This window comes from Pseudomonas sp. Ga0074129, from assembly GCA_001465025.1.
Lineage (GTDB): Bacteria > Pseudomonadota > Gammaproteobacteria > Pseudomonadales > Pseudomonadaceae > Aquipseudomonas.
On the sequence record LNDO01000077.1, the window covers coordinates 1 to 51,518 of the forward strand.

Sequence of the window (51,518 nt, forward strand, 5' to 3'; positions counted from 1 at the left end):
TGCGAGGTGCTCGCGGGGGCTAGAAACTCAGAAATAAACGGATGACTTGATCGGTTTTGGTCGAATCGCCGCTTTTAAAATCGGCAAGAGCTGAAGTCAGCCAGAAATACACAACTACTTCAGACCATCCTTAGTCATTACGAGCTAATCGCCTTATTTAAGGGTCGGTTGACTTGCCAAAACAGAGTAGCTCAAGCAACAGAACCAAAGTCCCAAGTCGGTAACGAAAAACCGTGATAAACAGACGGGCTCAGGGATCAGTCGATTAAGCAGCCGCCTTCAAGCGAAAACTCAGGCGCAGCCCTTCGCCGGTGTTCTCAGCCCACATTATCCCGCCCTGCATCTGCATAGCACCACGGGCAATCGCCAGGCCCAAACCAAAACCATCGCCACCGGGTCGGGCGGTGGTGAGTCGGGTAAAAGGCAAAAACATCTGCTGCAGTTGGTCGGGAGCCACACCGCCGCCCTGATCCTCCAACCAGAACAGCCAGTCACCCTGTTCACGGCGGCCATCCAGACGGATCACGCCGTCAGGTGGGGAATGCCGAATGGCGTTGCGCAAGCCATTTTCCAGCGCCTGAGCCAAGGCATTGAGATGCCCATGAACGCAGCAGTCATCCGGCAGCAGGCAACGCAATTGAGCCTGCGGCCAGGCACTTTCAAAGCAGGCATCTTCGGCCAACAACGCCCAGAGTGACGGCAGGCTGATAGGTTCAAGTGGCGGTTGCGGACGCTCGTTGCCCAGCCAGATCAGCTCTAAAGTGTCATCCACCAATTGCTGCATGCAGCCGATTTCACGCTCCAGACGCTGACGCAATGGCTCAGCCTCAAGGCCACTTTCACAGGCCACGCGCAATCGGCTAAGGGGCGTGCGCAACTCGTGGGACAGATCGCACAACAATTGGCGTTGCACGTTCAACATGCCCTGCAAACGTTCCGCCATGTGATCGAAAGCGCGACCCAGTTCGCCCAACTCGTCGCGACGCGCGCTGATTTGGCTGGCCGTGCGCACGCTCAGTTTCTCATCACGCAAGGCATTAGCTTGTTCGCGCAGGTGCTGCAGTGGGGTAATCAGCAGACGATAAAGCACTGCACAGAGCAGCAATGCCAGCGCGCAAGGTAGCAGGCCATGCACCAGCAACTGGGCGTGCCAGGTAAAACCCTCAGGCATAAAGCGCGCAGGCAGTTGCATCGCCAATTGACCGCTGAGCGGTTCGAGTGGGAACGGCACGGCAATCACTGGCAAGCCTCTACTGCGCTTGCTCATCGGCCAGTCGATACGGCGCATCGCGGTCAAACGCTCGCTGTCTTGCAGACTCAAGGCCTGCGTGCCCAGCGCGCGCAAATCACGCCCTACCACCTTTAGCCACACAGGCTCCCGTTCTTGCATGTGCTGTTGCCATTGCGCCACACCCTCGGCACCGCCAGTGCGCCAGGCTTGCTCGGCCTGAGCGGCATAATCACGCAACTGCTGTTGCGCCGCGCTACTGAGCAGGTAACCGCGAAACTCGATGCGCCCACCCCAAGACCAACTGAGCCAGATGATCAGCAGACAAAACGCCATGACCAGCAGTGCCAGCCGCCAATACAGTGAATGACGCCCCGGCACGCTCACTCCTCCTCACGGGTGAAGACATAGCCTTTGCCCCACACCGTTTCCAACCGCCCGGCGCTGTAGCCCAATGCCTGCAATTTGCGCCGTAGGTGGCTGACATGCATGTCCAAGCTGCGGTCATGCCGTGAATAGGCGCGGCGCAACACCTGCTGATAAAGAAAGGCTTTGCTCATCACCGCCTGCGGATGGCGCAAAAACAGCTCCAACAGACGAAACTCGGTTTGCGTCAACTCTGCCCATTGCCTCTGGAGCGACACATCCATGCGTGCCTCATCAAGTTGCAACTGCGGGTCCAGCTCAACCTGCTGCAACTCGCGCCGCTCATAGGCCACACGGCGCAACACAGCAGCCACGCGCACCTTCACTTCATCCATGCTGAAGGGCTTGGGCAAATAATCGTCGGCACCCTGACTAAACCCGGCAATCCGGTCCTGTTCGCCGCCCAAGGCCGACATCAGAATAACCGGCACACTTCGCCGCTCGCGCAAGCGCTGCAGCGCCTGCAAACCCGTGATGCCGGGCAACAGAATATCGAGCAAGACCAGATCAAAATCACCCGTAGACGCCTGCTGTAGGCCTTCATTGCCGTCCTGACACAAGCAGACCTGATAGCCGACCGCACACAGTTGCTGTTGCACATGACTGGCCAGTAACGGATCGTCTTCCACCACAAGTATTCGGGCACTGGGCACGTGAGCGCTGAGCACGATAAAGACGCCTTCTCAAATGAGAACAATTCTACCCACTATAGAAGCGACACTCACCTAAAGATTCTCGCCGATTGAATCGCTACACTGCCGAACATTCCCCCAGGAGGCGTCGCGTGATAAAGGATTTAGGCATCAAAGGCCGTGTGCTAATGCTCACCCTGCTGCCCACCAGCTTGCTGGCGTTGGTATTGGGTGGTTATTTCACTTGGGTGCAGCTCTCGGGCCTGCAAGGGCAGTTGGTGCAACGCGGGGAGATGATTATCGAGCAACTCGCCCCGTTGGCAGCACCTGCGCTCAATAGCGGCGACCGTGATGTACTGCAACGCATTGCCAATCAAGCCTTGGAGCAACCCGATGTGCGCGCCGTGAGCTTTCTGGCGAGCGAACGCAGTCCCCTGGCGCATGCCGGCCCCAGCATGCTCAACAGTCTGCCGAGCGTAAGCCAACAGCAACCCGCACAAAGCAGCAACCCAGATGCCACGCGCTTTCTTTTGCCTGTCTACGAACAGCACTTAAGCCTTACCGGCCAAGCCACCGATAAACCCGGTAGCCAATTGCTCGGTTGGGTGGAGTTGGAGCTGTCGCACCACAGCACCTTGCTCAGCGGTTACCGCAGCCTGCTGGCCAGCCTGCTGCTGATTGTCACCGGTTTGATGGTCACCGCTCTGCTGGCGGTGCGCATGAGCCGCACCATCAACGAGCCGTTGCGGCAAATCAAACACAGCGTCGCCCAGCTTAAAGACGGCCATCTGCAAACACGCCTGCCGCCGCTGGGCAGCCATGAACTGGACGAGTTGGCCTCGGGCATCAACCGCATGGCCGAGTCCCTGCAAAATGCCCAGGAAGAGCTGCAACACAGCGTGGATCAAGCCACCGAAGACGTGCGGCAAAACCTGGAAACCATCGAAATCCAGAACATTGAACTGGACCTGGCGCGCAAAGAAGCGCTGGAAGCCAGCCGCATCAAGTCGGAATTTCTCGCCAACATGAGCCATGAAATCCGCACGCCGCTCAATGGCATTCTTGGCTTCACCAAGTTACTGCAAAAAAGCGAACTCACCCCGCGCCAGCAAGACTACCTGGGCACCATCGAAAAATCCGCCGACAGCCTGCTGGCGATCATCAACGAGATTCTCGACTTCTCGAAAATTGAAGCCGGCAAGCTGGTACTGGAAAACATTCCGTTCAACCTGCGCGATGTGCTGCAAGACACCCTGACCATCCTCGCCCCCGCCGCTCATGTTAAACAGCTGGAGTTGCTCAGCCTGGTTTATCGCGACACGCCGCTGTCGCTGATTGGCGACCCGCTGCGCCTGAAACAGGTGCTGACCAATCTGGTGAGCAATGCCATCAAATTCACCCGTTCCGGCACCATTGTCATCCGCGCCATGCTGGAGGATGAAAGTGCAGACCAGGCACAACTGCGCATCAGCGTGCAGGACACCGGCATCGGCCTGTCTGATGACGACCTGCGCGAACTGTTCCAGGCGTTCAGCCAGGCTGACAACTCACTCAGTCGCCAGGCTGGCGGCACGGGCCTGGGGCTGGTGATTTCCAAACGCTTGATCGAACAGATGGGCGGTGAAATTGGCGTCGACAGCACACCTGAGCAGGGCTCGGAATTCTGGATCACCCTCAACCTGCCCAAAGCCCGCGACGACGCCGAAGACCTACCGCGGCCGCCGCTGCTTGGCCGCCGTGTGGCGGCCCTGGAACACCACGATTTGGCCCGCCAAGCCCTGCAACACCAGCTTGAAGACTGCGGCCTGATCGTCAGCAGTTTCGAAAACCTCGACAGCCTGCTCAATGCCGTCACCGACGCCCGGCATAGCGCCCAACCAATTGAACTGGCGGTGCTCGGCGTCAGCACCCAAACCCTGCCGCCCGAGCGCCTGGAAGTGTACCTGCGTGACCTCGAACACCTGGGCTGCAAACCGCTGCTGCTATGCCCCACCACCGAGCATGCGCTGTACCAAACACTGCTGCCGGACGCCTACAGCCAACTACAAGCCAAGCCCCCTTGCACGCGCAAGCTGCAACGCGGCCTGGCCGAGCTTATCAGCCCGCTGCATAGCCCAGCTGAAGTCACCCACCAGCCGCCTAGCCGTGCGCCGGTCATCCTCTGCGTAGACGACAACCCGGCCAACCTGTTGCTGGTGCAAACCCTGCTTGAAGACATGGGCGCGCAAGTGACGGTGGCCAGCAGCGGCTTTGAAGCCGTGGAAAAAGCGGCCAAACACCTCTACGACCTGATCTTTATGGACGTGCAAATGCCGGGCATGGACGGCCGCCAAGCCACGCAAGCAATACGTCAGCACGAGAACACCCAAGAGCTAAACCCGGTGCCGATTGTCGCCCTCACGGCCCACGCCTTGGCCAACGAGAAACGCGCGCTGTTGCAAAGCGGCCTGGACGATTACCTGACCAAGCCGATCAGCGAACGCCAGTTGGCCCAGGTGGTGCTGAAATGGACCGGCCTGGCGTTGCGCAATCAGCCAAGCGAACACAGCCTCAGCAGCAGCGCCAAACCTAGCCTCAGCGTACTGGATAACGAAGAAGGCCTGCGCCTGGCCGCCGGTAAAGCTGATCTCGCCGCCGACATGTTGAACATGCTCCTGGCCGGCCTGCCCGGCGACCGCCAGGCCATTCGCCAGGCCCGCGAAAGCGCTGAGCGCAACAGCCTGATCGAACGCGTGCATCGCCTGCACGGCGCCACCCGTTACTGTGGCGTACCGCAACTACGCGCCGCCTGCCAACGCAGCGAAACCCTGCTCAAACAGAACGACCCAGCCGCCCAACAAGCCCTGGACGAACTGGATGCGGCCATTGAGCGACTGGCCGACTATGCGCTGACCAGCGCCTAAAAATTCAGAGGATGCCCATGCGCGTTGTTCTATTCAGCAGCAAACCCTACGACCAGCAGAGCTTCAACGCCGCCGCACTGCCTCAAGACTGGCAGCTGAACTTTCAGGACGCTCACCTGCGCGCGGATACCGCCGGCCTGGCGGCGGGGTATGAGGTGGTGTGCGCGTTTATCAACGACGACCTCAGTGCCACGGTGCTGCAGCAACTGGCAGCAGGCGGAACCCGGCTGATTGCCCTGCGCTCGGCCGGTTACAACCACGTTGATCTGCACGCCGCGCAGCGCCTTGGCTTAACCGTGGTACGGGTACCCGCCTATTCACCGCACGCCGTCGCCGAACATGCGCTGGCCTTGATCATGACCCTAAACCGCCGCACGCACCGCGCGTTTAACCGCACCCGCGAGGGGGATTTCAGCCTACGCGGGCTCACCGGTTTTGATCTGCACGGCAAAACTGTCGGCATTATCGGTGCGGGGCAAATCGGCCTGACGTTCGCTCGCATCATGGCCGGTTTTGGCTGCCACCTGCTGATCAATGACCCTTTGCCAGTGGCGCAGTTAAATCAGCTGGGCGCGCAGCAGGTGAGTCTGGATGAGGTGCTGCAACGCAGCGACATCATCAGCCTGCATTGCCCACTGAACGCTGCCACCCACCATTTGATCAACGCCGCGCGCCTGCAGCAGATAAAACGCGGCGTCATGCTGATCAACACCGGACGCGGCGCACTGATCGACACCCCAGCCCTGATTGGCGCACTGAAAAGCGGCCAACTGGGCTACCTGGGCCTGGATGTGTATGAAGAAGAAGCCGACCTGTTCTTCGAGGATTGCTCAGAGCAACCGCTGCAGGATGATGTGCTGGCGCGCTTGCTAAGCTTCCCCAATGTGCTGATCACCGCGCACCAGGCTTTTCTCACCCACGAAGCCCTGGCGGCCATTGCCAACACCACCCGCGACAACATAACCGCCTGGCTGGCCGGTAAACCCATCAATCAGCTGCTTCCGAGCGCGTGATAGCATTTGCATCTATTTGGAGGATTCATGGCTGAACACGACTTTCGCTACAACCTGCTCAACCCCGAGCACACCCTGATTGAATGCCGCGCATTGGCACCGGGCCGTTATCAGGTCACCGGCAATGGCGGCTCGATCCAAAGCGGAGACACCTTACTGGTAACGCTGAAAGGCAGCCGCGAGCTGTCCATGCGCCTGCAGGCTGACAAAGTCCGCCACCTGATCAACCCGCGTGGCCAGTGGGTAGCTGTAGCCACCGGGCCGGCCTTCAAGGAATTGGCGATTTTCAACTGGCAGGCCAACTGTGACAGCTGCAATGCGCAACTGAATTTCGAGTTTGCCGTTGATGCCAGCCTCGGCAAAAAAGCCCAGGCGCCGGCTGCCGAGGCGCGTATCAAGGAACTCGGTTGGCCGAAAAACGCCAAGCACCTGTGCCCCGCGTGCATCAACAAGGAGGCTGCATGAAACGCGTACTGACGATCGGCCTGCTCGCTGCAGGCTTGATGGGCTGCGCCACGCCTGAAGCGCAACTGGAAACAGAGCACACCTACCGGGTGGAATGGATTGGCGAGCGCCCGCTGATCGACCGCAGCAACCTGACCATAATTTTCGGTCAAGACGGCCGTGCCTACGGTAACGCCGGCTGTAACCACTGGTTCGCCGATTACACGCTGGACGGAAAAACACTGACCTTCAGCACACCCGGCAGTACGCGCAAACTCTGTGCGCCCGCGCTGATGGAGCAAGAACAACGCTTCCTCAGCAGCCTCGGCCAAGTCCAGCGCTGGGACTTCTCCGCCATCGAACAACTGCGTTTGTGGCCGGCCGAAGACAAACCGCTGCGCCTGTGGCACGAAACGCCGTAACGTCCACGTCATCACCGAACGCCCAATAAAAAATCCGCTGCCAGTGTCCTGACAGCGGATTTTTTATTGGGCTGGCCTGCGGGAGACAAACTCGGTTAACCCGTGTTATGCCTCCTCAGGCGAACCGGCGCGATATTAATCTTCGCGATAACGACGCAGCTTGAGCGGCTTGCCACCCACACGGGTGTCTTTCAGCTTGCCCAACAGGCGATCAAGACCTTCTTCCGGCAACTCGACCAGGCTGAAGCTCTCGCGCACCTGGATGCGACCGATATCTTCACGGACCAGGCCGCCTTCATTGAGGATTGCACCCAGCAGGTTCTTCGCGGCGATACCGTCGCGAGCGCCCAAGGCGGTACGGCAACGCGCTTTGCCTTCACTCAACGGTACTGGAGCACGACGCTCACGGCCGCCTTCGCGCTCAGGACGATCACCGCCACGGTCACTGCGCTCGCTGCGTTCACGCGGAGCGCTGCTGCCGCTACCCGGAACCAGCGGCTGATCACGCTGGACTTCAGCCAGGGTCAGGGCTTGGCCATTGGTGGCCTTGCGCAGCAGAGCGGCAGCCAAAGCACGTGGGCTGCAACCGATGTCGGCCGTCAAGCGATCAAGCAGATCACCATGGCTGGCTTCAGCATCGGCCACCAGCGGTGCCAAGCTGTTGGTCAACTTCTTGATGCGTGCGTCCAGTACTTGCTGGGCGTCCGGCAGCTTCACTTCACCGACTTTCTGCCCGGTTACACGCTCGATCACCTGCAGCATGCGACGCTCACGTGGCGTTACCAGCAGCAGCGCACGACCGGTACGACCAGCACGACCGGTACGGCCGATACGGTGAACGTAGGATTCCGGATCGTAAGGCATGTCCACGTTCATCACGTGGGTGATGCGCGGTACGTCAAGGCCGCGAGCGGCAACGTCAGTGGCGATCACGATGTCCAGGCGGCCATCTTTCAGCGAATCGATGACGCGCTCACGCTGGTTCTGCGCGATGTCGCCGTTCAATGCGGCAGCCTTGTAGCCCTTGGCTTCCAGCGCGGCGGCCAGGTCCAGGGTAGCTTGCTTGGTACGCACGAAACCGATCAGCGCGTCGAACTCTTCGACTTCCAGCAGACGCAGGACAGCGGCGTGCTTCTGGTCGGCGTGAACCATCAGATGCACCTGTTCAATAGCAGTTACGGTCTGGGTTTTGGTTTCGATTTTGACGTGCTTAGGATCACGCAGGTGTTTTTCTGCGATGGCACGGATTGAGTGCGGCAGCGTGGCGGAGAACAACACGCTCTGACGGCTTTCCGGCATGGCCTTGAAGATGACTTCGAGGTCATCCATAAAGCCCAGCTTGAGCATTTCGTCCGCTTCGTCGAGGACCAGGTGCTGAATAGTCGACAGCACTTTCTCGTCGCGACGCAGATGGTCAACCAGACGACCTGGGGTAGCCACAACAATTTGTGCGCCATTGCGGATGGCCTTGAGCTGTGGGCCCATCGGCGCACCGCCGTAAACGGCAATAACACTGACGCCCGGCATTTGCTTGGCGTAGGTTTCAAACGCAGTGGCAACCTGCAACGCCAGTTCACGCGTCGGTGCCAGGATCAGCGCTTGTGGCTGACGCTTGGCCGGGTCGATACGGCTGAGGATTGGTAAAGCAAAGGCTGCGGTTTTACCGGTGCCGGTCTGCGCCTGGCCGATCATGTCGTGGCCAGCGAGGATGACTGGAATCGCTTGAATCTGAATAGCCGAAGGCTCTTCATAGCCAGTAGCGATTACAGCAGCGAGAACATTGGGGTGTAGATCGAGAGCGGCGAAGCCGCCGATTTCCTGGGTCATGGGTCTGCCTCTAGTGCATCCGCAAAGACCCATATTCCAAAGCTACGCATGCCGTGTAAGACCCGGAGGTCACCCTGGCAGCCATGTCAGCGGGGATTTGCGAAAACGTGTGATAAATGAATCGTCAAGGATAGTCCGCAAAAGGGACTAACTGCCAAAGTTAACCTTCGGGCGAGCTGTACTACCTGAACGTGGCCAAGAATTGACCGGCGCGCACTATACCGGAAAACCTGGCTGATGTGCCGACTTTTCCACAAATAGATCATTAATAGCGCGTATACCTCGCCATACAGCCATCCTCTGATAGCCTGCTCAAAGCGCTTCACAGCCCAACCCATAGGAGTCAGCCCCATGAGCCAAAGCAGTAACGGCCGCGTCAGCCGTGAAAAACGCGGTGCCATCATGTTGATCGGCCTCGATCGCGCGAGTAAGCGCAACGCCTTCGACATGCCCATGCTGGATGACATGTGCCTGGCTTATGGCGAGTTCGAACGTGACGATGAGGCGCGGGTGGCGCTGGTGTTTGCCCACGGCGAGCACTTCACCGCAGGGCTGGACCTGGCCAACGTGGCGGCTCAGTTTGCCGCCGGTTGGAAAATACCCGAAACAGGCTGCGACCCCTGGGGCGTTTTTGGCGGGCCGCGCGTGAGCAAGCCGGTGATCGTTGCTGCGCAAGGCTACTGCTACACCATCGGCATCGAGCTGATGCTCGCCTCAGACATCAACCTGTGCTCCAGCAACACCCGCTTTGCGCAGATGGAAGTGCAGCGCGGCATCTTCCCCTTTGGCGGAGCCACCCTGCGTATGCATCAGACGGCGGGCTGGGGTAATGCCATGCGCTGGCTGCTCACCGGGGATGAGTTCGATGCCCATGAAGCCTACCGCTTGGGGCTGGTGCAAGAGGTGGTGGCCAGCGAAGAATTAATGCCTAAAGCGCTGTGGCTAGCCGAGCGTATTGCCGCGCAAGCTCCGCTTGGCGTGCAAGCCACCTTGGCCTCCGCACGCCAGGCGGTGGTGGAAGGCCCGAATGCTGCGGCCGCCAGCCTGCATAAAACCGTCACACGGCTGATGGCCAGTGAAGATGCGCAGGAAGGTGTAAAGGCCATGCTTGAACGCCGGCCGGGTGACTTCAAAGGTCGATAAGCCCGCTCGCTCTACGCCACACTGGCACAGCCAGTTGGCGTAGAGCGCAGCTAAATCGAGCAAATAGGAGCACGGTGTTTCTCGCCCCGCACCATAAGAAAACCGACGACGAGCTCAGGTCGCCGGACGCAACGCGTTAATCAACGATTCCAGCGAATAACCGAACTGCGGCGCCAGCAGCGCATTGCGGCGGCGCAGCTCAGCAAAATCAATCTCTTGATCCACATCAGCGGGGATCAATAACACCACGTTGCCCTCTTTCACCGGGCATTCCCAGTAATGCCGGTGGTAAAGGCCGCGCAGCAGTGGCGCGCCGAGTGGCTTGCCGTCATTGCCGGCCCACTGATTAATAATCAACCAACCGCCGGGATTAAGCTGCTTCTGGCAGTCTTCCAGAAAGCGCCAGGCCAGATGCCCGGTGGCCGGCCCGTGGTCGGTATACAGGTCAACAAACAGCAGGTCGGTTTTCTCGGCGCTGTCCAGCAGTTGCATGGCATCGCCAATGCGGATGGTCAGGCGCGGATCGTCGGTCAGGCCCATGTGTTCCATAGCAAGGCGCGGCACATCGGGACGCAGTTCGATCACTTCCACATCGTCCAGCGGCAGGAACTTCAGGCAGGCCTGCGTCAGGTTGCCCGCACCCAACCCCAGAAACAGCGCGCTCTCCGGCTGTTCATGGCACAGCGCACCGAGCAGCATGGCGCGGGTGTAGTCGTACTCCAGCCAGCTGGGGTCAGGCATGTACACGCAGCTCTGCTCAATCGCCTCACCGAATTCAAGAAAACGGTAGGCCCCCATCTCGACCACCTGAATTACGCCAAAGGCGTCATGCACTTCAGCGATCAAGACCGGGTCAGGCATCTGACCAACCGGGGGTAAACCTGGCATCCCGCACACTCCACCGTGACATCTGCGACCATTCCGGCCGCAGGAAAGGCGCTAATTGTCATTGAGCCAACGCCCCCCGGTCACGCAATAATTTGCCTTATCAAGCCACCTGCCCTGCGCGGATGGTTAAAACAATAAAAACAACGATCGAGGTTTGCCATGCACGCCATCATCGGTGCCGCCCCCCCGCATAAGATGACGTGAGTCAGCAGACTGACTTTGGGCCTTTTCTGGGGCCTGTATTAGAGCGCTGCCAGACCGCGTGCCAGATCGGCCTTAAGGTCGACCAAGTCTTCCAGACCCACAGCAACGCGGATCAGGTTGTCGCGAATACCGGCATTGGCACGCTCGGCCGGAGTCAAACGGCCATGCGAAGTGGTCGCCGGATGTGCGATGGTGGTTTTCGTATCACCCAGGTTGGTGGTGATGGAAATCACCCGCGTGGCATCGATAAAACGCCAGGCAGCTTCTTTACCGCCCGCCACCTCAAAGCTGACCACAGCACCGAAGGCGCTCTGCTGACGCTTGGCCAGTTCATGCTGAGGGTGGCTGGGTAAACCGGCGTAATACACGTGCTCAATACCGGGCTGCTGCTCCAGCCACTGCGCCAAGTGCAGCGCACTGGCGCAATGGGCCTGCATACGGATGCGCAGGGTTTCCAGGCCTTTGAGGAAGATCCAGGCATTGAAGGGGCTCAGCGTCGGCCCGGCGGTGCGCAGAAAACCCACCACATCGGCCATCAACTTGGCCGAGCCCGCCACCACCCCACCCATGCTGCGGCCTTGGCCGTCGATGTACTTGGTGGCCGAATGCATCACCACATCCGCACCGAGCTTGATCGGCTGCTGCAAGGCCGGGGTGCAAAAGCAGTTGTCCACCGCCAGCAACGCGCCGTTGCGATGGGCGATGTCGGCCAGCGCGGCGATGTCCACCAACTCGGCCAGCGGGTTGGACGGAGACTCGACAAACAGCAACTTGGTGTTGGGCTTGAAGGCAGCCGCCCAGCCGTCGAGATCCGCCAACGGCACATAATCAACCTGCACACCAAAGCGCTTGAGGTACTTCTCGAACAGGCTGATGGTCGAGCCGAATACGCTGCGCGACACCAGCACATGGTCACCCGCACTGCACAGGCTCATGACAATAGCCAGAATCGCCGACATGCCAGACGAGGTCGCCACGGCTTGCTCGGCCCCTTCCAGCGCGGCGATACGCTCTTCAAAGGCACGTACGGTCGGGTTGGTATAGCGCGAGTAAACATTGCCCGGCACTTCGCCAGCAAAGCGCGCAGCCGCATCGGCCGCAGAACGGAACACGTAGCTGGACGTCGGATAAATCGCCTCGCTGTGCTCGCCCTCGGGGGAGCGATGCTGACCGGCGCGCACCGCCAAGGTGTCGAAGCCGACGCCTTCAAGATCGCTGTCCAGACGTCCCGCTTGCCATTCCTGACTCATACCTACCTCTTCACAGCAAAAGCCCGGATAGGCTCCGGGCTAAAGATTGCAAACGGGCCCGCATACATCCGGGCCGACCGCCAAGAACTAATGGCTTAGTTGTTGTACAGGTCGATAATCGCGCTGACCGCCTGCGACTTGACCTTCGAAACATCGTTGCGCGCCTGCTCAATCTTGTTCAGATAAGCCTCGTCAACGTCACCGGTGACGTACTTGCCGTCGAATACCGCGCAGTCGAAATTGTCGATCTTGATCTTCTTGCTGCCGCTGACGGCCTCGATCAGGTCTGGCAGATCCTGATAGATCAGCCAGTCAGCACCGATCAGCTCGCAAACTTCTTCAGTGGTGCGACCGTGCGCAATCAACTCGTGGGCGCTAGGCATGTCGATGCCGTACACGTTCGGGTAACGCACCGCTGGCGCTGCCGAGCAGAAGTAAACGTTCTTCGCCCCGGCTTCGCGGGCCATCTGGATGATCTGCTTACAGGTGGTGCCGCGCACGATGGAGTCATCCACCAGCATCACGTTCTTGCCACGAAACTCCAGTTCGATGGCATTGAGCTTCTGGCGCACGGATTTTTTGCGTGCGGCCTGACCGGGCATGATGAAGGTGCGGCCGATGTAACGGTTTTTCACGAAGCCTTCGCGGAACTTCACACCCAAGTGGTTGGCCAACTCCAGCGCAGCGGTGCGGCTGGTATCCGGAATCGGGATGACCACGTCGATGTCATGCTGCGGACGCTCACGCAGAATTTTATCGGCCAGCTTCTCGCCCATGCGCAGACGCGCCTTGTACACCGAGATGCCGTCCATGATCGAATCCGGACGCGCCAGGTAGACGTGTTCGAAGATGCACGGCGCGTACTTCGGGTTCGCCGCGCACTGACGGGTAAACAGCTTGCCTTCCTCGGTGATGTACACCGCTTCGCCCGGTGCCAGGTCACGGATCAAGGTAAAGCCAAGCACGTCGAGCGACACGCTTTCCGAGGCGATCATGTATTCGACGCCTTCATCGGTGTGACGCTGGCCGAAGACAATCGGGCGAATGCCGTTAGGGTCGCGGAAACCGACAATGCCGTAGCCGGTGATCATCGCCACCACCGCGTAGCCACCCAGGCAGCGCTCGTGCACGTCGGTCACAGCGGCGAACACGTCTTCTTCGGTGGGCTGCAGTTTGCCGCGTTGCGCCAGCTCGTGCGCGAACACGTTAAGCAGTACTTCCGAGTCGGAATTGGTGTTGACGTGGCGCAGGTCAGATTCGTAAATCTCCTTGGCCAGTTGTTCAACATTGGTCAGATTGCCGTTGTGCGCCAGGGTGATGCCGTACGGCGAGTTGACGTAGAACGGCTGCGCTTCGGCCGAGCTGGAGCTGCCAGCCGTCGGGTAACGCACGTGGCCAATGCCCATGTGGCCGACCAGGCGCTGCATGTGGCGCTGTTGGAAGACGTCACGCACCAGGCCGTTATCCTTGCGCAGGAACAGACGGCCATCGTGGCTGGTGACAATACCGGCAGCGTCCTGGCCGCGATGCTGAAGAACGGTAAGCGCGTCATACAGCGCCTGATTAACGTTCGATTTACCGACGATGCCGACAATGCCGCACATGTGACGCAACCCCTACTCAATGAAACACGAAAACTCTGAATGCACGCGCAACCGTTAAGGCTGCAGCAGCGCCTCTTTAAACGGTAGCTCCACCGGCGCCGTTACACCGCTGGCCAGCCATTGGCTGGACAAGCCTAGAATCAAATTCTTCGACCAGTCCGCCACCAGCAAAAAATGAGGTACGAGCGTTGATTGTTGCCACCAGCTGTCCTGTTCAACCGGTGCCAGGCTGATCAACCCCACCAGCACCACGACCAGCAAACCGCCGCGCGCAGCACCGAAAACCATACCGAGGAAACGGTCTGTACCGGACAAACCCGTGACCCGAATCAGCTCACTGATCAGATAATTGACCAGCGCACCCACCATGAGTGTCAGCACAAACAAAATGGCACAACCGGCGATAACCCGCGCCGAAGGCATGTCGATATAAGGGACCAGATGCTGTGACAGCGCACCGCCAAACATCCAGGCCACTACGCCTGCAATGATCCAGGTGAGCAACGACAGGGCTTCCTTGACGAAGCCTCGGCTCAGACTGATCAAACTTGAAACAGCCACTATGGCGATAATCGCCCAATCAACCCAGGTGAATGCCACGATGCAGATTACCGACGGGAAAGGCGCGGCATTTTAGCAGAGCCCCCGCCAAGGGGTAAGCAAAGGATTTAACCCAAGGGGAATTGCTTGCCGCACAGGTCTAAGCGCCAATACGGCAAAGCACGCGGTACGACTAATTAGTTTCAGGCTGGAAGCGAACCACAAAACCATTCAGTTTGTGCTGGCGATTGAGCTGATCTCGCACGCGATTGGCCTCCGCACGCTCGATTAAAGGCCCGACAAACACTCGATTCATACCGTCAAAGGTACGGGTGTAAGCGTTGTAACCTTGGCTGCGCAGGGTTTTCTGCAAGGCTTGAGCTCCCTCGCGACTGGACAGGCTGGCGAGTTGCACCGACCAGCTAATCGGCAAGCTATTGGCGTCGAGTTTGTTCGCGACAGGCGCTTCAACTAAAGGCTTTGGCTCGGGAGGAGTCACAGCCGGGGCGACGGACGTCGTTGCAGCAGCGGCAACTGGGGCTGAAACAGGGGCAGGATTAGGCACGGGAGTATCGACCAGCGGCTCATCAACCAGCGTCTGTGGCTCAGGCACGACAACCGGCTCCAACTCAACCACTGGCATGCTCGGCGCTGCAGGCATCTGCGGCGCATCGACCTGCACATGACGCAATTCATCTTCACGCGATAACAGCATGGGCAGGAAAATCACCGCCAGCGCCAACAACACCAATGCACCGACTATGCGCTGCTTTAGCCCACTATCCAGCAATGCCATCCTGCACGCTCCCATTGGCTTGACGGGCCAGCCAATCCAGGGCCTCGGCCACGCAAAAGAAAGATCCAAACAACAGCACTTCATCACCCGACGAAGCCTGCACACATAGCGCCTCGATTGCTGCCGGGACATCCGCATGCACCGTCGCATTCGCCCCGACGCTCTGCAAATACACCTGCAACTCTGCACCCTCACGACTGCGACTGGTAGGCAACGTGGTCACCGCCCAAAGGTGAATCTCACTCAACAACGGTGCGACAACACCGGCCAGATCTTTGTCTGCCAACAACCCAAACACAGCCAGACGCTTACCTGCCGCGGGCCGACTGTTCAGGCGTTGCGCCAGGTACTCAGCAGCATGGGGATTATGCCCAACATCCAGCAGCAGCGTGAGTGACTTACCCTGCCAGTTGAACGCCCGTCGATCAAGGCGACCGGTTACACGCGTGCGCAGCAGCGCCTCACGGATAACTTCAGGCTGCCAAGGCAGCTGCATAATGGCATAGACCTGCAAAGCCAACGCGGCGTTCTCCATGGGCAGATCCAGCAACGGCAACTGCTCCAGCGTTAACACTTCGCCGCGCTCGTTAAGCCCGTTCCAGGACCATGTTTGCCCTTCAACAATCAGGTTGAAGTCGCGTCCACGCAAGAAGAATGGCGTATCCAGTCGCGCCACCTGATCCAGCAGCGGCTGAGGCGGGTCAAGATCACCGCACAGGGCGGGTTTGTCGGCGCGGAAGATGCCGGCTTTTTCAAAAGAAACCGACTCGCGGCTATTTCCAAGCCAATCGGCATGATCAATACCAATGCTGGTGACCACGGCAATATCGGCGTCCAACAGATTCACCGCATCCAGCCGACCACCCAGACCAACCTCAAGCACTAAAGCATCCAGATTGGCCTGTTGAAAGAGCCAAAAAGCAGCCAGCGTGCCCATCTCAAAGTACGTCAGCGAGGTTGCACCGCGCGCCGCTTCAACCACCGCGAAAGCCTCGCAGAGCATGGCATCAGTGGCTTCAACCGCCTCAATCTGCACACGCTCGTTGTAACGCAGCAGATGCGGTGAACTGTAGACACCCACTTTGAGCCCCTGAGCCTGTAGCAGAGACGCCACGAATGCACAGGTTGAACCCTTGCCGTTGGTGCCGGTGACCGTGATGATCCGTGGAGCGATCTGACCTAAATCCAGCCGCTGCAAAACCTCACGCGAGCGCTCCAACCCCATATCAATGGCGCTGGGATGCAGTTGCTCCAGATAACTCAGCCAATCGGCAAGGGAACGCGCGGTCATGCAGCGGCCGGCTCAACCACGGGCGATGGAAGACCCATCAATTGAGCCAACAGACGCGCCAGGCGCGGACGCAACTCAGCTCGGTGAATGATCATGTCGATAGCGCCGTGCTCAAGCAGGAACTCACTGCGCTGGAAGCCTTCAGGCAGCTTCTCACGCACAGTCTGCTCAATCACACGCGGGCCGGCGAAACCGATCAGCGCTTTGGGTTCGGCCACAATAATGTCGCCGAGCATCGCCAAACTGGCCGATACGCCGCCATACACAGGGTCGGTCAGAACGGAAATAAACGGAATACCTTCTTCACGCAGACGCGCGAGCACCGCTGAAGTCTTGGCCATCTGCATCAGGGAGATAAGCGCTTCCTGCATGCGCGCACCACCGGAAGCGGAGAAACATACCAGCGGGCAGCGCTGCTCCAGCGCCGCGTTGGCGGCACGCACAAAGCGCTCGCCGACGATGGCACCCATGGAGCCACCCATAAACGAGAACTCAAAGGCACATGTGACCACAGGCATGCCTTCCAGCGTGCCACGGATAGCAACCAGGGCATCTTTTTCGCCCGTCTGCTTTTGCGCGCCAGCCAGGCGATCTTTGTACTTTTTGCTGTCGCGAAACTTTAGACGATCGACCGGTTCAAGGTCAGCGCCCAGCTCTTCACGGCCTTCGGCATCGAGGAAAATATCCAAGCGCGCGCGCGCATCGATGCGCATGTGGTGATTGCACTTGGGGCAAACATCCAAGGTCTTTTCCAGCTCAGGCTTGTACAACACGGCGTCGCACGATGGGCATTTGTGCCACAGGCCTTCAGGCACCGAACTCTTTTTGACCTCGGAACGCATGATCGATGGGATCAGTTTATCTACCAACCAGTTGCTCATGCTCTTGACTCTCCAAAGCGATTGACCGCGCTGGCGGCACTGAATGCGACCAAGCCTTTGCGGGAAAATTCATAAAAGCAGCGGTATTAAGGGGCCGGCACCTGAACACTTTGCAAAGCCGCCACCGACCCAACTGCGTGCAACGTCAATACAACCTGCAGCAGGGGTATGGACGGCACAGCCCGGCGTGCCGTCACATCACCGGGCAGCCTTAAACGCTGCGCACAGCCTCCATAAAAGCGTGAATTTTTGCCGCGTCTTTAATGCCCTTGGCTGACTCAACTCCACCGCTGATATCAACGGCAAAGGGGCGCACCTGCCCAATAGCCTGAGCCACATTGGCAGCGGTAAGGCCACCCGCCAAGATAACCGGCTTACTCAATTGCGCCGGCACCAATGACCAGTCAAATGCCTCCCCAGTACCGCCGGGAATACCTGGCACAAAGGTATCGAGTAACACGCCACGCGCATTGGCATACCGGGCGACCTGCGCCGCGATGTCATCACCCGGTTTGACCCGCAACGCTTTGATGTAGGGACGGCCGTAGTGATCGCACTCATCCGGCGTTTCGTCACCATGAAACTGCAGCAGATCCAAGGGTACAGCGTCGAGAATTTCGCCCAGCTCACAACGACTGGCGTCAACAAACAGCCCTACGCTGGTCACAAAGGGCGGCAGTGCCGCGATAATTTCTCTGGCCTGCTGCACAGACACGGCGCGGGGACTTTTTGCGTAAAAAACCAGGCCAATCGCGTCCGCACCTGCCTCAGCTGCAGCCAGGGCATCCTCTACGCGGGTAATACCGCAAATCTTGCTGCGAACGACTGCCAACAGGATGACCTCAACAAATACGAAGAATGCCGGATGCTAGAGGTTGAAGACGTGTCGATGCAAGTCGCACAGCCTTTAAAGCCAGTGCTTAGCAACCGAACCTCAGGTTTTGGCCGCCACATCAGGCAAACCGGACAAAAAGTGCGGCCCAAGATAACGTTTGGGCAGATCAAACTCGTCGGGATAATCCACCTGCACCAGGTACAAGCCATAAGGATGCGCAGTTACTCCACCGGTACGCCGCACGCGGGTTTCCAGCACCTCTTGCGCCCATTCAACCGGGCGCTCACCGGCACCGATGGTCATCAGTACGCCGGCAAGATTGCGCACCATGTGATGCAAAAAGGCATTGGCGCGAATATCCAGCACAATAAAACGACCGTGCTGCAATAACTCCAGATGGTGCACCGTCTTGATCGGCGATTTGGCTTGGCATTGGCGGGCGCGGAACGCGCTGAAGTCGTGAGTACCGATAAAGCACTGCGCCGCCTGGCGCATCCGCTCAATATCAAGCGGCCGGTGATTCCAGGTGACTTCTTCGGCCATGTGCGCGGGACGAATCTGATCGTTGTAAATCACATACCGATAGCGCCGCGCTTGAGCGCAGAAACGCGCATCAAAATGTGCCGGCATCGACTTGGCCCAGGTCACGCTGATATCGCCGGGTAGGTTCATATTCGCGCCCATCACCCAGGCATGCATGGAGCGATCAACCAGGGTATTGAAATGCACGACCTGAGCACTGGCATGCACCAAGGCATCGGTGCGTCCCGCGCAACTCAGGGTTACCGGAACGCCGCCTGCAACTTTGGCTAGGGCTTTTTCCAGCGATTCCTGAACAGACGGCACGCCCGCACGCTGACGCTGAAAACCGCGATACCGCGAACCCTTGTACTCAACACCCAAGGCTATCTTGAAAACGCCAACGGCAGCCGATTCGGCTGCCGCTGTAGTGAGACCATCAGACATGTATCAAACCAGTTTAGCGATCAGCTCTCGCGCTTCCTGTTGCTGACCGTCGTTACCTTCGGTGATGACTTCATCGAGAATATCGCGGGCACCTTCTGTGTCCCCCATGTCGATGTAGGCGCGAGCCAGATCAAGCTTGGTGGCTGTTTCATCAGTACCCGACAGGAAGTCGAAGTCATCGTCATTATCCAGCGCCGCCGAGGCAGTTGAGGAAGCAGCCGGCATATCAAAGCCCATTGGCTGATCCAAATCTTCAGTCAGCAGATCCAACTCGGCAGTCACCTCATCCAGTTGCGCGGCAAAGCTATCGCTGGACGGCTGCGCTGGTGTTTCTTCACCCAGAGACAGATCAAAATCAGCCGAGAGATCAAAATCACCAGCAGGTTCATCCGCAGGGAGATCAAAAGAAGCATCTGCAATGGCAGGTGCCGCAACAGGCTCATCATCCAAACTCAGCAGGAAATCATCTTCAGCCGCCTCAGCAGGCTTGGCTGGCGTATCAAGATCAAGACTGAAGTCCGCCAGATCACTGCCCATGTCCAGACTGTCGCTAGCGCTGTTGTCCAAGGCAAGGTCGAAGTCCAAATCATCACCTTTGGGCTCGGCTTGCTCAACGGGGGAACTGAAATCGAGGTCATCCAGAGAGAGCTCATTGAGATCAGAACCGGCATGAGTGCCAGCGGCTGCTTGCAGGTCACGATCCATTTCGGACTCAAGGTCGTCCAGGCTCAGGTCAAATGCATCATCCTGATCACCCGTGACGGCCTTTGGAGCAGGATCATCAAGCGTCAAATCATCCAGACTGAAGCTGTCGAAGTTATCTTCGGCAACCGCTGCGCCAGCAATGCCTGCCACTGCTGCTACGGCCATGGCAGGGTACTTGGCTTTGATCATATCGACTTCAGCAGCGCTGCCGCCGATTTCACGCAGTTCGCTGTCCTGGCGGGCGAAACCATTGCGATCACCCATCTCAGCATGCACTTCCATCAATTTGAGACGCAGATCGCTGCGCTGAGGCTCCTCATTGATAGCAGTCTGCAAAAGCTCAGCGGCCTGAGGGAAACGCCCATAGGCGATATAAATATCCGCTTCACCCAACGCGTCACCGGTTTGCGCGGTAACACGCTCCTCGGTTTGCGCAGCGGCGGGCTGATCGTTCAGGTCATCGTTGAGTTCGGCAAAGCTGTCGTCCGGCAAGTCTAAGGCATCGCCCAAGCTCGACTCACGATCTTCAGCGGCCAGGCTTTCTTGCAGTTCAGCTTCTTTCATCGCATTGCGACGCGAAAGCATCATCAGCGCAACCAACAGCACCAGCAAAGCACCGCCGCCTGCCACTCCCAGCAACATTGGGTTAGCCATCAGGTCATCAAGAGCACTTGTTTCAGGCTGTGGCTCAACAGCAGCGGGGGCAGCTTCAATAGCCGGGGCAACCGGAACCGGCTCGGCAGCCACCACCGGCGCAGGCTCTTCTGCAGCTACAGCAGGCGTTTCAGGCTGTGCGGCGGGCTCTTCGCTGTAATTGAAATCTGTTTCGGTCGGTTTTTCCGGCTCAACGACCGGGGCAACCGGGGCGACGTCTGCTGGTGCCTGCTCGGCAGCAGGCTCAGCAGGGGCAACCGAAGGTTCTACAGCCGCCGGGGCTTCAGGCGCGGCGACAGGTGCAACTGCTTTTCCTTGCGCAGCAAGGTCGGCTTGCAGCTTGGCCATTTGATCGTCTTTGAGCTGAATCAAGCGCTGCAGTTTGTCGAGTTGGCTCTGCAGGTCGGTCATGCGGCCTTTCAGCTCATCATTTTCACGACGACTGGAGTCCAGGCTCTCCTGCGTCACAGCGAGCTTGTCGTTCAGCGCTTTACTGTCAGCCGCACCTTTATCACTGCCTGCCGTGGCCTTGCCGGCATCAGTAGCAACCAGTTTGAGGTTGTCAGCAGGGGCAACAGTCGTAGGGGTCGCTGCTGCGCTGGTTCGCTTGGTGGCATCCAACTGACGAGCGCTTGCGGCTACGCTGCGACCTTCACGCCAGGCGGCATTCTGCTCCGCCACTTGAGCCAGTGCTTCGCCCTGCGCACGCTTCGTGATTTGTTGCTCATCCGGCAGGCGCAAAACCTGGCCACTTTTAAGGCGATTGATGTTGCCGCCGATGAACGCTTCGGGGTTAAGGTCCTGAATCGCCAACATGGTTTGATGAACGCTGCCACCGGCACGCGCACGCAGGGCAATTTCCCAAAGCGTGTCATTGGCGGTGGTCTTGTACTCATTGCCTTGCAGGGCCGGTGCGGCTGCGGCTGCCGGTGCAGCGGGCGCAACCGGACGCGGCGTCGGGGCAGCTACTGCAGCAGGGCGCGGAGCAGGTGTAGGTGCGGGCGTTTGAATACGAGGCGCGGGGGCTGCAACTGGCAGCTGAGCCGACGCAGGTATAACGCTTTGCGGGGTGTAAAGCGGCGGGTCCAGCAGTACGGTGTATTCACGCAATAAACGGCCATTAGGCCAGAGCACTTCCACCAGGAAATTCAGGTAGGGCTCACGCATGGGTTTGGTAGACGTAACCCGGATGACGCTTTTGCCATTGGGTTTGAGCATCGGAGTGAACTTGAGGTCAGTTAAGAAGAACTGACGTTCCACACCGGCTTTGGTAAACGCTTCGGGGCTTGCGAGAGTAGGAATAACCTCATTGGAAGCCAGATCACGCACTTCCAGCAATTCGATTTCCGCGACCAGCGGCTGATTGAGCGCCGACTGTAGAGTCACCTCACCCAGTCCCAGCGCGTGCGCCATACCGGATGACAGCGCCGAAGCAGCTGCAATTGCCAGCACCAGTTTGCGAACCCGAACCATAGCGTTATCCCTTGTTTTATCTTTTTTTCTCGACCAGCGAGAGGGTCTTGGAAATTGCCGCTTGCACCACCCGAAGGTGTAGCCCCATTCAGCAATCAACTCAGCCAGTATTGCCAAGCTCGAAAGATTCTTCAAATTTCTTGGTAAGTATCTTTTACAGATAGTGTTTTATCAACAACTCGGCCAATTGCACAGCATTCAGCGCCGCGCCTTTTCGCACATTATCAGACGTAATCCACAAATTGAGTTCGGCTGGGTCGGTTAACCCGGCACGAACCCGACCGACATAGATCACATCCTGCCCCACCGCATCACCGACAGCGGTTGGAAAATCATCCAATTCCACCAATTCAAGGGCGGGGGCCGTATCCAAGGACGCATAAACGGCTTTCAGATCAATACTCGCCTCGGTTTGCAATGAAACACTCAGGCTATCGCCAAAAAAAACTGGGGCCTGGATGCAAGTCACTGCAACGGGTAGATCGGGTAATGCCATCAACTGCTTAATGTCATCGGCAATCTGTCGCTCAAGCGCGCTGTGACCTTCAGCATCCGTTTGCTCAACCTGGGCCAGCAAATTAAACGCCATCTGCCGATCAAATAAACGCGGCTCGAGCGCGCGGGCATTGAGCAACTCAGCCGTTTGCCGGGCCAATTCTGCAACGGCCTCACGGCCACGACTGGATACCGCCAAGCAGGCAGTAACTGTCATGCGTTGTATACGGATGTGCGCAGGTAAGGCTGTCAGCACAGCCGACAGAGCAACCGCGCAAGCGCTTGGACTGGTTAGCAGGTAAGGCGCTTTCATCGCGGCCACAGCTTGCGGGTTGACCTCGGGCACCACGCGCGGCGCTTGCGCGGCAGTCAGTCCGCCGGCCAAATCAATCACCGCGCAGCCCGCAGCACCGGCCAAAGCAGCGTACTTCTGCGTCACCTTGCTGCCAGCAGCGAAGAAAACCAGGCGCACGCTGGAAAAATCGAACGTTTCCAAGTCGCGAACCCGCAGACTTTTGCCTTTAAAAGACAGCGCACGCCCGGCCGACTCACCACTGGCCAGCAGATGCACGGTAGCAACTGGAAACTCACGCTCTTCCAATAACTGCACCAAGGCTTCGCCAACGCTACCAGTGGCGCCGATTACGGCAATGTCGAAGGTACGGGTCATGACAGGACTTCAAGGCAAATTGGCCGAGCACTGTATAGCCGGACCTTGCAAATGCAAAGAAGCGGGATGGTGTGCATTCGATTTAACTCGAAAACCCACCTCCCGCTTCTTATTGATCGCGTCAGTTGCGCGGTCTTAACGCCCTACTAGCGCTCCAGCAGAATCCGCAACATACGGCGCAATGGTTCAGCCGCACCCCACAGCAGTTGGTCGCCCACGGTAAACGCACCGAGGTACTGCGAGCCCATGTTGAGCTTGCGCAGGCGACCGACCGGCACACTCAAGGTGCCCGTTACGGCGGTCGGGCCGAGATCGCGGATGCTGGCTTCGCGCTGGTTTGGCACCAGTTTGACCCAAGGGTTGTGCTGGCTGATCAAGCTTTCGATGTCTGCCATCGGCACGTCTTTGTTCAGCTTGATGGTCAGCGCCTGGCTGTGGCAACGCATAGCACCGATGCGCACGCACAGGCCATCGACCGGGATCGGGTTCTTGAAACGACCGAGAATCTTGTTGGTTTCGGCCTGCCCTTTCCACTCTTCACGGCTCTGCCCGTTCGGCAGTTCCTTGTCGATGTAGGGGATCAGGCTGCCCGCCAGCGGCACGCCGAAGTTATCCACCGGGAAGGACTCACCACGCATGGCTTCGGCCACTTTACGGTCGATATCCAGAATCGCGCTGGCAGGATCAGCCAGTTCATCAGCCACGGAGGCGTTGATCGCACCCATCTGCTTGATCAGCTCACGCATGTTTTGTGCGCCAGCGCCGGATGCCGCCTGATAGGTCATGGCGCTCATCCACTCAACCAGACCGGCTTCATACAAGCCGCCCAACGCCATCAGCATCAGGCTGACAGTGCAGTTACCGCCGATGTAGTTCTTGGTGCCAGCATCCAACTGCTGGTCGATCACTTTGCGGTTGACCGGGTCAAGCACGATCACCGAGTCATCAGCCATGCGCAGGCTAGAAGCCGCGTCGATCCAATAGCCCTGCCAACCGGCTTCGCGCAGCTTGGGGAACACTTCGCTGGTGTAGTCGCCGCCTTGGCAGGTCAGGATCACATCAAGACTTTTCAGCTCATCAATGTTGTAGGCGTCCTTCAAAGGCGCCGTTTCCTTGCCAATCGCCGGGCCATGGCCGCCGACATTGGAGGTGGTAAAGAACACCGGTTCGATCAAGTCGAAATCCTGCTCTTCCAGCATGCGCTGCATCAGCACGGAACCCACCATGCCACGCCAACCGATCAGACCTACACGTTTCATAACCACTACACCTATATAAGCTGACCGCCGAAGACCGTCCGGCGGGCCAGGAAGATTACAGACTGCGCAGCGCGGAGACCACCGCATCGCCCATCGCGACCGTACCGACCTTGGTCGTACCGGCACTGTAGATATCGCCTGTACGCAGGCCTTGATCGAGCACCTTGCTCACCGCCAGTTCGATGGCGTCCGCAGCAGCCACTTGGCTAAAGCTGTAACGCAGCATCATCGACACGGACAAAATGGTCGCCAACGGGTTGGCAATGCCCTGCCCGGCGATATCCGGCGCACTGCCGTGACACGGCTCGTACATGCCCTTGTTGTTGGCATCCAAGGATGCCGACGGCAGCATGCCAATGGAACCGGTCAGCATCGAAGCTTCATCGGACAAAATGTCACCAAACATGTTGTCGGTGACCATCACGTCGAACTGCTTGGGCGCACGTACCAGTTGCATGGCGGCGTTGTCGACGTACATGTGGCTGAGTTCGACGTCTGGGTAATCCTTGGCCACTTCAATCACGACGGCGCGCCAGAGTTGGCTGGAGGCCAGCACATTGGCTTTGTCCACCGAGCAGAGCTTCTTGCCGCGCACGCGAGCCATGTCAAAGCCGACACGGGCGATCCGGCGGATTTCGCTCTCGCTGTACGGCAGAGTGTCATAGGCCATGCGCTCGCCATTCTCCAGCACCTTGCTCTCGCGCGGCTGGCCGAAATAGATGCCGCCGGTCAACTCACGGACGATGAGAATGTCCAGGCCCGCGACGATTTCCGGCTTCAAGCTTGAGGCATCGGCCAGTTGCGGATAGAGGATCGCCGGACGAAGGTTGCCGAACAGGCCCAGTTGCGAACGGATTTTCAGCAGACCGCGCTCAGGACGGATGGCAGGGTCGATGGTGTCCCACTTCGGGCCACCGACAGCGCCCAACAGAATGGCGTCAGCCGCTTTAGCACGCGCCAGCGTTTCGTCAGCCAACGGCACACCGTAACGGTCGATAGCCGCGCCACCGAGATCATCGAAGCTCAGCTCAAAACCCAGGCTGTACTTGTCGTTGGCCAGCTCCAGCACCTTGACCGCTTCGGCCATGATTTCCGGACCGATACCGTCGCCGGGGAGAATCAGAATATGTTTGGACATGCTTTTCTCAACTCATTAAATCGGCGAGTGATGGATGCACTCGCCCGTTGATTACTTGATGGCACCGAACAGCCAGGGGCTGCGCTGCTGATAGGTGCTTTCAAAGGTTTTGATGGCATCGCTGTCCTGCAAGGTCAGGCCGATATCGTCCAGACCATTGAGCAGGCAGTGCTTGCGGAAGGCGTCGACCTCAAAGCTGTACTGCACGCCATCTGGACGAGTCACGGTTTGCGCCGCCAAATCAACGGTCAACTGGTAGCCAACGTTGGCCTCAGCCTGCTGGAACAGCACGTCTACTTCTTCCTCTTTGAGGATGATCGGCAGCAGACCGTTCTTGAAGCTGTTGTTGAAGAAGATATCGGCAAAACTCGGTGCGATGATGGCGCGAAAGCCGTATTCCTCAAGTGCCCAGGGCGCGTGCTCGCGCGATGAGCCGCAACCGAAGTTCTCCCGTGCCAGCAGCACGCTAGCCCCTTGGTAGCGCGCAAAGTTCAGCACAAAATCCTGATTGACCGGGCGCGTGGAGTTGTCTTGGTTCGGCTGACCGACATCGTGGTAGCGCCACTCATCGAACAGGTTCGGACCGAAGCCCGTACGCTTGATCGACTTCAAGAACTGCTTGGGGATGATCTGGTCGGTGTCGACGTTGGCGCGATCAAGCGGAGCAACCAGGCCGGTGTGTTGGGTAAAGGCTTTCATCTATGTAGTCCTCAGGCCTGGATCAATTCACGCACATCGATAAAGCGACCGGTCACTGCTGCCGCAGCCGCCATCGCTGGGCTGACCAGGTGCGTACGTCCACCAGCACCTTGACGGCCTTCGAAGTTACGGTTGGAGGTCGAGGCGCAATGCTCGCCATTGCCGAGTTTGTCCGGGTTCATCGCCAGGCACATGGAGCAGCCCGGTTCGCGCCATTCAAAACCGGCCTCGATAAAGATCTTGTCCAACCCTTCCTGCTCAGCTTGCGCCTTGACCAGACCGGAGCCCGGTACCACCAGCGCCTGCTTGATGGTGCTGGCAACTTTGCGGCCTTTGGCCACCTCGGCGGCGGCGCGCAGGTCTTCGATGCGCGAGTTGGTGCATGAGCCGATAAACACGCGATCAAGCTGAATATCGGTAATCGCCTGATTAGCCTGCAGCCCCATGTATTTCAGCGCGCGGATGATCGAATCTTTCTTCACCGGGTCGCTTTCAGCAGCCGGGTCCGGGACATTCTGGTCCACAGCCAAGACCATTTCCGGCGAGGTGCCCCAGCTGACTTGCGGCTTGATGTCTTCCGCTTTCAGTGTGACCACGGTGTCGAACACCGCATCGGCGTCGGAAACCAAGTCCTGCCACTGCGCCACGGCGGCGTCCCAATCGGCACCTTTGGGCGCAAACGGGCGGCCTTCAACATAAGCAATGGTCTTCTCATCCACCGCCACCAGGCCCACACGAGCGCCAGCTTCGATAGACATGTTGCAGATGGTCATGCGCCCTTCCAGCGACAAGTCGCGGATTGCACTGCCTGCGAATTCCAGAGCGTGACCGTTACCGCCTGCGGTGCCGATTCGGCCGATTACGGCGAGCACGATGTCTTTGGCGGTGACGCCAAACGGCAGCTTGCCCTCGACCAACACCTGCATGTTCTTCATCTTCTTGGCCACCAGGCACTGGGTTGCCAGTACATGCTCGACCTCGGAAGTGCCGATGCCGTGGGCCAATGCGCCGAATGCGCCGTGGGTGGAGGTGTGGGAGTCGCCGCACACCACGGTCATGCCCGGCAAGGTAGCGCCCTGCTCCGGGCCGACCACGTGGACGATGCCCTGGCGCACGTCGTTCATCTTGAATTCGAGGATGCCGAAGGCATCGCAGTTTTCATCCAGGGTTTGCACCTGAATACGCGACACTTCATCAGCAATGGCTTCCAGACCGCCCTGGCGTTCAGCCTTGGTGGTCGGCACGTTGTGATCCGGGGTAGCGATGTTGGCGTCGATGCGCCATGGCTTGCGGTTTGCCAGACGCAGCCCTTCGAAGGCCTGAGGCGAGGTCACTTCATGGAGGATATGACGGTCGATGTAGATCAGCGATGAACCATCATCACGGCGCTTCACCTCGTGCATGTCCCAGAGCTTGTCGTACAACGTTTTGCCGGCCATCAGCGGATCCCTCATCAGCGTCTTTCTATGCCTGGGCGAATAGCCCTTTGGCTTATGTGACAATCCTATGGACTTGAATGAAATTACTCAAATTCATATTTTTTATTCGAAAGATTCCTTAGCGGAATAGCGCTACTCTGCGAACACTGAGCCGCCAGAATGCTTCGCCATTCTTATGCGCCTTTATGGCTATTACTTGGAGTCCGTGCGTTATGGATCTCGCTACCCTCAATGCGTTTATCGCCATCGCCGAGCTGGGCAGCTTTTCAGAAGCGGCAGAGCGCCTGCACTTGACGCAACCGGCCGTGAGCAAGCGCATCGCCAGCCTGGAACAACAACTGAGTGTGCGCCTGTTTGACCGCCTTGGCCGTGAGGTCAGCCTGACCGAGGCAGGTCGCGCCCTGCTGCCGCGTGCATATCAAATTCTCAATGTGCTTGATGACACGCGCCGCGCGCTGACCAATCTCAATGGCGAGATATGCGGTCGCCTGACACTCGCCACCAGCCATCACATCGGCCTGCATCGCCTGCCGCCCTTGCTGCGTGCCTTTACCCGCGCCCACCCGCAAGTGGCCTTGGACATTCAGTTTCTTGACTCTGAAGTGGCCTACGAAGAAGTGCTGCACGGCCGCGCTGAACTGGCCGTGATCACCCTCGCCCCGGAAACCCGCGAACCCGTGCATGCGGTGGCGGTATGGGATGACCCGTTGGACTTTGTAGCGGCGCCCGAGCACCCGCTGGCCCGCAATCAAGCCATCACCCTGGCCGATGTGGCCCATCATCCAGCCGTGTTTCCAGGCGGCAATACCTTTACTCATCATATTGTGCGACGCCTGTTCGAAGCCCAGGGGCTAACGCCCAACATCGCCATGAGCACCAACTACCTGGAAACCATCAAGATGATGGTGTCTATCGGCCTGGCTTGGAGCGTTCTGCCGCGCACCATGCTTGATGAACAAGTGGCGCGCTTGCCACTGCCAGGCATTCAACTGACGCGCCAACTCGGCTACATCAGCCACACCGAACGCACCTTATCCAACGCTGCGCGAGCCTTTATGAATCTGCTCGACGCCCAGCGCGATGACCTTGCGCAGGTCAGCGCGAAGCAGCTAACGTGAGCTGATAACGATAAGAAAGGTTTCTGCATGACTCAGCCCAAACGCTTAGCCAACGCCCACGGAAGCCACGCCCACAAAGGAGCGCTTGGCCGTGGCCAAACACTCTGATCGCCGTCCGCCATTGCCATTTATCTCGGCCTTGGACCCTGCCGAGTTTGAAAGCACCTGGAATGATGCCCCCAGGCTGCTGCGCGCCCTTAACGCTGCCAAACTGGGCACCTGGTATTGGGACATTGAAAGCGGGCGGGTCAGTTGGTCACGCGGCGCACAGGCGCTGTTTGGTCTTGACCCAAAGCAACCGCTGCGCGAGCAGGTCAATTACATCGATTTAATCCCCGAGGAAGACCGCGACGAGGTCGTCCGCCTGTTCGAATTGATGCTCAGCGGTACGCCCACCAATCGCGCCTATCGACATCGTATTCGCTGGCCTGATGGCAGCCTGCACTGGCTGGAAATCAGCGGCAGCCTGCAACAAGACGCCGATGGCAAACAACGCGTCATGGGCGTCATTCGTGATGTCAGCAGCCAACAAGCTCGCGAGCAAGCACTGCGCAGCAGTGAAGAAAAGTTTGCCCAGGCATTTAATTACAGCCCGGATGCCGTGGTCATTACCGACAAGGTCAGCGGCCGTTTTATCGAAATCAATGCTGGTTTTGAGCGCCAATTCGGCTGGAGCAGCGAGCAGACCCTGGGCCGCACCTCCATGGAGCTGGGCATCTGGGCGTGCGCGGAAGATCGCCAGCGCATGATTGATGCGCTCAACAACAACGCATTAAACGGCCTTGAAGTTGCGCTTTATCACCGCGACGGCAGCATTTGTTACAACCAGTTGTTTGGCGGTGAAATCACCCTGGCCGGGCATGTCTGTCTGGTGTTATCGCTGCGCGACATTACTGTGCAACGCCAACAAGAACAGGCTCTGCGTGATAGCCAAGAGCGCCTTGACCTGGCTCTGGATTCAGCTGATCTGGGCACTTGGGACTGGCACATCCCCAGCAACATGCTCTTCGGCTCCGCACGCGCGTCCAAACTGCATGGCTTAAATGAAGCGCCGTTTCACGATGATTTCCGCCAGTTTTTCAGCTGCGTGCCCATGGCGGATCGGCATGCCATGCGCAAACGGTATCAGCAGTTGGCGCAGGGCTTGTGTGCGGACTATCAAGTCACCTACCGGGCGATTTATCTGGACGGTGAGGTGCACTACCTGGAGAGCACCGCCAAACTCTATCGCGATGCTCAAGGTCAACCCCTGCGCATGGCAGGCATTTTGATCGACATCAGCGAGCGCGTGCGCCGCGAACAAAGCCTCGCCGCCTCGGAAGCCAAGTTTTCCAGCCTGTTCCAAGCCAGCCCAGACCCCGTCGCGCTCACCACCCTGCCCGACGGCTTTGCCATGGAGATCAATACAAGCTTCAGCCAGATTTTTGGCTGGCAACCGCACGAGGTGGTGGGCCGCAAAATGGTCGACCTCAACCTGTGGGCCGATTTAAGCCAACGCACATCGCTCTATGAGAAACTCGAACGCGAGCAGACACTGGACAACGAGGTGGTCAACTTTCTCGACAAACAGGGGCGGCTGATCACCTGCGTGGTTTCATCTCGGCCCATCACGCTCAATGATCAGCGCTGCATACTCACCATCTTCCGCGACATCAGTGAACGGCAGAAAGCCCAAGCCATGCTGCAGGCCAGTCAGGAAAAGTTTGCCCTGGCCTTCCACTCAAGCCCCGACGCCATCACCATTACTGAACGCGACACCGGACGCTACATTGAGGTCAATGATGGCTTTTATAGGCTCACTGGCTACCTCCCGGAGGAGGTTATTGGCCGCAGCTCAAAGGATTTGAATGTCTGGGCTGACCTGGCTGAACGCGAACAGATGATTGAGCGGCTCAAACGCGACGGCCATGTGTACCACATGGAAATGCGCGGCAAACACCGCGATGGTCGCATCAAGCTGGTGGAGGTATCCGTTGAGTCGATCGCCCTCAACAACGTTCCCTGCCTGCTGCTGACCGCGCGCGACATCAGCGCCCTGAAGGATGCCCAGGCGCAGGTGCAACACCTAGCCTAGCACGACTCACTGACTAACCTGCCTAACCGGGCGCTCTTGCTTGATCGCCTCACACAACAGATCGCCTTGCTCAAACGCCATGATTTGCGGGGCGCGTTGATGTTTATCGATCTCGATCACTTCAAACACATCAACGACTCCCTGGGTCATCCCGTTGGCGATGCCGTGCTCAAGTTGGTCACCGCCCGCCTGCAATCGAGCGTGCGTCTGGAAGACACTGTGGCGCGCCTGGGTGGCGACGAGTTTGTTGTGCTGATTTCGGGCCTTGAGGGTAAACGCTCGGCCGTGGTCAGCCAGGTACGCAACGTGGCAGAAAAACTGCGCCAGGTATTGGCCGAGCCGATGCTGCTTGAGGGTCATCAACTGCAGGTAACGCCCAGTATTGGCATTGCCTTGATTCCTGATCACGGCGACACGCCCTCCGACTTGCTCAAACGGGCCGATATCGCCCTGTATCGCGCCAAGGATGCCGGTCGCAACAGTATTCGCCTGTTTCGCAACACCATGCAAAAAGCCGCCAGCGAACGCCTGCGCCTGGAAAATGACCTGCGTCTGGCCCAAGCGCGTGGCGAATTCGAACTGCACTTCCAGCCACAGGTCGATGCCCGCAATAACCAGATCATCGGTGCCGAAGCGTTGCTGCGCTGGATACACCCCACTCAAGGCGCACAGTCACCGGCACTGTTTATTCACATCCTGGAAGAAAGCGGCCTGATTCTCGAAGTCGGCGGCTGGGTATTGGCCGAGGCATGCCACGCGTGCGCCGAATTCCTGCGCAAAGGGCTGGTTACCGAACATCAATTCAGCCTGTGCGTAAACATCAGTCCGCGGCAATTTCGCCAGCACGATCTGGTCGAGCGTGTGGAAACCAGCTTGGCCAACAGCGGCCTGCCCGCGCACATGCTCAAGCTGGAAATCACCGAAGGCATCGTGATTCAGAATATCGACGACACCATCGCCAAGATGAATCGCCTCAAGCGCCTTGGCGTAAGTTTTGCCATGGACGACTTTGGCACAGGCTACAGCTCATTGACCTACCTCAAGCGCTTGCCCGTGGATGTGCTGAAGATTGATCAGTCGTTTGTACGCGACGCCACGCATGACGCCAACGATGCCGAAATCATCCGCGCCATCGTCGCCATGGCACGCAGCCTGGGGCTGGACATGATTGCCGAGGGCGTTGAGCAAATTGATCAACTTGATTTCCTCCAGCAACAGGGCTGCTTCCTCTATCAGGGTTATCTGTTCAGCAAACCCGTGGCGCTGGAGCAGTTCCAGCAAATGCTTAACGACAACCGCTTACCCATGTCGCTATAGAGGCGATGCCGAATTAACCGCTACAGGTTTGAGACTCTTGCAACACGCCCTGCGCCTAGGGCATGTCGCGAGTTGCTTAACGCCTGTTAAGCACTCGCCTGCTCGGCAGCCTCAGCTTGACTGAAGTGCACGCCCAGCAGTGCATCAATACGCAGGCAATCGCTTTCGCGGCGCAGCAGATTGAACAACTCGGTCGCCTCGGGATAGCTGCGGGTCAGCATCGCCAGCCATTGTTTGAGTCGTCCCGGTGCATAGCGTGGCGACATCTTGCGCCGCGCCTGCAACCAAAAATCAGCCAGCAGCGGTTGCAGTTCAGCCCAGCTCATGGGCACCACGTCCTGCCCAGCTCTGGTGGCCGCGATTTGCCGGGCCAGGTCCGGGCGCGCCACCAGGCCACGACCGAGCATAATGTCTTCAACCCCACTGACCTCGCGGCAACGCCGCCAGTCGTCCAAGGTCCAGATCTCGCCGTTGGCGAATACCGGCACCTTGACCGCCTCCTGCACCCGCGCCACCCATTCCCAATGCGCCGGCGGTTTGTAGCCTTCGACCTTGGTGCGCGCGTGCACCACAATCTGCGCGGCGCCGCCATCAGCCAGTGCCTGAGCACACTCCATGGCATCGTCCTTGTGGTCGAAGCCCAAACGCATTTTTGCGGTTACTGGAATGGCGGCCGGCACCGCGCGACGCACTTCACGCACAATGGTATGGAGCAACTCGGGCTCCTTGAGCAGCACCGCGCCGCCACGGGATTTATTTACCGTTTTGGCGGGGCAGCCAAAGTTGAGGTCGATCACTGGGGCGCCGAGGGTGCAGGCAAAGGCGGCGTTGTCGGCAAGGCAGGCGGGATCTGAGCCGAGGAACTGCACGCGAAGCGGCGTGCCAGCGGCTGTTCGCGCGCCACTGAACAATTCAGGCGCGAGCTTCTCGTAGCTGCTGACGGGCAACACACGCTCGGTCACACGAATAAATTCCGTCACGCACCAGTCGATACCACCCACCTGGGTGAGCACATCGCGGAGGATTTCGTCGACCAACCCCTCCATCGGGGCCAGGGCGATTTGCATAGACACTCTCTTCAATAACCTGCAACGCACACAACCGGAACAGACCCTAAGCGCCGGACAGAAAAACGCCGCGTAGTGTACGCGGCGCGGATATTCAGCGCGCAGGCATTAGCCAGACGGCGCGTTAGAGTGCACCAGGCAAAGCAGCCCCGTAGCCTTCAACAAATTCGACCGGCATGCGCTTGGGTTTGCCCGTCGACAGTTCGATGCAGACAAAGGTGGTTTTCGCCCGCAGCAGGGTTAGACCGTCTTCCGGACGGATCAGCTGAAAACGTCGATCCATTTTCAGGCGTTGGTCCGACTCGACAATCCAGGTAGCCATTTGCAGGTGCTGGTCTTCATAGGCGCTGGCCAAGTAGTCGATTTCGTGACGCAGCACGGCCATGGCCCGATTCAGGCGGCGGTACTCGGCCAGATCCAACCCCAAATATTGTGAATGCCGCCAAGCGCAACGTTCGAGCCAGCTGACATAGACCGCGTTGTTGGCGTGTCCGAGGCCATCGATATCGTCTGCCGTCACCTCAATATCGATGACAAATGGATTACTCAAATCCCAACTCATCAGGATTGCTCCAGACGGCTAACCAGCGCACGCGCTTCAGCGGCCAGTTGAGTGATCTGATCCCAGGCGCGAGCACGCACCAAGTTACTCGGCGCTATCCAGGTGCCACCGACACAAGCCACGTTGGGCAAGCGCAGGAAGCTCAGCAGATTGTCCGGGGTCACTCCGCCAGTGGGGCAGAAACGGATGCCCGTGAACGGCCCCTTAAAGCTTTTGAGCATCTTGATACTGGTGGCACCGTTAGCCGGAAACAGCTTCAGCGAGCGATAGCCATACTCCAGCGCCAGCAGCACTTCGGAGGGCGTCATAACACCCGGCAAGTAAGGCAGGCCAGAGGCTTCCGCCGCCGCCGCGAGGCGTTCGGTGCAACCCGGGCTAACCGCAAATTGTGCACCCGCCTCCCGCGCTTCCTGGAACTGTTCGGCATGAATCAAGGTGCCAGCGCCCACCAGCAGGTCTGGCAATTCCTTGCGCATAGCCGCCAGGGCATCCAACGCGCCGGGAGTGCGTAGCGTCACCTCCAGCACACGAATGCCCCCGGCGTGCAGCGCACGGGCCAGGTCCACCGCGAGGCTGATATCGTCGATCACCAACACCGGCAACACCGGGCGGGCCTGTTGCAGCACCATATCCATCGTCAGGCTCATGCCTTGCTCCCCGCTCTCAAGATTCAATCGTTGCCGTCATTCTTCAAACAGGCTACTGGCGCCCTGCTCCGCCGAGCCAACCAGGCGGCGTTGGCCGGCGAACATAGCCAGCCCGTAGCCCACCTCCAGTGGCGCACTGGCCATGCTCAGCGCGCGCGCAGCCAACTGCTGGTCGTCAAGCTCCACCCGCAGCACCCCTTGCTGCGCATCCAGCACCAGCCAATCGCCTTCCTCAATCCGTGCCAACGGCCCACCTGCTTCCGCCTCTGGCGTCAGGTGCAGGACGCACAACACCTGGCCAGACGCTCCGGACATGCGCCCATCCGTGATCAAGGCGACGCGTTGACCGGCCTGCTGCAGATTGGCCAACAGCGGCATCAGTTTATGCAGTTCAGGCATGCCATTGGCTTGTGGGCCTTGGAAGCGCACCACCAGCACCAGGTCACCGTTCAACTCACCGGCGCTGTATGCCGCCTGCACCGCAGCCTCAGAGTCAAAGATGCGCGCCTGGGCACGAATGCTCCAGAAAGCCGGATCCACCGCCGAGGTTTTCGCCACCGCGCGGCCCAAGTTGCCTTCGAGCAGAACCAGGCCGCCTTCTTCGGCAAAGGGCTCTTCGGCTGGCCGCAGAATATCAAACGCAGGGCTCTGCAGCGGCAGTTCACGCCAGGCCAGCGCATCGTCTTGCAACCAGGGTTCACGGGTGTAAGCACGCAAGCCTTGGCCGGCGACAGTGGCAACATCCTCGTGCAGCAACCCGGCATCCAACAATTCACGAAACAGCCATGCTGGACCACCCGCGGCCTGAAACTGATTCACATCCGCTGCGCCATTGGGGTAAACCCGCGCCAGTAAAGGCACCACGCGCGACAGCGCAGCGAAGTCATCCCAGTTCAGTTCATACCCAGCCGCACGGGCAATGGCAGGTAAATGCAGGGTATGGTTGGTGGAGCCGCCACTGGCCAGCAGTGCCACCACAGCGTTGATCAGCGCCCGCGCATCAATCTGTTGGCCAACCGGCAGGTAGCGCTCGCCCTGACGACTGTTGCTGGCCACCCGGCGCGCGGCCTCATCGGTCAGGGCATCACGCAGCGGCGTAAAGGGATGCACAAAAGCACTGCCCGGCACATGCAGGCCCATGACCTCCATCAACAATTGATTGGTGTTGGCGGTGCCGTAAAAGGTGCAGGTGCCCGCCTGATGATAGGCGGCCAATTCAGCAGTCAACAGTTCTTCACGACTGGCTTCACCACGGGCATAGCGTTGGCGAATGGCGGCTTTTTCCTTATTGGGCAGGCCAGACTGCATCGGGCCTGCGGGCACAAAAACCGCCGGTAAATGACCAAAGTGCAGCGCACCAATCAGCAACCCCGGCACGATCTTGTCGCACACACCCAAGTAAAGCGCGCCATCAAAAATACCGTGGGTCAGGCCAATCGCGGCGGCTTGGGCAATCAGGTCACGGGAAAACAGCGAGAGCTGCATGCCCGCCTCGCCCTGAGTGATGCCATCGCACATCGCTGGCACCCCTGCCGCAAACTGAGCGGTCGCACCTACCCTGGCCAGGGCCACTTTCAACCGTTCTGGGTAATCCCTGAGCGGCGCATGGGCAGAGAGCAAGTCGTTGTAACTGGAGATGATCGCGATATGCGGCGAGCCGCCTTGCTTCATGATCAAACGGGCATCAACGGGTTGCGCCGCCAACGCATGGGCCAAATTGGAGCAGCCCAGCGACTGCCGTGAGGAGCGGCCAGCGGCTTCTTGCAGGCGCTGCAAGTACCGCGTGCGACGAACCATCGAACGCTGCTCCAATGCAGCGGTGACCTGCTCAACAATCGGATGCAGCATAGCGGCTAGCCTTTTCATCAAGGTGTGGGGGTGCAGTGTAACGGCTTAGCGCCGCTTACAGCCCTGACTATCACGCACAGCAAAGCGCCCCTCAAGGTGCCCAGTAAATATTCACCGGTCGAGGACTGCGCTGCAGCCAGGCATACAGCGGCAATTCACGCGCCCCGGCTTGGTCTTTTTGTACCGCCTCTATTAAATCGCGCTTATTTGCGCCAAACGCTAACAGCCCCAACCACTGTCCACGCTGCAACATGGCCAGGTTTAATGACAGGCGTTCGCGGGGTTCCTGCGGGGCCAGGGCTGGCAGGCCCGCAGGCCTAGCATCTGGATCAAGCGCTGCCTCTATGCCCGGCATGCCGGGAAACAACGAAGCAATATGGCCATCATCGCCCATGCCCAACAGCACCGCGCTAAACGGCGGCCACTGCAGCAATTGCGCCCCCCAGTTCTGCGCAGCCTGGGTTTGCGTCAGCCCCTGGCGCGGGTCTAGACAGGTCGTCAACGGCAGGCCATCACTGAGCAAGCGCCAGTTGCTGTGCGCGGCATGAGCTGGCACCCAGCGTTCATCACTCGGCGTTACATCCACTCGCGCATTGTCCAGCCCCTGCGCCAGCAGCGGCAATAACGCCTGCGGGCTGCTGCCGCCCGGCAGTACCAAGCCTGCCCGTGGCCGTTCAAGCAACGTGGCGTTAACCTGCGCCAGCAAGTCATTCGCCAGCGCGTGAAGACAAAGATCACGTTGCGTGAAGCAATGCAGCATATTTTGGTTCATAAGCAACTCTGGCTTAGCTATCGGTATGTCATAAGGCAACGTCATAATGCACGCCGGTTGTTTTTTGCCAACGCCCTATCATGGAAAGATTGCTTTGATTGCGCTGCTGCGAGCCTGCCTTCTGCTCTTGCTGCCCGGACTGGTGCAGGCCACCAGCTTGTCGCTGGTTGAGGGTCATACGCCCTTGCTGGCTGGCCCGGCTCTGTATGTTTGGGAAGATCCGCAAGGACAAGCGGATATCGACAGCGTACGTCAGCTGCCACAATCCGCCTGGCAGCCCGTGGCGCGGCGCGATGCCAGCTTTGGCTACAGCACCCACGCCTATTGGCTGCGCCTAAGCCTGCACAACCCAGCCGACCAACCGATTAACTGGGTGCTGCTGATTGGCAACCCACTACTCGACTCGCTGGACGCCTATGGACTGGACGGTGAGCGCGTTTATCAAGCAGGTGATCAACGCCCATTCGAGCAACGCTGGGTCGATCATCGCCAGTTGGTTTTGCCCTTTACTTTGGCGGCCGGTGAAGAGCGCGAGCTGATCCTGCGCATGCAAACCGATGGCTCGGCGAATTTGAGCGCCAGCCTGATGAGTGCCAAGGCGTTCAACCATCACGAGCAAAGCACCCTGCTGCTACAAGGCCTGTTTTTCGGCGCACTGCTGGTGATGATGATCTACAACCTGTCGATCTTCATCATCACGCGCGACCGCAATTACCTGTGGTACAGCCTGTTTGTTGCCAGTTTCAGCCTGTATCAATTCATCCAGCTCGGCTTTGCCTTGCAGTGGCTGTGGCCGCAATCGCCGATCTGGCATCAGATGAGCTTCCCCTTTAGCTCTGCGCTAGCGACCCTCTTTGGCATCCTCTTCGCCCACGGCCTCCTCGACCTTAAGTCACAGCACCCAGCCTACAGTTGGATCACTCGCGCCCTAATTGCCTGCAGCCTGCTGGTGATGGGACTGGCCTTATCAGCGCCCTATCTGATTGCCCTGATCGGCAGTTTTGTACTGTTGGTTGCCTGCGCGCTGGTTGGCGGCGTCTTTATTGCGCTGCGCTGGCACGACGGCTACCAACCGGCCAAATTGTTTGCATTGGGCTGGTCGGCATTGATCATCGCCAGCCTGTTTAGCGTCGTCAGCGGCACAGGGCTGATCGCCAACTCCCTACTCACTCTGCACGCCCAGCAAATCGGCAGTCTGCTTGAGATGGTGATTTTCTCGCTCGCCCTTGGTGTACGCATCCGTCAAAGCCAACGCGCCGAACAGCTGGCCCAAGCCCAGTTGCTCGCCAACGAGCAGCAACTGCGCCACGAACAAGCAAAAAGCCTGAAATTGCAGCATGAAATTAACGAGAGCTTGGAAACGCGTGTGCAAGAACGTACGGCATCTTTGCAGGCGGCCCTGCACGAACTTTCTGCCGCAAACCAGAAACTCGCCGAGCTAAACCGGCACGATGGCCTAACCGGCTTGCTCAATCGTCAAGTGCTTGATGACGGCCTGGAACGCATGCTCGCTCAGGCCAAACGCAGCGGACGCCCCATTGCGGTATTGATGATGGATCTGGACCATTTCAAGAGAGTCAACGATGAATACGGCCACCTCGTCGGCGATGCATGCCTGCAACATGCAGCCCGCCGCATGCAGCAACGCATGCGCCGTAACGACCTGCTAGTGCGTTTTGGCGGTGAGGAATTTGCGGCAGCGCTTTCCGATACCGATTTGTTCGGCGCAATCGACTTGGCCGAACAGCTGCGTCAGGACTTGGCCAGCACGCCATGCATTCACCTGGGACTGAACATCTCACTGAGCCTGAGCATTGGCGTCTATTCAGTGATTCCTGGCCCCGACTGTGAACGCGAACACCTACTGCGTCACGCCGACAACGCACTATACCGCGCCAAGGCAAATGGTCGTAATCGCGTCGCCACGCACGAGCCAGGACTCTTGGGCAACGCCTGAGCCCGCCCAAACAACCATTCGCTAGACGCTCGCGATGGGTTCATCTGCGCGTTCCAGGCACGCCAAAGTGCAGCGCAAACGGCGCTTCTGCGGAAGTATTGGTAGCCCAGAAAAACAAAAGGGCCATTCAATAATGAATGACCCTTCAAAATCCCGCATAGCAGGCAAAAATGGCGTCCCCTAGGGGACTCGAACCCCTGTTACCGCCGTGAAAGGGCGGTGTCCTAGGCCACTAGACGAAGGGGACGAAACCTTCGAAGAACAAGGCCAGCTGATGCTGGCCCCGTGGCAGTTCTTACATCTGCAAAATTGGTGGAGATAAACGGGATCGAACCGTTGACCTCTTGCATGCCATGCAAGCGCTCTCCCAGCTGAGCTATACCCCCAGATTTATCGCCTCTCGGCTCACAGTCCAAACCAGCACTGCTTTTTGAAACTGGCGTCCCCTAGGGGACTCGAACCCCTGTTACCGCCGTGAAAGGGCGGTGTCCTAGGCCACTAGACGAAGGGGACGTAACCCTTCTACAACCAACCAGCTTCAAGAGCTGATTGTGGCAAGCCTTACGGCTTTGAAGATGGTGGAGATAAACGGGATCGAACCGTTGACCTCTTGCATGCCATGCAAGCGCTCTCCCAGCTGAGCTATACCCCCATCGCAAGGACGGGGCGCATGTTAAGAGCACGCCCCACACCTGTCAACAAAATTTTTAGCTGGAACTGCATTCTTTATGCTGACAGAACAACCACTTACCCCATCCAGACCAAGCCGAACAACCGCCGGACGGGGCGCACAGCGGATTAGGCGATAGCAGCCAGCAGCTTCTCCCACTCCTTATTTTCTTTCTTTGAAACACCACCCAGCAACTCAATGGCTTGGCGCAGACGGAAGCGAGTCAGATCCGGACCAAGGATCTGCATGGCATCGAGCACCGACACAGAACTGGCTTGCCCGGTGATGGCGGCGAACATCAGCGGCATGGCGTCACGCAGCTTCAACTCCAGGTGCTCGACCACAGCCTGAATGCAGGCGGTGATGCTGTCCTTTTCCCACTGGCGCAGCGCCTCAAGCTTCCACAGGATCAACTGCATCACTTGGCGCACCTGATCGGCGCTGAGCTTCTTACTCTCGAAGAGTTTGGTGTCCAGAACCAGTCCGCCGGCAAAGAAGAAGCTGGCCAAGGGCGCAATCTGGCTGAAGGTTTCAACGCGACCCTGCACGTGCGGAGCGATCTGCATCAGGTAATCGCTATTGAATGCCCACTTCTGCGCGCCAGCAGCAAATTCCTCGACACTCAGCTCACGCATCCATTGACCGTTAAGCCAAGAGAGTTTCTCCAGATCGAAAATCGGTCCACCGAGGGAAACCCTGTTGATGTCGAAGTGTTCAACCATCTCGTCGAGACTGAACTTCTCTCGCTCATCTGGCATCGACCAGCCCATACGGCCGAGGTAGTTGAGCATGGCCTGGGGCAGGAAGCCCATGCGCTCGTAGAAGGTGATCGAGGTTGGGTTCTTGCGCTTGGACAGTTTGCTCTTGTCCGGGTTGCGCAGCAGCGGCATGTAGCACAGCTGCGGCTTGTCCCAGCCGAAGTATTCGTACAGCAAAATAAGTTTGGGGGCCGACGGCAGCCATTCTTCGCCGCGCAGGACGTGGGTGATGCCCATCAGGTGGTCATCGACGACGTTGGCCAGGAAGTAGGTCGGCAGGCCATCGGTCTTCATCAGCACCTGCATGTCCATGCGATCCCACGGGATCTCCACTTCGCCACGCAGCATGTCCGGCACCACGCATATACCTTCGGTCGGCACCTTCATGCGCACCACATTCGGCTCGCCTGCTGCCAAACGCTGCTGCACATTCTCTGCGGACAGATGCATGCAGTGACCGTCATAGCGCGGGGTCTGCTTGGCTTCCATCTGTTCAGCGCGCAGCTTGTCCAGCCGTTCGGCGCTACAGAAGCAGTGGAAGGCATGACCCTTATCGACCAGTTCGGCGCTGTACTTCTGGTAGATATGACCACGCTCGCTCTGCCGATACGGGCCGTGCGGGCCGCCGACGTCCGGCCCTTCGCTCCATTCGATGCCCAGCCAGCGCAGGGCGTCGTATATTTGCTGCTCCGACTCACGGGTCGAGCGCACTTGATCGGTGTCTTCAATGCGCAGAATAAATTCGCCGCCGTGCTGACGCGCAAAGCACAGGTTGAACAAGGCAATGTAGGCAGTGCCTACATGTGGATCGCCTGTAGGCGACGGCGCAATACGGGTGCGAACGGTAGTCATGGCAGCTCTCTAACAGGCAAAGCGGATTAAATCGAGGCGGCGATATTAACAGGCTGGTAGCCGTCGGCTCCAGCAAGCCTGCCGCACCTTTGCGCGAGGGGCTTTAGCAGGCCGCTAAAAACCCGTCACCCTGTCGCGGCTAAAGCCCCTCCCACATTCGACGACTCAGACCTGCAACAGACGATCACGCAGCTTCTGGATTTCGTCTCGCAGTTGCGCGGCAGCCTCAAACTCCAGATCGCGAGCCAGGGCATACATCTTCTCTTCGAGCTGACGAATGCGCTTAGTAATCTCACTGGGTGAGCGCAGTTCGTTTTCATAACGCGCACTCTCTTCTGCGGCTTGGGCCATGCCTTTGCGCTTCTTGCTACGCGCACCCGGCACAACAGCACCCTCGAGAATATCCTTAACATCTTTGAATACGCCTTTGGGTGTGATGCCATTGGCTAGGTTGAAGGCAATTTGCTTATCGCGCCGCCGCTCAGTTTCGCCAATAGCCCGCTCCATCGAGCCCGTCATGCGGTCGGCATAGAGAATCGCCCGACCGTTAAGGTTACGTGCCGCACGACCAATGGTCTGAATCAACGAGCGTTCGCTGCGCAAAAAACCTTCTTTATCCGCATCAAGAATCGCCACAAGCGATACTTCAGGCATATCCAAGCCTTCGCGCAACAAGTTGATGCCCACCAGCACATCAAACGCACCGATGCGCAGATCGCGGATGATCTCGACCCGCTCCACGGTGTCGATATCCGAGTGCAGGTAGCGCACCTTGACGCCATGATCCGCCAGGTAATCGGTCAAATCCTCGGACATACGTTTTGTAAGGGTGGTGACCAGCACACGCTCCTCAAGGGCCACACGCTTGTGGATTTCAGAGAGCAAATCATCCACCTGAGTCAACGCGGGCCGCACTTCAATTTGCGGGTCGACCAGCCCCGTCGGGCGCACCACTTGCTCGATCACCCGCCCGGCATGCTCGGCTTCATAGTTACCCGGCGTGGCCGAAACAAAGATGGTTTGCGGACTGGCCGCTTCCCATTCTTCAAACTTCATCGGCCGGTTATCCAGCGCTGAAGGCAAGCGAAAACCGTACTCCACCAGCGTTTCCTTACGCGAGCGATCGCCCTTGTACATGGCACCGACCTGCGGCACCGACACGTGCGACTCGTCGATCACCAGCAATGCTTGATCCGGCAGGTAGTCGTACAGCGTCGGTGGCGGCTCGCCGGAATCACGCCCGGAGAGATAGCGCGAGTAGTTTTCGATGCCGTTGCAGTAACCCAGCTCTAAGATCATCTCCAGATCAAAACGGGTGCGCTGCTCCAAGCGCTGAGCCTCGACCAGCTTGTTGTTGCTGCGCAGGTACTCCAGCCGCTCGGCCAGCTCAACCTTAATCTTCTCAACAGCCTCCAGCAGCACTTCACGCGGGGTAACGTAGTGACTCTTGGGGTAGAAGGTGAAGCGCGGCAGCTTGCGGATCACCTCCCCGGTCAGGGGATCGAAGGCCGAGATGTTTTCTACCTCGTCGTCAAACAGCTCAAGACGAATGGCTTCCAAATCCGATTCGGCCGGGAAAATATCGATCACATCACCGCGTACACGGAAGGTTGCGCGGGCAAAATCCATGTCATTGCGGGTGTATTGCAAGTCGGCCAAGCGACGCAGCAAAGCCCGCTGATCCATCTTGTCGCCGCGATCAACGTGCAACACCATTTTCAGGTACGACTCAGGGCTGCCCAGGCCGTAGATGCACGACACGGTAGTGACGATAATGGCGTCCGGCCGCTCCAGCAGCGCCTTGGTCGCTGAAAGGCGCATCTGCTCGATATGGTCGTTGATCGAGGCGTCCTTCTCGATAAAGGTATCGGAAGACGGCACATAGGCTTCCGGCTGGTAGTAGTCGTAATAGGAAACGAAGTACTCCACCGCGTTGTTCGGGAAGAAACTCTTGAACTCACCGTACAGCTGCGCTGCGAGCGTTTTGTTGGGCGCCAGAACCAAGGTTGGCCGCTGAATTTGTGCAATCACGTTGGCGATGGAAAAAGTCTTACCCGAGCCCGTCACACCCAGCAATGTCTGGTGCGAAAGGCCGGCCTCAAGCCCCTCAACCATCTGCCGAATAGCCTCGGGCTGATCGCCGGCCGGCTGAAAACGTGTAACCAATTGAAACTCGGACATGGCAAACCTCGACGAGCGGTTGTGACGCGACTTCAAAGCCTACGTCATAACCGGTGAAAAGCATGTGCCCGCTGTCGCGGCACAAGTTATGCGTCGGTATACTACCGGCCCACTAACGCAACCCCTAGCGGGCGTTGCCTGAACCTCAACCTCCCCTCTTCAGAGCTGCCGCATCCATGAGTCTGTTCTCTGCCGTCGAAATGGCTCCGCGCGACCCCATCCTGGGCCTCAACGAAGCATTCAACGCCGATACCCGTGCAACCAAAGTGAATCTGGGTGTAGGCGTTTACTACAACGAGGAAGGCCGCATTCCCCTGCTGCGTGCCGTAGCCGAAGCTGAGAAAGCCCGCATTGAAGCGCATGCACCGCGCGGCTACCTTCCGATCGAGGGCATTGCAGCGTATGACAACGCCGTGCAGAAACTGTTGCTGGGTGCAGACTCCGAGTTGATCGCTGCTGGCCGAGTGATAACCACCCAAGCCGTTGGCGGCACGGGCGCACTGAAAACAGGTGCCGACTTCCTTAAGCGCCTGCTGCCCAATACCGTGGTCGCGATCAGCGACCCGAGCTGGGAAAACCATCGCGCCCTGTTTGAGGCTGCCGGGTTCCCGGTGCATAACTACCGTTATTACGACGCGCAAAGCCACGGCGTGAACCGTGCTGGTATGCTTGAAGACCTACGCAACTTGCCCGCACGCTCGGTTGTCGTACTGCACGCCTGCTGCCACAACCCGACCGGCGTCGATCTGTCGCTGGACGACTGGAAAGCTGTGCTCGACGTTGTGCGCGAGCGCGAGCATGTGCCATTCCTCGACATCGCCTACCAAGGCTTTGGTGATGGCATCGAGCAGGATGCCTTCGCTGTGCGTCTGTTTGCGGCCTCCGGCATCCCATTCTTCGTCTCCAGTTCGTTTTCTAAATCCTTCTCGCTCTACGGCGAACGCGTTGGCGCGCTGTCCATCATCACGGGCAGTCAGGAAGAAGCTGGTCGTGTGCTGTCGCAAGCCAAACGCGTGATTCGCACCAACTACTCAAATCCGCCGACTCATGGCGCCACCGTAGTCGCCAGCGTGCTTAACAGCCCCGAGTTGCGCGCCATGTGGGAAGAGGAGCTGGCCGGCATGCGTGAACGTATTCGCGGCATGCGCATGGCCATGGTTGAGCAACTGGCTGCCCTGAATTGCAAACGTGATTTCAGCTTTGTGGCTCAGCAACGCGGCATGTTCTCCTATTCAGGCCTGACCGCCGAACAGGTCGAGCGGTTGAAAAACGAGTTCGGTATTTATGCCGTTAGCACCGGACGCATTTGCGTCGCGGCACTCAATTCGCGCAACTTGCCAGCCGTGACCCAAGCCATCGCTCAAGTCCTGTAAAAATCACTGAGGGGAAGTTTCAGATACTTGACTTCCCCTTGTGAATCAGTAGGATACGCGCCGTTGTTCCGCGATAGCTCAGTCGGTAGAGCAAATGACTGTTAATCATTGGGTCCCTGGTTCGAGTCCAGGTCGCGGAGCCAAATTCAAAAGTCTCGGTTAAACCGGGGCTTTTTTGTGCCTGTTGGACTCTCACCAGGGACTGCGTCCCAGGTTATTCGCTAACGCTCACCCCTTCGGGGTCGTGCTAAAGCACGTTCAGCTGCGCTGTCGAATCCAGGTCGCGGAGCCAAATTCAAAAGCCTCGGTTATCGCTGGGGCTTTTTTGTGCCTGTTGGACTCTCACCAGGGACTGCGTCCCAGGTTATTCGCTAACGCTCACCTCTTCGGAGCCGTGCTAAAGCACGTTCAGTTGCGCTGTCGAGTCTAGGTAGCGGAGCCAAATTCAAAAGCCTCGATCAACACCGAGGATTTTTTGTGCCCGCCAAACTCCAACTAGAGACTGCGCCCTAGAAGTCGCTGCAACAGACCAAATTAAGCACAATAAAAAACCGCGGCCCAAGGGCCGCGGTTTTTTTGACACTGCGAAGAGGCTTAAGCCTTGTTGCGCAGCTTCTCTGGATTAATCAGGAAGCGAGCCAATGCAGGCAGCAGCCAGATTGCGCCAATCATGTTCCAGAGGAACATAAAGGTCAGCATCAAACCCATATCAGCCTGGAACTTAATCGCCGAGAAGATCCAAGTTGCCACACCAATAGCCAAGCAAATACCGGTAAACAGTACCGCCTTACCCGTGGACTTCAACGTCTCGTAGTAAGCATCCTGCAGCGATAACCCCTGACGCAGGTAGGTCTCCATACGGCTGTAGATGTAAATGCCGTAGTCGACACCGATACCTACACCCAACGCGATCACCGGCAACGTTGCTACCTTGACGCCAATACCCATGAACGCCATCAGTGCGTTACCCAGGACGGAGGTCAATACCAGTGGCAGCATCACGCAAAGCGTTGCAGCGAAAGAGCGGAATGTCACGAGACACATGATGCCAACCGCCGCATAAACGGCCAACAGCATCGTCGTCTCGGATTTAGCAATAACCTCGTTGGTAGCAGCCTCAATGCCCGCGTTGCCCGCAGCCAAGATGAACTCCAAATCTTCTTTGTTGTTTTCCTTGGCAAAATCCTCGGCAACCTTCACCACGCGGGTCAGGGTTTCGGCCTTGTGGTCGGTGAGAAACACAAGCACTGGCGCTACAGAACAGTCGCCGTTATAGAGACCGTCGGCACGCGCAATGGAGTTGTTCAATACGTCTTGGTTACGCGACAGGGTTTCCCATTTCAGGTTGCCCTCGTTCATACCCTTGATCACCTGACGCGAAACCGTAACCATCGAAATGGCCGACTGAACGCCTTCAGTGTTTTCCATTTTCCACATCAGCTCGTCCATAGCCGACAGCGTCTGGAAGGTTGAACATCCTTCCGGCGGAGTCTTGACCATGATGACCAGCACATCGGAACTGGTGGAGTAGTTACGAATAACAAAGTCGTTGTCTAGGTTATAGCGAGAATCGGGATGAAGCTCCGGCGCACCTTGGTCAAGATCGCCGATCTTCAGATTCTGCCCATACCATACGCCACCACCGAGTGCCACGACGGCGATGACAACGGAGATGGGGGCCACCATCGGGTGAGCGCAGTTCGAAATAAAGCGCCAGAAAGGATGTTCTCTAGTGGCATCTTCTCGACTGATTCTCACTGCTTTTTTACTGATGCCGATGTAAGAAATCATCACAGGCAGCAGAATCAGGTTGGTCAGAATGATAACCGCCACACCCATGGATGCGCCGATGGCCAACTCGCGAATCACGCCGATATCAATCAGCAGCAGAGTAACGAAACCTACGGCATCGGAGAGCAGCGCAACCAGCCCGGGGATAAACAACTGACGGAAGGCCATCCGAGCAGCAGATAACGAATCTGTCGCATCGCCCGACGCCATGGCAATACCGTTGATCTTTTGCACACCATGGGAAATACCGATGGCAAAGACCAGGAACGGCACCAGCATCGAATACGGGTCAAGACCAAAGCCCAACGTGTGCAGCAAGCCCAGTTGCCAGACCACTGCAATAAGCGTGGCTAGTACCACCGCCAACGTACTCTTGAAACAGTGGGTGAACCACAGCAACAGAACGAAGGTAATGGCGATTGCCACTGCAAAGAAAATAGCCACACCGATCAAACCATCAATCAGATCGCCGACCTTCTTCGCAAATCCAATGATGTGAATTTTGACATTAGGATTTTGCAGCTGGTATTTCTCGCGGATTTTCTCTTCAAGTTCATGAGAGAACTTTTGATAGTCCAACGGAATTTGTTTGCTCTGATCATTTGGATCAGCATAGGTTTCCAACAGCGGCAAATCGATGATGCTGGATTTAAAGTTGTTGGCAACCAAGCGTCCAATTTGACCCGATTTGAGAATGTTGCTACGCAATTCCTCAAGGCTTTCCGCTGAACCGTCGTAGGTTTGCGGAATCACTTCACCGCCAGCGAAACCCTCTTCAGTCACTTCAGTCCAACGTACACTTGGACTCCAAAGAGACTTAAGACCGGAGCGGTCTACCCCCGGAATGTAGAAGGCTTCGTCATTGATCTGACGCAGCGTCTCCATGTATTCCTTGGAGAAAATATCACCATCAACCGCCTCAACCGAAATACGTACAGTGTTTCCAAGGTTGGCTAGGTCATTGCGGTGTTCGAGCATCTTCTGAATATAAGGATGCCCCAGCGGAATCATCTTCTCAAAGCTGGTTTGCGGGCGAACTTGCGCCGCTTGATAAAAAAGAAAAATGCTGATCAACAAGCACAGCAGAATCACGGCCGGGCGGTTGTTGAAAATCAACCGTTCCAAAAAAGAGGACGATTGTTGTTGATGCTTACTCATGCAAAGGCTCCCGGCTTATTGTTGTTGGCCCAGATCGGCGCCTGTAGGCGTGGCAGCGTGTACGCCCCCTTGCCCTACCAAAATCAGATTGCCGTTTTCCATTGCTGCAACGCCTGCCAGCGAAAGCCGGTCGGCACGGTTGGTCACGGTAAAGTTTTGGCCATTATCGGTACTTTTAAGCACAGTGCCCCCATGCCCAATAATCACAATAGAGCCATCAGCCAGGCGATTACCATCTGCCAGACCGAACTCCAGAGGACCGTTGTTAGCGGTATTTAGGCTAATTGCCTGCCAGGTGCTTCCGAAGTCTGTAGAACGGAACAGATGGCCACGCAGGCCATAGACCAGAAGCGTACCAGCTTCATTTGTACCCAAAGCGCCAAATAAGGACCCTTCATATGGGCTATCCAAGGTTTCCCAAGTCTGCCCCCAATCAGGTGAGCGAAACATCATGCCCTGCTCGCCGACAGCGAAGAGACCTGAGTTTTTAACCTCAACAATCGCGTTAAGGTGATAGGCATCTTCGTTATCCATACGGTCACTGACATCTTCCCAGTTGGCACCACCATCAGTGGTTTCAAGGAGAACACCGTAGGCACCGACCGCATAGCCTAGGCTGCGATCTTTGAACCATATATCAAGCAGAGGAGACTCCAACTCAAGATCCTCGTACTGCTTAACCCATGTGGCACCAGCGTCCGTAGTGGCCAGAATCTGGGCGTCATGACCAACAGCCCAGCCATGCGAGTCATCAATAAAATACACGGCGGTTAGCATTTGCGTGGTTGGCACCTTGGCCTGAACCCAATTCGCGCCATTGTCATCAGAGAAAAGCACGTGACCGCGATCCCCAACAGCGACCAACCGCTTCCCGACGCTGGAGACATCCAGAAGCAGACTCTGTTGCGCTTTGTTGGAGATGACTGAATATCGGCTGGCTTCCTCCGAAGAAGCCTGAACAGGTGCGCTGGCAAACATCAGCACAGACAACACACTACACAATGACAGCACCTTGACTATCGGTGCGTGGACGCGAAGTACAGAAGGGCAGGACGAACCCACTGCACAACTGGACTGGGTGCGCCACATTACGGGCTCACTCATATACCTTCCCCCTTATTCTTATAGGTAGCACTACCCTTTTTAGCAGTGCGTCTATCCTACTGAGCTTTGAAAAGGCCTGACAATCAGCGCGACGTTATGTTTTGTTAAACCCGCCCGACTGACATGCCTCGTTGTACCGATAAAAAGCAAAAGGCCGCTACAACAGTAGCGGCCTTTCGCTCAAATCACACGCTGATTAGCGCGTGCCGCGACGGCGCAGAGCGGCAGGCTTGAAATAGCCGTCGTCGGGAACCGCTTGGCTGAAATCAATCGTGCTTGGCTCTTCGTTATCCAGGTTCTGCACGTGGTAACGACGGGCTTGCAGGTCATGGAACGTATCCAGAGCAGACCAAGTGGTCGGCAAGTCATAGTAGTTTTTCAGGTAGGCAATCGAAACACGCCACAGATCGCCACGACCGTCGTACTGATCCACCACAGCGGCTTGCCAGCTGTCTTCATCCAAGAACAGGGTGCGCTTGGAGTAGATATGACGGGCGCTGGACTTCAGCGTGCCCTCGACCACCCATACACGGTGCAGTTCATTGCGAGTAAACGCCGGGTTCAAGTGACCCACTTGCAGCAAGTCCTTGTACTTGACGTCAGGGCTGGTGACTTTGTAGCTGTTGTAAGGGATATAGATTTCCTTCTTACCTACCAGCTTCCAGTCGTAGCGATCCGGAGCACCGTTGAACATATCGGTGTCGTCAGCCGTACGCAGGCCATCGGCGGCAGCAATTGGGGTGTCATAAGCCAGGTTAGGCGCACGACGCACACGACGCTGACCGGCGTTGTAGCCCCACGCCTGGCGCGGCTCTTTCACCTGATCAAGAGTTTCGTGCACCAGTACTGCACCGCCGGCTAAGCGTGCCGGGCTCTTGGTGAAGGACAGGTAGTAAAACATGATGTTGTTCAGGTCGGCTGCAGTCCCTTTCGGGTTGTAGAACTTGAACATGGCTTCCTGTTGCGAGGTCACCAGCGAGTAACTGCCGTTACGCTGAACAGCGACTTCCGACGCGCGACGCACAATGTAGGTACCACGGTAGCGTGCGATGTGGTTCCACAGCGCTTCAACACCATTTTGTGGAATCGGGAACGGGATGCCGCCATAAGCGTCGGAGAAACCGTTGCCGCCATCAAGCAACTTCGCAGTGCTGGCGTTCTTGATGCTGTTGTCATACACCCACTGCGGCGCAGAACCCGAACGGCGAGTCGGGTAGACCGGCATTTGGTAGCTGTTTGGGTAGGTATTGAACATGGCAATCTGACCTGGGGTCAGGTTGTCTTTGTACTGATCCAGATTGGCTTTGGTGATGGTGAACAGCGGCTTGTCATCCGCGAACGGATCAACGTGATGCTGACCCGGTGTTTTATAGCCCGCAGGCGGCTGGGTGATACCACCGGTCCACTCGGGAATGGTGCCCGCAGCGTTACCCGCTTTCTCGGCACCAAAGGGTGTCAGGCTCGCACCCAACTTGGCCACTTCCTGCGGCGACACAGCAGCAAAGGCGCTACCAGCGGACAGTGCCAGCGCAATGGCGGCACCCATCAGCGTATGCTTTTTCAGCATCTTGATTCTCCGTGAAATAAGTCATCAACCGAGTGCCTACGGGCACTCGGTATTTTCTAGTTATGTTTAGAAGGAGTATTTGACGTTAACACCGATATTGTCGCGGTCGCGACTGCCGTTATTCTGACCAGCACCGAAGAACTCAGTATATTGAACCTCGGCTTCCAAACTGTTTAGGTAGCTAGCACGGAGACCCAACGTATAAGCCTGACGGCCCTCGATAAAGTTTCCCGTCTGATGCGAATTTCCATCGAAGTCATGCTTATAAACAGCAAAGGGAGAAAGATTTACACCAGCGTAAACATCGTTCCAAGTACCGGAGGCTACTAGAGTATAGCCGTAGGCATTCTTATTAACTTGATCTTTTCGATTATCGCGCCCTTCGTTACCAGCATAAGAGGTATTTCCTCGCCCTGCATAGTAACGCACGTTACCCAAGTAATCAGTGTACTGCAAATCACTGCCACGCAAATGTTCAGATGCTAGTTCAGCCACACCAAACAGAGAGTCAAAACCTAGCACCGGCCCAAAGTTATGAATAGCACCGACGGATGAGTTGAAAGCCTCTACTCTTTCGTTGTTTATCAATTGGTCTCGCAAACTTAAACGCTGCCCCGCAACACTAACTTGCTGACCTAATGCTAGCTGGGTGGCCTGCCCCAAAAGCTGCTGCAGAGCATCATTGGTAGCCGCAATACCAATAGGCATATTGGGGCGATAAGCCAGCTCACCAAAAACAGAAGTCTCATTCAGCGTAGTGTTAAAACTCAGACCATAGGCACCTGAATTCAACCCATAAGTGCAACGCTCACCCCTGCATACACTTCGTACGGTGTCTTCCAGCCCAGGCGTTTGCGTGGGCGTAAATTGATCTTCG

36 protein-coding genes, 5 tRNA genes and 2 pseudogenes are annotated in these 51,518 nt (G+C 57.9%); 10 read left to right on the forward strand and 33 right to left on the reverse strand.

The window, feature by feature from the left end; genetic code table 11:
- Positions 1-265 precede the first annotated feature (265 nt).
- Positions 266-1,564, reverse strand: a complete 1,299-nt coding sequence (locus AUK77_RS09650) for a sensor histidine kinase (protein WP_296128924.1) — start codon at positions 1,562-1,564, stop codon at positions 266-268.
- 47 nt (positions 1,565-1,611) lie between these two features.
- Positions 1,612-2,322 (reverse strand): response regulator transcription factor, encoded by a 711-nt coding sequence (locus AUK77_RS09655; protein WP_296128827.1) that lies wholly within the window; start codon positions 2,320-2,322, stop codon positions 1,612-1,614.
- Between the two features lie 116 nt (positions 2,323-2,438).
- On the opposite strand from AUK77_RS09655, the gene AUK77_RS09660 reads away from it, so the two are divergent.
- The 4 genes from AUK77_RS09660 to AUK77_RS09675 are packed head-to-tail and all read left to right on the forward strand — an operon-like array spanning position 2,439 to position 7,068.
- A complete protein-coding gene (locus AUK77_RS09660) occupies positions 2,439-5,189 on the forward strand; it encodes an ATP-binding protein (protein ID WP_296128830.1) in 2,751 nt (916 codons plus the stop codon).
- Positions 5,190-5,206: 17 nt separating this feature from the next.
- Positions 5,207-6,202 (forward strand): 2-hydroxyacid dehydrogenase, encoded by a 996-nt coding sequence (locus tag AUK77_RS09665; RefSeq protein WP_296128832.1) that lies wholly within the window; start codon positions 5,207-5,209, stop codon positions 6,200-6,202.
- Positions 6,203-6,229: 27 nt separating this feature from the next.
- A complete protein-coding gene (locus AUK77_RS09670) occupies positions 6,230-6,667 on the forward strand; it encodes a hypothetical protein (RefSeq protein ID WP_296128834.1) in 438 nt (145 codons plus the stop codon).
- Entirely contained in the window at positions 6,664-7,068 is a 405-nt protein-coding gene (locus tag AUK77_RS09675; protein ID WP_296128837.1) for an META domain-containing protein, read from the forward strand. The genes AUK77_RS09670 and AUK77_RS09675 overlap by 4 nt, the downstream gene beginning before the upstream one ends.
- A 135-nt stretch (positions 7,069-7,203) precedes the next feature.
- Here the strand turns inward: AUK77_RS09675 and AUK77_RS09680 are convergent, their stop codons facing one another.
- The gene (locus AUK77_RS09680) at positions 7,204-8,928 is read right to left on the reverse strand and encodes a DEAD/DEAH box helicase (protein WP_296128839.1); all 1,725 of its coding nucleotides are present in this window, start codon (positions 8,926-8,928) and stop codon (positions 7,204-7,206) included.
- A 318-nt stretch (positions 8,929-9,246) separates the two neighbouring features.
- On the opposite strand from AUK77_RS09680, the gene AUK77_RS09685 reads away from it, so the two are divergent.
- Entirely contained in the window at positions 9,247-10,038 is a 792-nt protein-coding gene (locus tag AUK77_RS09685; protein ID WP_296128842.1) for a crotonase/enoyl-CoA hydratase family protein, read from the forward strand.
- A 114-nt stretch (positions 10,039-10,152) separates the two neighbouring features.
- Here AUK77_RS09685 and AUK77_RS09690 read toward each other — a convergent pair whose 3' ends face one another.
- The 15 genes from AUK77_RS09690 to leuC form a co-directional block, all read right to left on the reverse strand.
- Entirely contained in the window at positions 10,153-10,926 is a 774-nt protein-coding gene (locus AUK77_RS09690) for a spermidine synthase (protein ID WP_296128846.1), read from the reverse strand.
- 242 nt (positions 10,927-11,168) lie between these two features.
- Positions 11,169-12,380, reverse strand: coding sequence for an O-succinylhomoserine sulfhydrylase (locus tag AUK77_RS09695; protein ID WP_296128848.1), 1,212 nt, complete (start codon positions 12,378-12,380; stop codon positions 11,169-11,171).
- A 95-nt stretch (positions 12,381-12,475) separates the two neighbouring features.
- Positions 12,476-13,984 carry an amidophosphoribosyltransferase gene (gene purF / locus AUK77_RS09700; RefSeq protein ID WP_296128927.1) on the reverse strand — a complete coding sequence of 503 codons (1,509 nt, stop codon included), beginning with the start codon at positions 13,982-13,984 and terminating at the stop codon, positions 12,476-12,478.
- 54 nt (positions 13,985-14,038) lie between these two features.
- Entirely contained in the window at positions 14,039-14,584 is a 546-nt protein-coding gene (locus tag AUK77_RS09705; protein ID WP_296128853.1) for a CvpA family protein, read from the reverse strand.
- A gap of 133 nt (positions 14,585-14,717) precedes the next feature.
- Positions 14,718-15,320 (reverse strand): SPOR domain-containing protein, encoded by a 603-nt coding sequence (locus AUK77_RS09710; RefSeq protein ID WP_296128856.1) that lies wholly within the window; start codon positions 15,318-15,320, stop codon positions 14,718-14,720.
- A complete protein-coding gene (folC, locus tag AUK77_RS09715) occupies positions 15,304-16,611 on the reverse strand; it encodes a bifunctional tetrahydrofolate synthase/dihydrofolate synthase (RefSeq protein WP_296128861.1) in 1,308 nt (435 codons plus the stop codon). Before folC ends, AUK77_RS09710 begins: the two co-directional genes overlap by 17 nt.
- On the reverse strand, positions 16,608-17,492 hold the full coding sequence (gene accD, locus AUK77_RS09720; RefSeq protein ID WP_296128864.1) for an acetyl-CoA carboxylase, carboxyltransferase subunit beta: 885 nt from the start codon (positions 17,490-17,492) through the stop codon (positions 16,608-16,610). Before accD ends, folC begins: the two co-directional genes overlap by 4 nt.
- A gap of 211 nt (positions 17,493-17,703) precedes the next feature.
- Complete coding sequence (locus tag AUK77_RS09725) at positions 17,704-18,324, reverse strand: phosphoribosylanthranilate isomerase (RefSeq protein WP_296128867.1); 621 nt, start codon at positions 18,322-18,324, stop codon at positions 17,704-17,706.
- 102 nt (positions 18,325-18,426) lie between these two features.
- Positions 18,427-19,293, reverse strand: coding sequence for a tRNA pseudouridine(38-40) synthase TruA (truA, locus tag AUK77_RS09730; RefSeq protein ID WP_296128870.1), 867 nt, complete (start codon positions 19,291-19,293; stop codon positions 18,427-18,429).
- A gap of 3 nt (positions 19,294-19,296) precedes the next feature.
- Entirely contained in the window at positions 19,297-22,125 is a 2,829-nt protein-coding gene (locus AUK77_RS09735; protein WP_296128873.1) for a FimV/HubP family polar landmark protein, read from the reverse strand.
- A 154-nt stretch (positions 22,126-22,279) separates the two neighbouring features.
- Entirely contained in the window at positions 22,280-23,290 is a 1,011-nt protein-coding gene (locus AUK77_RS09740; RefSeq protein ID WP_296128875.1) for an aspartate-semialdehyde dehydrogenase, read from the reverse strand.
- Between the two features lie 146 nt (positions 23,291-23,436).
- Positions 23,437-24,549 (reverse strand): aspartate-semialdehyde dehydrogenase, encoded by a 1,113-nt coding sequence (asd, locus tag AUK77_RS09745; protein ID WP_296128878.1) that lies wholly within the window; start codon positions 24,547-24,549, stop codon positions 23,437-23,439.
- Between the two features lie 55 nt (positions 24,550-24,604).
- Positions 24,605-25,687 (reverse strand): 3-isopropylmalate dehydrogenase, encoded by a 1,083-nt coding sequence (leuB, locus tag AUK77_RS09750; RefSeq protein ID WP_296128881.1) that lies wholly within the window; start codon positions 25,685-25,687, stop codon positions 24,605-24,607.
- A gap of 51 nt (positions 25,688-25,738) precedes the next feature.
- Positions 25,739-26,386: a 3-isopropylmalate dehydratase small subunit gene (leuD, locus tag AUK77_RS09755; protein ID WP_296128884.1), complete on the reverse strand. Its 648-nt coding sequence runs from the start codon at positions 26,384-26,386 to the stop codon at positions 25,739-25,741.
- Between the two features lie 11 nt (positions 26,387-26,397).
- Complete coding sequence (leuC, locus tag AUK77_RS09760; protein WP_296128887.1) at positions 26,398-27,825, reverse strand: 3-isopropylmalate dehydratase large subunit; 1,428 nt, start codon at positions 27,823-27,825, stop codon at positions 26,398-26,400.
- Positions 27,826-28,037: 212 nt separating this feature from the next.
- Here leuC and AUK77_RS09765 point away from each other — a divergent pair, with 212 nt between their 5' ends.
- Together AUK77_RS09765 and AUK77_RS09770 are read left to right on the forward strand one after the other, a co-directional pair.
- Positions 28,038-28,943, forward strand: a complete 906-nt coding sequence (locus tag AUK77_RS09765) for a LysR family transcriptional regulator (protein ID WP_296128891.1) — start codon at positions 28,038-28,040, stop codon at positions 28,941-28,943.
- 91 nt (positions 28,944-29,034) lie between these two features.
- Positions 29,035-32,334: pseudogene (locus tag AUK77_RS09770) on the forward strand (PAS domain S-box protein).
- Positions 32,335-32,420: 86 nt separating this feature from the next.
- Here the strand turns inward: AUK77_RS09770 and AUK77_RS09775 are convergent.
- From AUK77_RS09775 to AUK77_RS09795, 5 genes are all read right to left on the reverse strand, one after another.
- Positions 32,421-33,401, reverse strand: coding sequence for a tRNA-dihydrouridine synthase family protein (locus tag AUK77_RS09775; protein ID WP_296128893.1), 981 nt, complete (start codon positions 33,399-33,401; stop codon positions 32,421-32,423).
- 124 nt (positions 33,402-33,525) lie between these two features.
- A complete protein-coding gene (locus tag AUK77_RS09780; protein ID WP_296128896.1) occupies positions 33,526-33,963 on the reverse strand; it encodes a thioesterase family protein in 438 nt (145 codons plus the stop codon).
- Complete coding sequence (locus AUK77_RS09785; RefSeq protein ID WP_296128898.1) at positions 33,963-34,610, reverse strand: bifunctional 4-hydroxy-2-oxoglutarate aldolase/2-dehydro-3-deoxy-phosphogluconate aldolase; 648 nt, start codon at positions 34,608-34,610, stop codon at positions 33,963-33,965. The genes AUK77_RS09780 and AUK77_RS09785 overlap by 1 nt, the downstream gene beginning before the upstream one ends.
- 36 nt (positions 34,611-34,646) lie before the next feature.
- Positions 34,647-36,455, reverse strand: a complete 1,809-nt coding sequence (edd, locus tag AUK77_RS09790) for a phosphogluconate dehydratase (protein ID WP_296128928.1) — start codon at positions 36,453-36,455, stop codon at positions 34,647-34,649.
- Positions 36,456-36,549: 94 nt separating this feature from the next.
- Positions 36,550-37,230 carry a 6-phosphogluconolactonase gene (locus tag AUK77_RS09795; RefSeq protein ID WP_296128901.1) on the reverse strand — a complete coding sequence of 227 codons (681 nt, stop codon included), beginning with the start codon at positions 37,228-37,230 and terminating at the stop codon, positions 36,550-36,552.
- Positions 37,231-37,324: 94 nt separating this feature from the next.
- Between AUK77_RS09795 and AUK77_RS09800 the strand changes: the two genes are divergently transcribed.
- Positions 37,325-39,187 (forward strand): diguanylate cyclase, encoded by a 1,863-nt coding sequence (locus tag AUK77_RS09800; protein WP_296128903.1) that lies wholly within the window; start codon positions 37,325-37,327, stop codon positions 39,185-39,187.
- A 171-nt stretch (positions 39,188-39,358) separates the two neighbouring features.
- On the opposite strand, the gene AUK77_RS09805 is transcribed toward AUK77_RS09800, so the two are convergent.
- The 6 genes from AUK77_RS09805 to uvrB form a co-directional block, all read right to left on the reverse strand.
- Positions 39,359-39,434 (reverse strand) — tRNA-Glu (locus tag AUK77_RS09805).
- A 63-nt stretch (positions 39,435-39,497) separates the two neighbouring features.
- A tRNA-Ala gene (locus AUK77_RS09810) sits at positions 39,498-39,573 on the reverse strand.
- A gap of 51 nt (positions 39,574-39,624) precedes the next feature.
- Positions 39,625-39,700, reverse strand: a tRNA-Glu gene (locus AUK77_RS09815).
- Between the two features lie 63 nt (positions 39,701-39,763).
- A tRNA-Ala gene (locus AUK77_RS09820) sits at positions 39,764-39,839 on the reverse strand.
- A 146-nt stretch (positions 39,840-39,985) separates the two neighbouring features.
- A complete protein-coding gene (gltX, locus tag AUK77_RS09825; RefSeq protein WP_296128906.1) occupies positions 39,986-41,467 on the reverse strand; it encodes a glutamate--tRNA ligase in 1,482 nt (493 codons plus the stop codon).
- A 165-nt stretch (positions 41,468-41,632) separates the two neighbouring features.
- On the reverse strand, positions 41,633-43,648 hold the full coding sequence (gene uvrB / locus AUK77_RS09830) for an excinuclease ABC subunit UvrB (protein ID WP_296128909.1): 2,016 nt from the start codon (positions 43,646-43,648) through the stop codon (positions 41,633-41,635).
- Positions 43,649-43,824: 176 nt separating this feature from the next.
- On the opposite strand from uvrB, the gene AUK77_RS09835 reads away from it, so the two are divergent.
- The gene (locus AUK77_RS09835; RefSeq protein ID WP_296128915.1) at positions 43,825-45,021 is read left to right on the forward strand and encodes an amino acid aminotransferase; all 1,197 of its coding nucleotides are present in this window, start codon (positions 43,825-43,827) and stop codon (positions 45,019-45,021) included.
- Positions 45,022-45,088: 67 nt separating this feature from the next.
- A tRNA-Asn gene (locus AUK77_RS09840) sits at positions 45,089-45,164 on the forward strand.
- 451 nt (positions 45,165-45,615) lie between these two features.
- Here the strand turns inward: AUK77_RS09840 and AUK77_RS09845 are convergent.
- From AUK77_RS09845 to AUK77_RS09860, 4 genes and pseudogenes are all read right to left on the reverse strand, one after another.
- A complete protein-coding gene (locus tag AUK77_RS09845) occupies positions 45,616-47,970 on the reverse strand; it encodes an RND family transporter (RefSeq protein ID WP_296128918.1) in 2,355 nt (784 codons plus the stop codon).
- 15 nt (positions 47,971-47,985) lie between these two features.
- Positions 47,986-49,059 carry a YCF48-related protein gene (locus AUK77_RS09850; RefSeq protein WP_296128930.1) on the reverse strand — a complete coding sequence of 358 codons (1,074 nt, stop codon included), beginning with the start codon at positions 49,057-49,059 and terminating at the stop codon, positions 47,986-47,988.
- A 211-nt stretch (positions 49,060-49,270) separates the two neighbouring features.
- On the reverse strand, positions 49,271-50,641 hold the full coding sequence (locus AUK77_RS09855; protein WP_296128921.1) for a DUF1329 domain-containing protein: 1,371 nt from the start codon (positions 50,639-50,641) through the stop codon (positions 49,271-49,273).
- A gap of 66 nt (positions 50,642-50,707) precedes the next feature.
- Positions 50,708-51,418: pseudogene (locus tag AUK77_RS09860) on the reverse strand (DUF1302 family protein); the annotation flags it as partial.
- Positions 51,419-51,518: the final 100 nt, after the last annotated feature.

Coding starts and splice junctions, on each gene's coding strand:
- asd (WP_296128878.1), bottom strand. CDS start 24,549: ATGAAACGTGTAGGTCTGATCGGTTGGCGTGGCATGGTGGGTTCCGTG.
- accD (WP_296128864.1), bottom strand. CDS start 17,492: ATGAGCAACTGGTTGGTAGATAAACTGATCCCATCGATCATGCGTTCC.
- AUK77_RS09775 (WP_296128893.1), bottom strand. CDS start 33,401: ATGCAAATCGCCCTGGCCCCGATGGAGGGGTTGGTCGACGAAATCCTC.
- AUK77_RS09675 (WP_296128837.1), top strand. CDS start 6,664: ATGAAACGCGTACTGACGATCGGCCTGCTCGCTGCAGGCTTGATGGGC.
- AUK77_RS09690 (WP_296128846.1), bottom strand. CDS start 10,926: ATGCCAGGTTTACCCCCGGTTGGTCAGATGCCTGACCCGGTCTTGATC.
- AUK77_RS09845 (WP_296128918.1), bottom strand. CDS start 47,970: ATGAGTAAGCATCAACAACAATCGTCCTCTTTTTTGGAACGGTTGATT.
- AUK77_RS09735 (WP_296128873.1), bottom strand. CDS start 22,125: ATGGTTCGGGTTCGCAAACTGGTGCTGGCAATTGCAGCTGCTTCGGCG.
- AUK77_RS09650 (WP_296128924.1), bottom strand. CDS start 1,564: ATGGCGTTTTGTCTGCTGATCATCTGGCTCAGTTGGTCTTGGGGTGGG.
- AUK77_RS09710 (WP_296128856.1), bottom strand. CDS start 15,320: ATGGCATTGCTGGATAGTGGGCTAAAGCAGCGCATAGTCGGTGCATTG.
- AUK77_RS09835 (WP_296128915.1), top strand. CDS start 43,825: ATGAGTCTGTTCTCTGCCGTCGAAATGGCTCCGCGCGACCCCATCCTG.
- AUK77_RS09685 (WP_296128842.1), top strand. CDS start 9,247: ATGAGCCAAAGCAGTAACGGCCGCGTCAGCCGTGAAAAACGCGGTGCC.
- AUK77_RS09670 (WP_296128834.1), top strand. CDS start 6,230: ATGGCTGAACACGACTTTCGCTACAACCTGCTCAACCCCGAGCACACC.
- leuC (WP_296128887.1), bottom strand. CDS start 27,825: ATGGCCGGCAAAACGTTGTACGACAAGCTCTGGGACATGCACGAGGTG.
- folC (WP_296128861.1), bottom strand. CDS start 16,611: ATGACCGCGCGTTCCCTTGCCGATTGGCTGAGTTATCTGGAGCAACTG.
- AUK77_RS09785 (WP_296128898.1), bottom strand. CDS start 34,610: ATGAGCCTGACGATGGATATGGTGCTGCAACAGGCCCGCCCGGTGTTG.
- AUK77_RS09680 (WP_296128839.1), bottom strand. CDS start 8,928: ATGGGTCTTTGCGGATGCACTAGAGGCAGACCCATGACCCAGGAAATC.
- leuD (WP_296128884.1), bottom strand. CDS start 26,386: ATGAAAGCCTTTACCCAACACACCGGCCTGGTTGCTCCGCTTGATCGC.
- leuB (WP_296128881.1), bottom strand. CDS start 25,687: ATGTCCAAACATATTCTGATTCTCCCCGGCGACGGTATCGGTCCGGAA.
- AUK77_RS09780 (WP_296128896.1), bottom strand. CDS start 33,963: ATGAGTTGGGATTTGAGTAATCCATTTGTCATCGATATTGAGGTGACG.
- AUK77_RS09740 (WP_296128875.1), bottom strand. CDS start 23,290: ATGACCCGTACCTTCGACATTGCCGTAATCGGCGCCACTGGTAGCGTT.
- uvrB (WP_296128909.1), bottom strand. CDS start 43,648: ATGTCCGAGTTTCAATTGGTTACACGTTTTCAGCCGGCCGGCGATCAG.
- gltX (WP_296128906.1), bottom strand. CDS start 41,467: ATGACTACCGTTCGCACCCGTATTGCGCCGTCGCCTACAGGCGATCCA.
- truA (WP_296128870.1), bottom strand. CDS start 19,293: ATGTCTGATGGTCTCACTACAGCGGCAGCCGAATCGGCTGCCGTTGGC.
- AUK77_RS09695 (WP_296128848.1), bottom strand. CDS start 12,380: ATGAGTCAGGAATGGCAAGCGGGACGTCTGGACAGCGATCTTGAAGGC.
- AUK77_RS09855 (WP_296128921.1), bottom strand. CDS start 50,641: ATGCTGAAAAAGCATACGCTGATGGGTGCCGCCATTGCGCTGGCACTG.
- AUK77_RS09795 (WP_296128901.1), bottom strand. CDS start 37,230: ATGAACCAAAATATGCTGCATTGCTTCACGCAACGTGATCTTTGTCTT.
- purF (WP_296128927.1), bottom strand. CDS start 13,984: ATGTGCGGCATTGTCGGCATCGTCGGTAAATCGAACGTTAATCAGGCG.
- AUK77_RS09765 (WP_296128891.1), top strand. CDS start 28,038: ATGGATCTCGCTACCCTCAATGCGTTTATCGCCATCGCCGAGCTGGGC.
- AUK77_RS09665 (WP_296128832.1), top strand. CDS start 5,207: ATGCGCGTTGTTCTATTCAGCAGCAAACCCTACGACCAGCAGAGCTTC.
- AUK77_RS09850 (WP_296128930.1), bottom strand. CDS start 49,059: ATGTGGCGCACCCAGTCCAGTTGTGCAGTGGGTTCGTCCTGCCCTTCT.